Origin of the sequence: Streptomyces sp. NPDC001599 (assembly GCF_042893535.1) — a bacterium.
Taxonomy (GTDB): domain Bacteria; phylum Actinomycetota; class Actinomycetes; order Streptomycetales; family Streptomycetaceae; genus Streptomyces.
Window position 1 is genome coordinate 166,842 of sequence record NZ_JBIAVA010000001.1, and the last position, 57,671, is coordinate 224,512.

At 73.6% G+C, this 57,671-nt stretch carries 41 protein-coding genes and 3 tRNA genes (1 of these 44 only partly in view); 21 read left to right on the forward strand and 23 right to left on the reverse strand.

Annotation, left to right across the window (positions count from 1 at the left end; translation table 11 throughout):
• From ACFYZ3_RS00860 to ACFYZ3_RS00870, 3 genes are all read right to left on the reverse strand, one after another.
• On the reverse strand, nucleotides 1-751 hold the 5' portion of the coding sequence (locus tag ACFYZ3_RS00860; protein WP_388512952.1) for a M4 family metallopeptidase. 893 nt of this gene lie to the left of the window's left edge; only the first 751 of its 1,644 coding nucleotides appear in the window; it begins with the start codon at nucleotides 749-751; its stop codon lies off the left edge, out of view.
• Between the two features lie 149 nt (nucleotides 752-900).
• Nucleotides 901-3,192, reverse strand: a complete 2,292-nt coding sequence (locus ACFYZ3_RS00865) for a molybdopterin oxidoreductase family protein (RefSeq protein ID WP_388512954.1) — start codon at nucleotides 3,190-3,192, stop codon at nucleotides 901-903.
• A gap of 103 nt (nucleotides 3,193-3,295) precedes the next feature.
• The gene (locus tag ACFYZ3_RS00870; RefSeq protein ID WP_388512955.1) at nucleotides 3,296-3,982 is read right to left on the reverse strand and encodes a vancomycin high temperature exclusion protein; all 687 of its coding nucleotides are present in this window, start codon (nucleotides 3,980-3,982) and stop codon (nucleotides 3,296-3,298) included.
• A 165-nt stretch (nucleotides 3,983-4,147) separates the two neighbouring features.
• Between ACFYZ3_RS00870 and ACFYZ3_RS00875 the strand changes: the two genes are divergently transcribed.
• The 5 genes from ACFYZ3_RS00875 (at nucleotide 4,148) to ACFYZ3_RS00895 (ending at nucleotide 10,998) form a co-directional block, all read left to right on the forward strand.
• Nucleotides 4,148-5,008, forward strand: coding sequence for a sirohydrochlorin chelatase (locus ACFYZ3_RS00875; protein WP_388512957.1), 861 nt, complete (start codon nucleotides 4,148-4,150; stop codon nucleotides 5,006-5,008).
• 39 nt (nucleotides 5,009-5,047) lie between these two features.
• The gene (locus tag ACFYZ3_RS00880; RefSeq protein ID WP_388512958.1) at nucleotides 5,048-6,322 is read left to right on the forward strand and encodes a deoxyguanosinetriphosphate triphosphohydrolase; all 1,275 of its coding nucleotides are present in this window, start codon (nucleotides 5,048-5,050) and stop codon (nucleotides 6,320-6,322) included.
• A 140-nt stretch (nucleotides 6,323-6,462) separates the two neighbouring features.
• Nucleotides 6,463-7,728, forward strand: coding sequence for an NAD(P)/FAD-dependent oxidoreductase (locus ACFYZ3_RS00885; protein WP_388512960.1), 1,266 nt, complete (start codon nucleotides 6,463-6,465; stop codon nucleotides 7,726-7,728).
• Between the two features lie 29 nt (nucleotides 7,729-7,757).
• Nucleotides 7,758-9,683, forward strand: a complete 1,926-nt coding sequence (gene dnaG, locus ACFYZ3_RS00890; protein WP_388512962.1) for a DNA primase — start codon at nucleotides 7,758-7,760, stop codon at nucleotides 9,681-9,683.
• A gap of 115 nt (nucleotides 9,684-9,798) precedes the next feature.
• Complete coding sequence (locus tag ACFYZ3_RS00895; protein WP_388512964.1) at nucleotides 9,799-10,998, forward strand: RNA polymerase sigma factor; 1,200 nt, start codon at nucleotides 9,799-9,801, stop codon at nucleotides 10,996-10,998.
• Nucleotides 10,999-11,073: 75 nt separating this feature from the next.
• Here the strand turns inward: ACFYZ3_RS00895 and ACFYZ3_RS00900 are convergent, their stop codons facing one another.
• The 4 genes from ACFYZ3_RS00900 to ACFYZ3_RS00915 all read right to left on the reverse strand — a co-directional run bounded on the left by ACFYZ3_RS00900 (nucleotide 11,074) and on the right by ACFYZ3_RS00915 (nucleotide 16,678).
• On the reverse strand, nucleotides 11,074-13,002 hold the full coding sequence (locus tag ACFYZ3_RS00900) for an ABC transporter ATP-binding protein (RefSeq protein WP_388512966.1): 1,929 nt from the start codon (nucleotides 13,000-13,002) through the stop codon (nucleotides 11,074-11,076).
• The gene (locus ACFYZ3_RS00905; RefSeq protein WP_388512969.1) at nucleotides 13,002-14,735 is read right to left on the reverse strand and encodes an ABC transporter ATP-binding protein; all 1,734 of its coding nucleotides are present in this window, start codon (nucleotides 14,733-14,735) and stop codon (nucleotides 13,002-13,004) included. Before ACFYZ3_RS00905 ends, ACFYZ3_RS00900 begins: the two co-directional genes overlap by 1 nt.
• Nucleotides 14,736-14,874: 139 nt before the next feature.
• Nucleotides 14,875-16,323: an FGGY-family carbohydrate kinase gene (locus ACFYZ3_RS00910; protein ID WP_388512971.1), complete on the reverse strand. Its 1,449-nt coding sequence runs from the start codon at nucleotides 16,321-16,323 to the stop codon at nucleotides 14,875-14,877.
• A 49-nt stretch (nucleotides 16,324-16,372) separates the two neighbouring features.
• Nucleotides 16,373-16,678, reverse strand: coding sequence for a YtxH domain-containing protein (locus tag ACFYZ3_RS00915; RefSeq protein ID WP_356860561.1), 306 nt, complete (start codon nucleotides 16,676-16,678; stop codon nucleotides 16,373-16,375).
• Between the two features lie 149 nt (nucleotides 16,679-16,827).
• Between ACFYZ3_RS00915 and ACFYZ3_RS00920 the strand changes: the two genes are divergently transcribed.
• The 7 genes from ACFYZ3_RS00920 to ACFYZ3_RS00950 all read left to right on the forward strand — a co-directional run bounded on the left by ACFYZ3_RS00920 (nucleotide 16,828) and on the right by ACFYZ3_RS00950 (nucleotide 20,503).
• Nucleotides 16,828-16,900 (forward strand) — tRNA-Asn (locus ACFYZ3_RS00920).
• A 5-nt stretch (nucleotides 16,901-16,905) separates the two neighbouring features.
• Nucleotides 16,906-16,978 (forward strand) — tRNA-Asn (locus tag ACFYZ3_RS00925).
• Between the two features lie 198 nt (nucleotides 16,979-17,176).
• Nucleotides 17,177-17,250, forward strand: a tRNA-Ile gene (locus tag ACFYZ3_RS00930).
• Between the two features lie 139 nt (nucleotides 17,251-17,389).
• On the forward strand, nucleotides 17,390-17,896 hold the full coding sequence (locus ACFYZ3_RS00935; RefSeq protein ID WP_388512974.1) for a DUF2617 family protein: 507 nt from the start codon (nucleotides 17,390-17,392) through the stop codon (nucleotides 17,894-17,896).
• Nucleotides 17,893-18,288, forward strand: a complete 396-nt coding sequence (locus ACFYZ3_RS00940; protein WP_388512976.1) for a DUF4247 domain-containing protein — start codon at nucleotides 17,893-17,895, stop codon at nucleotides 18,286-18,288. The genes ACFYZ3_RS00935 and ACFYZ3_RS00940 overlap by 4 nt, the downstream gene beginning before the upstream one ends.
• Before the next feature lie 51 nt (nucleotides 18,289-18,339).
• Nucleotides 18,340-18,780 (forward strand): DUF350 domain-containing protein, encoded by a 441-nt coding sequence (locus ACFYZ3_RS00945; protein WP_388512978.1) that lies wholly within the window; start codon nucleotides 18,340-18,342, stop codon nucleotides 18,778-18,780.
• A gap of 127 nt (nucleotides 18,781-18,907) precedes the next feature.
• Nucleotides 18,908-20,503 carry a polyamine aminopropyltransferase gene (locus tag ACFYZ3_RS00950; protein WP_388512981.1) on the forward strand — a complete coding sequence of 532 codons (1,596 nt, stop codon included), beginning with the start codon at nucleotides 18,908-18,910 and terminating at the stop codon, nucleotides 20,501-20,503.
• Between the two features lie 50 nt (nucleotides 20,504-20,553).
• Here the strand turns inward: ACFYZ3_RS00950 and ACFYZ3_RS00955 are convergent, their stop codons facing one another.
• The 7 genes from ACFYZ3_RS00955 to ACFYZ3_RS00985 form a co-directional block, all read right to left on the reverse strand.
• Nucleotides 20,554-22,785 (reverse strand): MMPL family transporter, encoded by a 2,232-nt coding sequence (locus ACFYZ3_RS00955; RefSeq protein WP_388512984.1) that lies wholly within the window; start codon nucleotides 22,783-22,785, stop codon nucleotides 20,554-20,556.
• Nucleotides 22,786-22,993: 208 nt separating this feature from the next.
• Nucleotides 22,994-24,421, reverse strand: a complete 1,428-nt coding sequence (locus ACFYZ3_RS00960; RefSeq protein WP_388512987.1) for a GAF domain-containing sensor histidine kinase — start codon at nucleotides 24,419-24,421, stop codon at nucleotides 22,994-22,996.
• Nucleotides 24,422-24,464: 43 nt separating this feature from the next.
• On the reverse strand, nucleotides 24,465-25,559 hold the full coding sequence (locus ACFYZ3_RS00965) for a rod shape-determining protein (RefSeq protein WP_388512989.1): 1,095 nt from the start codon (nucleotides 25,557-25,559) through the stop codon (nucleotides 24,465-24,467).
• A 169-nt stretch (nucleotides 25,560-25,728) separates the two neighbouring features.
• Entirely contained in the window at nucleotides 25,729-29,778 is a 4,050-nt protein-coding gene (locus tag ACFYZ3_RS00970; RefSeq protein ID WP_388512992.1) for an SAV_2336 N-terminal domain-related protein, read from the reverse strand.
• Nucleotides 29,778-30,803 carry an AAA family ATPase gene (locus ACFYZ3_RS00975; protein ID WP_388512996.1) on the reverse strand — a complete coding sequence of 342 codons (1,026 nt, stop codon included), beginning with the start codon at nucleotides 30,801-30,803 and terminating at the stop codon, nucleotides 29,778-29,780. Before ACFYZ3_RS00975 ends, ACFYZ3_RS00970 begins: the two co-directional genes overlap by 1 nt.
• A gap of 151 nt (nucleotides 30,804-30,954) precedes the next feature.
• Nucleotides 30,955-32,619, reverse strand: a complete 1,665-nt coding sequence (locus tag ACFYZ3_RS00980) for a trypsin-like peptidase domain-containing protein (protein WP_388512999.1) — start codon at nucleotides 32,617-32,619, stop codon at nucleotides 30,955-30,957.
• Nucleotides 32,616-33,029 carry a CU044_2847 family protein gene (locus ACFYZ3_RS00985; RefSeq protein ID WP_388513958.1) on the reverse strand — a complete coding sequence of 138 codons (414 nt, stop codon included), beginning with the start codon at nucleotides 33,027-33,029 and terminating at the stop codon, nucleotides 32,616-32,618. The genes ACFYZ3_RS00980 and ACFYZ3_RS00985 overlap by 4 nt, the downstream gene beginning before the upstream one ends.
• Before the next feature lie 226 nt (nucleotides 33,030-33,255).
• On the opposite strand from ACFYZ3_RS00985, the gene ACFYZ3_RS00990 reads away from it, so the two are divergent.
• The gene (locus ACFYZ3_RS00990; protein ID WP_388513002.1) at nucleotides 33,256-36,921 is read left to right on the forward strand and encodes a S8 family serine peptidase; all 3,666 of its coding nucleotides are present in this window, start codon (nucleotides 33,256-33,258) and stop codon (nucleotides 36,919-36,921) included.
• A 281-nt stretch (nucleotides 36,922-37,202) separates the two neighbouring features.
• Here ACFYZ3_RS00990 and ACFYZ3_RS00995 read toward each other — a convergent pair whose 3' ends face one another.
• The 3 genes from ACFYZ3_RS00995 to ACFYZ3_RS01005 form a co-directional block, all read right to left on the reverse strand.
• Nucleotides 37,203-38,579: a carboxyl transferase domain-containing protein gene (locus ACFYZ3_RS00995; RefSeq protein ID WP_388513005.1), complete on the reverse strand. Its 1,377-nt coding sequence runs from the start codon at nucleotides 38,577-38,579 to the stop codon at nucleotides 37,203-37,205.
• Nucleotides 38,572-40,029, reverse strand: a complete 1,458-nt coding sequence (locus tag ACFYZ3_RS01000) for an acyl-CoA synthetase (protein ID WP_388513007.1) — start codon at nucleotides 40,027-40,029, stop codon at nucleotides 38,572-38,574. Before ACFYZ3_RS01000 ends, ACFYZ3_RS00995 begins: the two co-directional genes overlap by 8 nt.
• 132 nt (nucleotides 40,030-40,161) lie before the next feature.
• The gene (locus ACFYZ3_RS01005) at nucleotides 40,162-41,538 is read right to left on the reverse strand and encodes an SLC13 family permease (RefSeq protein ID WP_388513010.1); all 1,377 of its coding nucleotides are present in this window, start codon (nucleotides 41,536-41,538) and stop codon (nucleotides 40,162-40,164) included.
• 199 nt (nucleotides 41,539-41,737) lie between these two features.
• On the opposite strand from ACFYZ3_RS01005, the gene ACFYZ3_RS01010 reads away from it, so the two are divergent.
• Nucleotides 41,738-42,445 (forward strand): FadR/GntR family transcriptional regulator, encoded by a 708-nt coding sequence (locus ACFYZ3_RS01010; protein ID WP_361001049.1) that lies wholly within the window; start codon nucleotides 41,738-41,740, stop codon nucleotides 42,443-42,445.
• Between the two features lie 24 nt (nucleotides 42,446-42,469).
• Here the strand turns inward: ACFYZ3_RS01010 and ACFYZ3_RS01015 are convergent, their stop codons facing one another.
• On the reverse strand, nucleotides 42,470-43,072 hold the full coding sequence (locus ACFYZ3_RS01015) for a hypothetical protein (protein WP_388513013.1): 603 nt from the start codon (nucleotides 43,070-43,072) through the stop codon (nucleotides 42,470-42,472).
• Between the two features lie 99 nt (nucleotides 43,073-43,171).
• On the opposite strand from ACFYZ3_RS01015, the gene ACFYZ3_RS01020 reads away from it, so the two are divergent.
• Nucleotides 43,172-43,945, forward strand: coding sequence for an IclR family transcriptional regulator (locus tag ACFYZ3_RS01020; protein ID WP_007449320.1), 774 nt, complete (start codon nucleotides 43,172-43,174; stop codon nucleotides 43,943-43,945).
• On the forward strand, nucleotides 43,942-44,802 hold the full coding sequence (locus tag ACFYZ3_RS01025) for an SMP-30/gluconolactonase/LRE family protein (protein WP_388513017.1): 861 nt from the start codon (nucleotides 43,942-43,944) through the stop codon (nucleotides 44,800-44,802). Before ACFYZ3_RS01020 ends, ACFYZ3_RS01025 begins: the two co-directional genes overlap by 4 nt.
• An 18-nt stretch (nucleotides 44,803-44,820) precedes the next feature.
• Here ACFYZ3_RS01025 and ACFYZ3_RS01030 read toward each other — a convergent pair whose 3' ends face one another.
• The 4 genes from ACFYZ3_RS01030 to ACFYZ3_RS01045 form a co-directional block, all read right to left on the reverse strand.
• Nucleotides 44,821-46,227 (reverse strand): FAD-dependent oxidoreductase, encoded by a 1,407-nt coding sequence (locus ACFYZ3_RS01030; RefSeq protein ID WP_388513020.1) that lies wholly within the window; start codon nucleotides 46,225-46,227, stop codon nucleotides 44,821-44,823.
• A complete protein-coding gene (locus tag ACFYZ3_RS01035; protein ID WP_388513023.1) occupies nucleotides 46,217-47,428 on the reverse strand; it encodes an MAB_1171c family putative transporter in 1,212 nt (403 codons plus the stop codon). The genes ACFYZ3_RS01030 and ACFYZ3_RS01035 overlap by 11 nt, the downstream gene beginning before the upstream one ends.
• 94 nt (nucleotides 47,429-47,522) lie before the next feature.
• On the reverse strand, nucleotides 47,523-48,707 hold the full coding sequence (locus tag ACFYZ3_RS01040; protein WP_388513026.1) for an MAB_1171c family putative transporter: 1,185 nt from the start codon (nucleotides 48,705-48,707) through the stop codon (nucleotides 47,523-47,525).
• Nucleotides 48,704-49,231, reverse strand: coding sequence for a toxin (locus tag ACFYZ3_RS01045; protein ID WP_388513029.1), 528 nt, complete (start codon nucleotides 49,229-49,231; stop codon nucleotides 48,704-48,706). Before ACFYZ3_RS01045 ends, ACFYZ3_RS01040 begins: the two co-directional genes overlap by 4 nt.
• Before the next feature lie 269 nt (nucleotides 49,232-49,500).
• Between ACFYZ3_RS01045 and ACFYZ3_RS01050 the strand changes: the two genes are divergently transcribed.
• The 4 genes from ACFYZ3_RS01050 to ACFYZ3_RS01065 are packed head-to-tail and all read left to right on the forward strand — an operon-like array spanning nucleotide 49,501 to nucleotide 54,191.
• Nucleotides 49,501-50,859 carry an extracellular solute-binding protein gene (locus tag ACFYZ3_RS01050; RefSeq protein WP_388513031.1) on the forward strand — a complete coding sequence of 453 codons (1,359 nt, stop codon included), beginning with the start codon at nucleotides 49,501-49,503 and terminating at the stop codon, nucleotides 50,857-50,859.
• A complete protein-coding gene (locus ACFYZ3_RS01055) occupies nucleotides 50,856-51,797 on the forward strand; it encodes a carbohydrate ABC transporter permease (protein WP_388513033.1) in 942 nt (313 codons plus the stop codon). The genes ACFYZ3_RS01050 and ACFYZ3_RS01055 overlap by 4 nt, the downstream gene beginning before the upstream one ends.
• The gene (locus tag ACFYZ3_RS01060) at nucleotides 51,794-52,657 is read left to right on the forward strand and encodes a carbohydrate ABC transporter permease (protein WP_388513035.1); all 864 of its coding nucleotides are present in this window, start codon (nucleotides 51,794-51,796) and stop codon (nucleotides 52,655-52,657) included. Before ACFYZ3_RS01055 ends, ACFYZ3_RS01060 begins: the two co-directional genes overlap by 4 nt.
• A gap of 28 nt (nucleotides 52,658-52,685) precedes the next feature.
• Nucleotides 52,686-54,191 (forward strand): alpha-N-arabinofuranosidase, encoded by a 1,506-nt coding sequence (locus tag ACFYZ3_RS01065; protein WP_388513037.1) that lies wholly within the window; start codon nucleotides 52,686-52,688, stop codon nucleotides 54,189-54,191.
• Nucleotides 54,192-54,203: 12 nt separating this feature from the next.
• On the opposite strand, the gene ACFYZ3_RS01070 is transcribed toward ACFYZ3_RS01065, so the two are convergent.
• The gene (locus tag ACFYZ3_RS01070; protein WP_388513039.1) at nucleotides 54,204-56,942 is read right to left on the reverse strand and encodes a beta-galactosidase; all 2,739 of its coding nucleotides are present in this window, start codon (nucleotides 56,940-56,942) and stop codon (nucleotides 54,204-54,206) included.
• A 97-nt stretch (nucleotides 56,943-57,039) separates the two neighbouring features.
• Here ACFYZ3_RS01070 and ACFYZ3_RS01075 point away from each other — a divergent pair, with 97 nt between their 5' ends.
• Nucleotides 57,040-57,498 (forward strand): Rrf2 family transcriptional regulator, encoded by a 459-nt coding sequence (locus tag ACFYZ3_RS01075; RefSeq protein ID WP_109032074.1) that lies wholly within the window; start codon nucleotides 57,040-57,042, stop codon nucleotides 57,496-57,498.
• Nucleotides 57,499-57,671: the final 173 nt, after the last annotated feature.

The window sequence follows — 57,671 nt, forward strand, 5'->3', positions numbered from 1 at the left end:
TCCCGTTCTCCGCGTCACCCGTGTACGTGTCGCCGCGCGTCGGGTCCTTGAGCCGGTACGACGACCCGGACGGCGTCGTCTCCAGCGGCACCGTGCCCCCGTACAGCGACTTCCCGTCGCCGGACGCCGACTCGACGGTGTCCCAGGCGTCGATGCGGGCGCCCGTGCCCGCGTCGGTCAGCACGGTGCGCGCGACCGGGTTGCCTAGGGAGTCCAGCGCCGCCGCGTCGGTCCGCCAGGCCAGCCTCGGGGCGCCGTGCAGGGCGTCGACGACCAGCTCCGGCCGGGCGGTGAGCTTCTCGAGCAGCTCGCCCGGATTGGCCGCGCGCAACGCGTTCGAGGCCAGGTCGGCGGCCTTCGGTGCCGACAGCTTCGGGGCGACGGAGGGCAGGGAGAGCGGGGTGTCCGTCGCGCGGTCGGCGCCGCGGAAGTCGCCGTCGGGGGCGAGGTGGACGACGAAGTCGCCGCCCAGGACGGGGAGTCGGTGGTAGGTGCGGTCGTAGCGGACGTGCTGCGTGCCGTCCTCGTCGACGATGACGTCGCGGACCTCGGTGTCCTGGTCCCCCGTCAGGCCCAGGGCGGCGGCGTGCTCCGACAGGGCAGCCGCGGCGTGGTCGAGGGCGGTGGCGCGGGCCGGACGGCCGGCGGCCGCGGCGCCGGGGGCGAGGGCGGCGATCAGCAGGGTCGCGGTGGTGGCGGCGGTACCGGCCAGGGCGAGACGGGAACCTCTGACGTGCCGTATTCGGCTCATCGATCTCCTCGGTGCGGACGCGCCTTTCGGCGCTTGCGGGCGCTGTTGCTGACCCGGATTCAAGAACCCGGGGCATGACATGTCCATAGCGCTCACGTGGAGATCATGAGAGGAGAGAATGACGTCGCCAGGACCCCGCCGGGACGCCGCTAGAACGTCACCGTTTCCACCCGCACCGCGCACACCTTGAACTCCGGCATCCGCGAGGTCGGGTCCAGGGCCGGGTTGGTCAGGGTGTTGGCGCGGCCCTCGCCCGGCCAGTGGAAGGGCATGAACACGGTGTCGGGCCGGATGCCGGTGGTGATGCGGGCCGGTGCCACCGCCCGCCCCCGCCGGGACACGACCGCCAGCGGGTCGCCCTCGGCCGCCCCCAGCCGCGCCGCGAGCCGCGGGTGAAGCTCCACGAAGGGGCCCGGAGCGGCGGCGTTCAGCTCGGCCACCCGCCGGGTCTGCGCCCCGGACTGGTACTGCGACACGACCCGGCCGGTGGTCAGCAGCACGGGGTACTCGTCGTCCGGCTCCTCGGCGCTCGGCCGGTGCGTCACGGGCGCGAAGCGGGCCCGGCCGTCGTCGGTGGCGAAGCGGTCGAGGAAGAGGCGCGGGGTGCCGGGGTGGGGCACGGTGCAGGGGGCGCTGCCGCTGCCCGTGCCGCCGGTGTCGCTGTCCGTGGCGGTGCTGTTGCCGGTGCCGGTGCGGGTGTCCCTGCCGGAGCCGGAGTCGGTGTCGCTGCCGCCGCTGCCGGTGCTGTTGCCGGTGCCGGTGCCGGTGCCGGTGCCGCTGCCGGTGTCGGCGGCGTCCGTGCCGTCGGCCGCGGGTTGCGCCGGGCACGGCCAGAACACGCCGTTCCCCTCCGCCAGCCGCCGGTAGCCGATCCCGGAGTAGTCCGCCGGACCGCCCGCGCTCGCCCGCCGCAGCTCCTCGAAGACCTCCTCGGGATCGGTCGGGAACCCCTTCTCCACGCCGAGCCGCCCCGCCAGCCCGTGCAGCACCTCCAGATCGCCGCGCACCCCGTCCGGCGGCGTGATCGCGCGCCGCCGCAGCAGCACCCGCCCCTCCAGACTCGTCGTGGTCCCCGTCTCCTCCGCCCACTGCGTCACCGGCAGGACGACGTCCGCCAGTTCCGCCGTCTCGGAGAGCACCACGTCGCACACCGCCAGGAAGTCCAGCGACCGCAGCCGCCCCTCGATGTGCGCGGCCCGCGGCGCGGACACGACCGGGTTGGACCCCATCACCAGCAGCGACCTGACGTCCGTCCCCAGCGCGTCCAGCAGCTCGTACGCGCTGCGCCCCGGCCCCGGCAGCGCGTCCGGGTCCACGCCCCACACCTCGGCGACGTGCCGCCGCGCCGCCGGGTCGGTCAGCTTGCGGTACCCCGGCAACTGGTCGGCCTTCTGTCCGTGTTCGCGCCCGCCCTGCCCGTTGCCCTGCCCGGTCAGACAGCCGTACCCGGACAGGGGCCGCCCGGCCCGCCCGGTCGCCAGGCACAGGTTGATCCACGCGCCCACCGTGTCCGTGCCCTTGGCCTGCTGCTCGGGCCCGCGCGCGGTGAGCACCATCGCCGCCTCGGGCGCGCAGAACAGCCGTACCGCCTGCCGCAGTTCGGGAACGGACACCCCGGTGATCCGCTCCACGTACTCCGGCCAGTGCGCCATCGCCGCCGCCCGCGCCGCCTCCCAGCCGGACGTGCGCTCCTCGACGTACGCCTCGTCGACCCGGCCCTCGGCGACCACCAGGTGCAGCATGCCGAGCGCGAGGGCGAGGTCGGTCCCCGGCCGGGGCGCGAGGTGCAGGTCGGCCTGCTCGGCGGTCTTCGTGCGGCGCGGGTCGACGACGATCAGCGTGCCGCCGTTCTCCCGCAGCTCGGTGAAGTAGCGCAGCGACGGCGGCATCGTCTCCGCCGGGTTCGACCCGACGAGGATCACGCACCCGGTCCTCGGGATGTCCTCCAGCGGGAACGGCAGCCCCCGGTCGAGCCCGAAGGCCCTCGTCCCGGCCGCCGCGGCCGACGACATGCAGAACCGCCCGTTGTAGTCGATCTGCGAGGTGCCCAGCACCACCCGGGCGAACTTGCCCAGCGCGTACGCCTTCTCGTTGGTCAGCCCGCCCCCGCCGAACACCCCGAGCGCGTCCGCCCCGTACCGCGCCCGCGTGTGCTCCAGGTTCCCGGCGATCCGGTCCAGCGCCTCGTCCCAGCCGGCCGGCACCAGGGTCCCGTCGCCGGACCGCACCATCGGCGAGGTCAGCCGCGCCCCCGGCGCCAGCACCGCCGCCGCCGTACGCCCCTTGCCGCACAGCGCGCCCCGGTTCACCGGGAAGTCCGCCCGCTCGGACACCTCGACGGTCCCGCCCTCGACGGGCGTCAGGTTCATCCCGCACTGCAACGCGCAGTACGGGCAGTGCGTGGGGGTGGTGGCGGGGTTCCGCGTGCCGGTGTTCTGCATGCCGCCCAGCCTGCGGCTGCCGTGTTACGCGACCGGGCGGCGCCCTGTTACACGGCGGGGACGGCGACCTCCCCGCCCCCGCCGGGCCGCGGTGAGGGACGCGTCATCCGGCGTCGGCCAGGGCCCGCGCCACCCCCGGCTCCCTCGGGCCGAGGAAGTGCGGGTCCGGCTCGAAGACCGCGTCCAGCGCCGCCTTGCCCGCCGCGAGGATCTCCCGGGCGCCCCCGTAGTACCAGGTCACGTCGTGCTCGTCGTCGACCCCGACGCCGTACGACGCCACCCCCGCCTCCTGGCACAGGGCGACCGCCCGCCGGATGTGGAAGCCCTGGCTGATCAGCACCGCCCGGTCGACTCCGAAGATCTTCTTCGCCCGGACGCAGGAGTCCCAGGTGTCGAACCCCGCGTAGTCGCTGACGATCCGCCCGTCGGGCACCCCGTGCCGGACCAGGTAGGCGCGCATGGCGTCCGGCTCGTCGTACTCCTCGCGGCTGTTGTCCCCGGTCACGAGCACCACCTCGATCCGCCCCGCCCGGTACAGCTGTGCCGCCGCGTCCAGCCGGTGCGCCAGGTACGGCGACGGCTCCCCGTCCCACAGCCCGGCCCCGAAGACGACCGCGACCCCGGTGCGCGGCACGTCGGCGGCGGTGCGCAGCCGGTCGTCCGTGGCCAGGTGCAGCCACGCGCTCGGCAGCAGCGCCAGCACGCACCCCGCCATCACCGCCCGCACCAGCCGCCGCTGCCCCTTCCGGGTGCGTGGCAGGCGCGGTCTGCGAAGTCTCGGGCGGCGCATTGGGACGGTCCCCTCCCCGGTCGGTTCCTGCCACCAGGGACGTCCGCGCGCGCCGCCCGGTTCACCGGCCGCTCACACGGACGGTCCGGCGCCGTGTGAACCGACGGAAAATCCCCGTGACACGCGCGCAACGGGACGGCAACGTCCGGCCGCCACCCTCGGAGCATGACGGCGACGACAGTGACGAGCAACAGGCCCGCGGCGGCCACCGGCGGCACCCCCGCCCTGGTCGTCGTCGCCCACGGCAGCCGCGACCCGCGCGCGCTCAGCACCGTACGGGCCCTCCTCGACCGGGTCCGCGCCCTGCGCCCCGCCCTGCCGGTGCACCTCGGCCACGTCGAGCTGAACGAGCCCCTGCTGCCGGACACCCTCACCGCCCTCGGCGACGGGGCGGCGGTCCTCGTCCCCCTCCTGCTCAGCCGCGGCCACCACGTCAAACGGGACATCCCGGAGATGGCCGCGGCCTCCCCGGCCCGCACCCGCGTGGCCGCCCCGCTCGGCCCGCACCCCCTCCTGGTGGACGCCCTCCAGGCCCGCCTCACGGAGGCCGGCCTGCCCACCCACGCGGGCCCGGACCACGCCGTCGTCCTCGCCTCCGCGGGCTCCCGGGACCCGGAGTCCCGCGCCGACACCGCCCGTACGGCGGCACTCCTCGCCACCCGCCTGGGCGTCCCGGTCGTCCCGGCGTACGCCTCGGCGGCGCCCCCGACGGTCCCGGAGGCGGTACGTACCCTCACGGCCCGGGGCTACCGCCGCGTGGCCGTCGCCTCCTGTTTCACGGCCCCGGGCCGCTTCGCGACCCAGTGCGCGGCAGCGGCCCCGTGGATCGTCTCCGAGCCCCTGGGCACCCACCCGTCCATGGCCCGCCTGCTGCTCCACCGCTACGACCAGGCACTTGAAGCAGGCGACGAGACCAACGGACGCCAAGGGGCGCGGGACGAGTCGACCTGCGGCTCCGCCGCGTGGGCGCGACCAGCCATGCCGCACGCCGCACTGGCAATCGGACCGCACCCGGCACCCGCATAGGCGCCCCACCTGTCACACCTTCCGCATACTGTTCACGACATGGAAGGCACCGCACCCCCCACCCCGTACGACCCGGCGTCGGCCGCCCGCTATGCTCCCGAGCCGGACAAACGCCCCGGCCGCACCGCCTTCCAGCGCGACCGCGCCCGCATCCTGCACTCCGGCGCCCTGCGCCGCCTCGCCGGGAAGACGCAGGTCGTCGCGCCGGGGGAGGGCAGCCCCGTCTGGGACGCCAGCCCCCGCACCCGCCTCACGCACTCCCTGGAGTGCGCCCAGGTCGGCCGTGAGCTGGGCGCCGCCCTCGGCTGCGACCCGGACCTCGTCGAGGCGGCCTGCCTCGCGCACGACCTGGGCCACCCGCCCTTCGGGCACAACGGGGAACAGGCGCTCAACGCCTTCGCCGAGGACTGCGGCGGCTTCGAGGGCAACGCCCAGTCGCTCAGGCTCCTCACCCGCATCGAGCCCAAGCGGTTCACCGAGGACGGCTCCGTCGGGCTCAACCTCACCCGCGCCACGCTCGACGCCGCCACCAAGTACCCGTGGCCCCGCGGAGCCCACCCCTCCGTCCCCGCCTCGCCCAAGTTCGGGGTGTACGACGACGACCGGCCCGTCTTCGAATGGCTCCGCAAGGACGCCCCCGGCGCCCGCACCTGTTTCGAGGCGCAGGTCATGGACTGGGCCGACGACGTGGCGTACTCCGTGCACGACGTCGAGGACGGTCTGCACGCCGGTCACATCGACCCGAACTGCCTGCTCGCCGACCCCGAGCGCGAGGCAGTGTTCGACGCCGCCGTCGGACGTTACGTCCCCGCCGGCACCGACCACGCCGAACTGGCCGCCGCCCTCGACCGCCTCCTCGCCCAGGACTGGTGGCCACACGGCTACGACGGCTCGGCGGTCGCCCAGGCGCGGCTGAAGGACGCCACCAGTCAGCTCATCGGCCGCTTCTGCCTGGCCGCCGAGGCCGCCACCCGGGCCGCGTACGGGGACGGCCGGCTCACCCGGTACACCGCCGAGCTGGTCGTGCCCCGCGAGACCCGCATGGAGTGCGCCGTCCTCAAGGCGGTCGCCGTCCGCTACGTCATGCAGCGCACCGAGCAGGAGCGGCTCCGCGCCGACCAGCGGATCGTCGTCGCCGAGCTGGCCGAGGCGCTCACCGCCCGCGCGCCGGACGGGCTCGACCCCCAGTTCCGCGCGCTGTTCGACGGGGCCGCCGACGACCGGGCGCGCAAACGGGTGGTCGTCGACCAGATCGCCTCCCTCACCGACGCCTCGGCCCGCTCGCTTCACGCCCGCCTGACGGGGCATCCATGAGACTGGCGGCGGGACAGGCATGACCCGGACACGGCCCGGATCGCGGCACTCCGTGGCCTGAACGGGTCACTGCCCCTTCCCGCACCACGCCACGTGCGGGACGCTCGCATGTGGCGGCACCCTGACGAGGAGGCAAACAAGTGGTCGACGCGGATCAGACATTCGTCATCGTCGGAGGCGGCCTGGCGGGCGCGAAGGCGGCCGAGACGCTCCGCACGGAGGGGTTCACCGGCCGGGTGATCCTCGTCTGCGACGAACGCGACCACCCCTACGAGCGCCCGCCGCTGTCCAAGGGCTACCTCCTCGGCAAGGAGGAGCGCGACAGCGTCTTCGTGCACGAACCCGCCTGGTACGCGCGGCACGACATCGAGCTGCACCTCGGCCAGACCGTCGTCGCGATCGACCGCGCCGCCAAGACCGTCCACTACGGCGACGACGGCACCCACGTCAGGTACGACAAGCTGCTCATCGCGACCGGCGCCGAGCCCCGTCGTCTGGACGTCCCCGGCACCGGTCTCGCGGGCGTCCACCACCTGCGCCGCCTGGCCCACGCCGAGCGCCTCAAGGGCGTCCTCGCCTCCCTCGGCCGGGACAACGGCCACCTGGTGATCGCCGGTGCGGGCTGGATCGGCCTGGAGGTCGCGGCCGCGGCCCGGGAGTACGGGGCGGAGGTCACCGTCATCGAGCCCTCTCCGACCCCGCTGCACGGCGTCCTCGGTCCCGAGCTGGGCTCCGTCTTCGCCGAGCTGCACGAGTCGCGCGGCGTCCGCTTCCGCTTCGGTGTGAAGCTGACCGAGATCGTCGGCCAGGACGGTGTGGTGCTGGCCGCCCGCACCGACGACGGCGAGGAGCACCCCGCGCACGACGTGCTCGCCGCGATCGGCGCCGCCCCGCGCACCGCGCTCGCCCAGGCCGCCGGGCTGGAGATCGCCGACCGGGCCCACGGCGGCGGCATCGTCGTCGACGACCACCTGCGCACCTCCGACCCCGACGTCTACGCGGCGGGCGACGTGGCCTCCTTCCACCACGCCCTCTTCGACACCAGCCTGCGCGTGGAGCACTGGGCCAACGCCCTGAACGGCGGTCCGGCCGCCGCCCGCGCGATGCTCGGCAAGGGCCTCGCCCACGACCGCGTGCCCTACTTCTTCACCGACCAGTACGACCTGGGCATGGAGTACTCCGGCTGGGCGCCGGCCGGGTCGTACGACCAGGTGGTGATCCGCGGGGACGCGGCGAAGCGCGAGTTCATCGCCTTCTGGCTGAAGGAGGGCCGGGTGCTGGCCGGGATGAACGTCAACGTGTGGGACGTCACGGAGCCGATCCAGCAGCTGATCCGCTCGAAGACCCGGGTGGACACGGAGGCCCTGGCGAACCCGCACGTATCCCTCGAAAGCCTCGTCGCATAGTTGTCGTACCGTCCCCGTAGACTTCACGCGTGGCAGGACGGATCAACGACGAGGACGTGAAGGCGGTACGGGACGCGGTCCCGATCGACGCCGTCGTCTCGGAGTACCTCCAGCTGCGCAACGCGGGCGGTGGCAACCTGAAGGGGCTGTGCCCCTTCCACGACGAGAAGTCGCCGTCCTTCCAGGTCAGTCCGAGCAAGGGGTTCTTCCACTGCTTCGGCTGCCAGGAGGGCGGCGACACCATCACCTTCGTGATGAAGATCGACCACCTCACCTTCTCGGAGGCGGTCGAGCGCCTGGCCGGCCAGGCCGGCATCACCCTGCGCTACGAGGAGGGCGGGTACAACCCCTCCCACCAGCGCGGTGAGCGCATCCGCCTGGTCGAGGCCCACAAGATCGCCGCCCAGTGGTACGCGGAGCAGCTCGCCACCGGCCCCGAGGCGGACACCGGCCGCGCCTTCCTCGCCGACCGCGGTTTCGACCAGGCCGCCGCCGAGCACTTCGGCGTCGGCTACAGCCCCCAGGGCTGGGACCACCTCACCCGCTTTCTGCGCGGCAAGGGCTTCAGCGACAAGGAGCTGCTGCTCTCCGGCCTGTCCCAGGAGGGCCGCCGCGGCCCCATCGACCGCTTCCGCGGCCGGCTGATGTGGCCCATCCGCGACATCGGCGGCGACGTCGTCGGCTTCGGCGCCCGCAAGCTCTACGAGGCGGACAACGGCCCGAAGTACCTGAACACCCCCGACACGGCCATCTACAGGAAGTCCCAGGTCCTCTACGGCATCGACCTCGCCAAGAAGGACATCGCCAAGGCGTCCCGCGCCGTCGTCGTCGAGGGCTACACGGACGTCATGGCCTGCCACCTCGCCGGGGTCACCACCGCCATCGCCACCTGCGGCACCGCCTTCGGCGGCGACCACATCAAGATCCTGCGCCGACTGCTGATGGACAACGGCTCGGCCCGCGTCATCTTCACCTTCGACGGCGACGCGGCCGGACAGAAGGCGGCCCTGCGCGCCTTCGAGGACGACCAGAAGTTCGCCGCCGAGACCTACATCGCCATCGCCCCCGACGGCATGGACCCCTGCGACCTGCGCCTGGCCAAGGGCGACGACGCCGTCGCCGACCTGGTCGAGCCGCGCACCCCGCTCTTCGAGTTCGCGCTGCGCCAGATCGTGGCCCGCTACGACCTGGACACCCCCGCCGGTCGCGCCGCCGCCCTGGACGAGGCCGCGCCGGTCGTCGCCCGGATCAAGAACAGCGGCGCCCAGCACGAGGTCGCCGTGCAGCTCGCCGGCATGCTCGGCATCCTCGACACCCAGTTCGTGGTCAAGCGGATCGCCCAGCTGGCCCGCTGGGCCCGCGACCGCGGCGGCAAGGGACCCGCCCCCGACCAGCGGCAGCGCGGCGGCAGCCCGCAGCAGCAGGCCGGACCCAGGACGGCCACCCCCCGGGGCCCGGCCCTCAACCTCCGCAACCCGGTCTTCGCCACCGAACGCGAGCTGCTCAAGCTCGCCCTCCAGCGCCCCGAGCTGGTCTCCCCGGCCTTCGACGCGTACGGCGCCGACGAGTTCACCGCCCCGCCCTACGCCGCCGTACGCGAGGCGATCATGGAAGCGGGCGGCGCCGAGTTCGGCGTCCAGGACCCCCAGGACTACCTGGTCCGGGTCCGTGAGGCCGCCCCCGACGACGCCGTCCGCGCCATGGTCACCGAACTCGCGGTCGAGGCGATCATGCTGCACCGCGGCGTGAAGGGCGTCGACGAGGTCTACGCGGGCGCCCAGCTCGTCACCGTCCGCCGCCGGGCCGTCGAGCGCCGCATCCGCGACATCACCGGCCGCCTCACCCGCCTCTCCGGCCACGGCGACCCCGCCGAACTGGCCGCCGTGCAGAACGAGCTGTGGATCCTCCAGCAGTACGACCAGAACCTGCGCGAACACGGCGCCGCCGCGCTCTAGAACCGGCCCGGGAACACCCGCGGGTAACCGTGCGGTCACGCCCCGGACGCAAAAAGTCACCGCACGCCCCTCGTGGCGGCGATGTGTCGTACCCCACACTGGGGGCGGTACCTGAGTGCACGCGTGCGAGGCGGACAGCGGCGAGCGAGCCGGCTCCGCCCCCCCGACGTACCGCCGCCGGCCCCCGCCGGCCGCGTCCATCCTGGAGGTCGCCCCCGTGCAGACCCAGACCCTCACCCAGACCGACACCGGTCCCGGCGGCGCGGAGCCGGACGCGGAGCGCGGCGTGCTCGTCGCGATGCCCGCGCAGCCCGGTGCCGGAACGGCGGTGTCCCACCCTGGCGCCCCCGCGGACGTGCCCGAGCACCCGGAACCGCCGCCGCCCACCCGTACGGAGTCCGGCGGGCCCTCCTCCGACCTGTTCCGGCAGTACCTGCGCGAGATCGGCCGGATCCCGCTGTTGTCCGCGGCCGAGGAGGTCGACCTCGCCCGGCGGGTGGAGGCCGGACTGTTCGCCGAGGAGAAGCTGCGGCACGCCGTCGACCTGGACAGCCGCCTCGCCCTGGACCTCGACCGGCTCGTCGTCATGGGCCGCCTGGCCAAGCGGCGCCTGATCGAGGCCAACCTGCGGCTCGTGGTGTCGGTGGCCAAGCGCTACGTGGGGCGTGGGCTGACCATGCTGGACCTGGTCCAGGAGGGAAACCTGGGCCTGATCCGGGCGGTCGAGAAGTTCGACTACGCCCGGGGCTACAAGTTCTCCACCTACGCCACCTGGTGGATCCGCCAGGCCATGTCCCGTGCCCTGGCCGACCAGGCCCGCACCATCCGCGTCCCCGTCCACGTCGTGGAGCTGATCAACCGGGTCGTCCGCGTCCAGCGCCGGATGCTCCAGGAACGCGGCTACGAACCCACCCCGCAGGAGGTCGCCGCCCACCTGGACCTGGCGCCCGAGCGGGTCGGCGAGGTGCTGCGCCTGGCGCAGGAGCCGGTGTCGTTGCACGCCCCGGTCGGCGAGGAGGACGACGTAGCCCTCGGTGACCTCATCGAGGACGGCGACGCCGCCAGCCCCGTCGAGTCGGCCGCGTTCCTGCTGCTGCGCCAGCACCTGGAGGCGGTGCTCTCCACCCTCGGCGAACGCGAACGCAAGGTCGTCCAGCTCCGCTACGGCCTGGTCGACGGCCGCCCCCGCACCCTGGAGGAGATAGGCCGCCTCTTCGGCGTCACCCGCGAACGCATCCGCCAGATCGAGTCCAAGACCCTCAACAAACTCCGCGACCACGCCTACGCGGACCAGCTGAGGGGCTACTTGGACTGACCCCCGTAGCTGCGGGCAATCGTGCCGCAGGGCGGCACGGGTGGGCGCAGCGGCACCCCGACGCCGGGCAACCCGTCACCCCACCTCAGCCACAGCCTCCGCGAACTGCGCCTTGTACAACCGCGCGTACGCACCATCCGCGGCCAGCAACTCCGCGTGCGCCCCCTGCTCCACGATCGCCCCGTCCTCCATCACCAGAATCGTGTCCGCGTCCCGGATCGTCGACAGCCGGTGCGCGATCACGAACGACGTCCGCCCGTGCGCCAGCTTCGCCATCGCCTTCTGGATCAGGACCTCCGTCCGCGTGTCCACGGACGACGTCGCCTCGTCGAGCACCAGGATCACCGGGTCGGACAGGAACGCCCGCGCGATGGTGATCAGCTGCTTCTCACCCGCGCTCACCCCCGTGCCCTCGTCGTCGATCACCGTGTCGTAGCCGTCGGGCAGCGTCCGTACGAACCGGTCGGCGTGCGCGGCCCGCGCGGCCTCCTCGATCTCCCCGCGGGTGACCTCCCGCGACGCCCCGTACGCGATGTTCTCCGCGATGGTGCCGCCGAACAGCCAGGTGTCCTGGAGCACCATGCCGATCCCGGCCCGCAGCTCGTCCCGGGACATCTTCGCGATGTCGACGCCGTCCAGGGTGATCCGCCCGCCGGAGACCTCGTAGAACCGCATCAGCAGGTTGACCAGGGTCGTCTTGCCCGCGCCCGTCGGGCCGACGATGGCGACCGTGTGGCCCGGCTCCACCTTCAGCGACAGATCCTCGATCAGCGGCTTCTCCGGGTCGTAGCGGAAGGACACGTGGTCCAGTTCCACCCGGCCGCGCAGGTCCTCGGGCCGGGCGCCCGGGATCGGGTCCGCCGACTGCTCCTCGGCGTCCAGCAGCTCGAAGACCCGCTCCGCCGACGCCACGCCCGACTGCACCAGGTTCGCCATCGACGCGACCTGCGTCAGCGGCATCGAGAACTGCCGGGAGTACTGGATGAAGGCCTGCACGTCGCCGATGGACAGCTGGCCCGAGGCCACCCGCAGCCCGCCGACCACCGCGACCAGCACGTAGTTCAGGTTGGACACGCACATCATCAGCGGCTGCATGATCCCGCTGTTGAACTGCGCCTTGAACCCGGCCTCGTACAGCGCGTCGTTCTGCTCGGCGAACTGCTGCGCCGACTCCTCCTGGCGCCCGAACACCTTCACCAGCGCGTGCCCGGTGTACATCTCCTCGATGTGCGCGTTCAGCTGCCCCGTCGAGCGCCACTGCTGCACGAACTGCGGCTGCGACCGCTTGCCCACCCGCGTGGCCACCACGAAGGACAGCGGCACGGTCACCAGGGCGACCAGCGCCAGGATCCAGGAGACGTAGAACATCATCGCCAGCACGCCGATGATGGTGAGCAGCGAGTTGATCAGCTGGCCCATCGACTGCTGGAGCGTCTGCCCGATGTTGTCGATGTCGTTGGTGGCGCGGCTGAGCACCTCGCCGCGCTGGCGCTTGTCGAAGTAGGACAGCGGCAGCCGGGACAGCTTCGTCTGCACGTCCTCGCGCAGCCGGAACATGGTCCGGTTCACCGCCCGGTTCACCAGCCGCGTGGCCACCGCCATCAGCAGCCCCGCCACCGCGAACGTCGCCAGCGCGAGCAGCAGCACCTCGCCGACCGCGCCGAAGTCGATGCCCTGGCCCGGGGTGAAGTCCGTGCTGCGCAGCATGTCGGCGACGTTGCCGTCGCCGCGCTCGCGCATGGTGGCCAGGACCTGCTCCTTCGTGGCCCCGGACGGCATGTCCCGCCCGACGATGCCCGCGAAGACCAGGTCGGTGGCCCGGCCGAGGATCTTCGGCCCGACCACGTTGAGGCCGACGCTGACGACCACGCACGCCAGCAGCGTGAACAGCGTCGCCCGCTCCGGCCGGAACTGGGAGACGAGCCGTTTGCTCGACCCCTTGAAGTCCATCGATCGCTGGTCGGGGCCGCCCCCGGCCATCATGCGACCCGCAGGCCCGGCCATCAGGCAGCCTCCGCTTCCGTCAGCTGGGAGAGCACGATCTCCCGATAGGTCTCGTTGTCCGCCATCAGCTCGTGGTGCCGGCCCACGCCGACCACCCGCCCCTCGTCCAGCACGACGATCCGGTCCGCGTCCCGGATGGTCGACACCCGCTGCGCCACGATCACCACCGTCGCCTCGGCGGTCTCCTGGGCCAGCTCGGCCCGCAACGCCGCGTCGGTGGCGTAGTCGAGGGCGGAGAAGGAGTCGTCGAAGAGGTAGATCTCCGGGCGCTGGACCAGCGTCCGCGCGATCGCGAGGCGCTGGCGCTGACCGCCCGACACATTGGTGCCGCCCTGCGCGACCGGTGCGTCGAGCCCGCCCTCCAGCTCGGAGACGAAGTCCTTGGCCTGCGCCACCTTCAGCGCGTGCCACAGCTCCTCGTCCGTGGCGTCCGGATTGCCGTAGCGCAGATTGGTCGCGACGGTGCCGGCGAAGAGGTACGGCTTCTGCGGCACCAGGCTCACCACCTTGGCCAGCGTCTTCGGGTCGACGGTCCGCACGTCCACCCCGTCGACCAGGACCTCGCCCTCGGTGGCGTCGAAGAGCCGGGGGACCAGGCCCAGCAGCGTCGACTTGCCGCTGCCCGTCGAGCCGATGACGGCGGTCGTCTCGCCCGGCTTGGCCACCAGGGCGATGTTCCTGAGCACCGGCTCCTCGGCACCGGGGTAGCGGAAGCCCGCATCCCGGATCTCCAGGTGCCCGTGCCGGCGCAGCTCGGTGACCGGCGCCGTCGGCGGCACCACACTGCTCTCGGTCTCCAGGACCTCCTGGATGCGCTCGGCGCACACCTCCGCGCGCGGCACCATCATGAACATGAAGGTGGCCATCATCACGGACATGACGATCTGCATCAGGTAGGCGAGGAACGCCGTCAGGTCGCCGATCTGCATCCCGCCGCTGTCGATCCGGTGGGCGCCGAACCACACCACCGCGATCGACGACAGGTTCACCACCGTCATGACCACCGGGAACATCAGCGCCAGCAGGTTGCCGGTGCCGAGGGCCACGTCGGTCAGCTCGGTGTTGGCCTTCCGGAACCGCTGCTGCTCGTACTCGTCGCGCACGAAGGCGCGGATGACGCGGTTGCCGGTGATCTGCTCGCGCAGCACCCGGTTCACCGTGTCGAGGCGCACCTGCATCTTCCGGAACAGCGGGCGCAGCTTCCGCACGATCAGCGTGACGCAGATCGCCAGCACCGGCACGACCCCGAGCAGCACCCCGGACAGCGGCACGTCCAGGCCGAGCGCCATCACGATGCCGCCCACGCACATGATCGGCGCCGACACCATCAGCGTGAACGTCATCAGGGCCAGCATCTGGACCTGCTGCACGTCGTTGGTGGTCCGGGTGATCAGCGAGGGCGCGCCGAAGTGGCCGACCTCGCGCGCCGAGAAGGACTGCACCCGGTCGAAGACGGCACCGCGCACGTCCCGGCCGAGGGCGGCCGCGGTGCGCGCCCCGTAGAAGACCGCACCGATGTTGCAGACCACCTGGGCCAGCGAGATGCCGATCATCAGGGCGCCGTAGCTCAGGATGTAGCCCGAGTCACCCTTCACGACGCCTTCGTCGATGATGTCCGCGTTCAGGGTCGGCAGGTACAGGGAGGCGCAGGTCTGCAGGAACTGCAACGCCACCAGCAGGGCGATGGGTTTCTTGTAGGGCCTGAGATAGGTCCGCAGTAGTCGTATGAGCACACTGAGTCTCTCGGAGTCGGCGACAGGGGCCGCGGTTGGTTGCCCCTGGCCCCTATCGTCGGACACTCCACCCGCGTTACCTCAACCGATTAACCCAAGAGCGCGGCAAATTCCGGCCTACGAGCGGTAAGCCCCGGCGTCAGAGCGCGCCCGGGTGCGTCTGCTCGCGCACCGACACGTACTGCTGGCGCACCGCCTGCCCCACCGCCAGCTCCGCGCCCGGCTCCAGCACCTGCGCCACCGCGCCCTGCCACACCGGGGGAGTGCGCGGGTCCAGCGTGCCCTGGGAGACGCCCAGCGCCCAGGCCGCCTGCCGGGCCGAGCCGATCGCCGCGTAGTCCGCGGGCTGCGGCACGACGACCTGCGTCCCGAACAGCGCGGGCGCCGCCGCCTGCACGGCCGGCAGCTCGGCCGCCGCACCGAGCAGGAACACCCGCCGTACGTCCACGCCCCGGCCGCGCAGCACGTCCAGGGCGTCGGCGAGACCGCACAGCATGCCCTCGAACGCGGCCCGCGCCAGGTGCTCCGGCCGCATCGACTCGCGCCGCAGCCCGGCCAGCGTGCCCGCGGTGTGCGGCAGGTTCGGCGTCCGCTCGCCCTCCAGATAGGGGAGCAGCACCAGCCCGTGCGCGCCGGGCGTCGACTTCATGGCCAGCTCGGACAGGCTCTCCAGGTCCCCCGCGCCGAGCAGTTCGGCGGTGCCGCGCAGCGCCCGTACGGCGTTCAGGGTGGTGACGACCGGCAGGTGCATGCCGGTGGCGTCCGCCAGGGCGGTGATCATCCCGGACTGGTCGACGAGCGGCTCGGTGTGCACGGCCATCACGGACCCGGAGGCGCCCAGCGACACCACCGCGTCACCGAGGCCGATCCCGAGCCCGAAGGCGGCCGCCTGGGTCTCACCGGTCCCGGCGGAGATCAGCAGACCCTCCGGCGTCGTACCGGCCGCGTCGGCCGGGCCGATCACCTCCGGCAGGATCGCCTGGTGCCCGAGCGCCAGCTCGACCAGATCGGGCCGGTAACCGCCGGTCGCCGCCGACCAGTACCCGGTGCCCGACGCCCCGCCCCGGTCCGTGGTCCGCCTCACCGGCCGCCCGAGGAGCTGCCACACCAGCCAGTCGTGGGCCTGGAGCAGTACGGCGGTCCGCGCGGCGGCCTCCGGCTCGCTCCGCGCCAGCCAGCGCAGCTTCGTCACCGGCTGCCCGGTCTGCGGCACCGAGCCCACGGCCTGCGCCCACGCCTCACGCCCGCCGAGCGCGTCGATCAGGTCGGCCGCCGCCACCTGGGAACGCTTGTCGCTCCCGACCATGGCCGGGCGCACGGTGTTGCCCTGCGTGTCCAGCGGCACGACCGAGTTGGCCTGCGCCGACACGCCGATGGCCTGCACGCCCTCGAGCAGCCCGCCGCCGGCCGCCTCCCCGAGGGACAGCAGCCAGGCCTGCGGATCGACGTCCGCGGGCCGGCCCCCGCCCTCGGGGCTCTCCAGCGGGTGCGGTGCGTAGCCCTGGCGCAGCACGGCGCCCGTGTCCGAATCGCAGACGACGATACGAGTGAAATCGGGCGAACTGTCCAACCCGGCGACTATCCCCATACCCGAAATTCTGCCGCACCGGCGACGGTGCACGTACCGCCCGGGGGCCTCAGGTGTTGCTCGTGCCCCAGTCGTCGGGACCGCTGCCGTTGCTGCCGCGTTCCCGCAGCGAGCGGACCCGGTGGGCCACCGAGTCGGGCATCCGGTCGCCGACCCTGTCGCTCACCACGTGGTACGCCTTGTCGGCGAAGTGCCTGCCCTGCTGGGCGGCGGACTCCGCGGTGTTGCGCACGGCCGGGTTCTGCGCGACCTGCTGCGCGGACTTCCGCAACTGCTCGTAACGCTCCCGCCCGGCCTTCGTGCCGAGCACGTAACCCACCGCTAGTCCGACGACGAACGTGAGCCGGTAACGCATGGCGGCCACCCTTCCCTTCACTGGCTCCGGGGGTGCTGGCGAGTACCGATTGGCGGAGCACCCCCCTGCTTGCGCTAATGTATGTGTCGCAGCGAGCGCGCGCCCCCTGGCGAATACCCAGGCAGACGCGTTCGATGCGACACCGACATTCCTCGGTAGCTCAATTGGCAGAGCAGCCGGCTGTTAACCGGCAGGTTACTGGTTCGAGTCCAGTCCGGGGAGCTCGGTCCTCCGTAGCTCAATTGGCAGAGCAGCCGGCTGTTAACCGGCAGGTTACTGGTTCGAGTCCAGTCGGGGGAGCACCGTGAACGAGGACCCTCCGGGGTCCTTTTTCATGTGCCCCTCACGTGTTCTCAAGTCCCGGGAACCACGCGGCACGCTGCGGAGTCTTCAAGGTCATGAAGGCAGCCGTGGAAGCCGACCATCCGAGGCAGGAGATCGTATGAGCGGCTATGCTGCGGCAGACGGCGCGCACACGTGTACGCGACACGCCGCTATGGGGCGGTAGCTCAGCCGGTTAGAGCAGCGGACTCATAATCCGTCGGCCGTGGGTTCGAGTCCCACCCGCCCCACTCACACGCCTTGCCGCAGGAACGTTCTCACCTGCGGTGGAGCCCGAGTCCGGGACCGATCGAGGGCCGCCTTCCAGCCACTGCTGACGCATGTGTCATACTCGGCGCCGCTCGTAGCACTATCGGACCGGGGGGCCGCATGCATGCCGTATCTCTGCAAGCTGCCTACCTGGATACGGCCGCGGACCAGCTCTGCTTCTCCCTGGACCTGACCGAACTGCCGGCGCTTGCCGAACGCGAGGTGTCCGTGGGCGGGCTCGCCGTGCGACTGAGGCTGCTCGGCGCCTCCCATCAGGTCTTCGCGGGCCCGGTGCGGGAGACCGTGGCGTGTCTGCCGGAGGCGGTCAGGGGGCTGCCGACGACGCTCACCCGGCGGCCCGCGGGGTGGACGTACGACTTCAGCGCCGTCACGGCATGCCTCGGCCCCGGGGAGTTCAGCGCCCGGGTCGCGGACGCCCTGAGCCGCGCGGACGAGGCGGAGCACAGCCTGTGCGGGGTCTTCCCCGGGTCTCCGGAAGCAGTGACGGCGGTGGTCGTCGAGGCGTGCGACGAGGGATCCCGCCCGGGGCTGGCCTGGCGCACCTGGCACAGCTACCCGCAGGACGGGCACATCGTATCGACGCACAGCCGGCTGGAGGCTCGATGAACAGCGCCCGACTCCTTCCCGGGGCGGTGGCGGCCGTGCTGGTCACGGTCCTGCTCTCCGCCTGCTCCAGCGACGGGGAGGACGGCGTCCCGCGCAGCTGGATCGGCAAGACGTACTCCACCGGCGGGAGCGGGTGGCTCGACAAGGACAGCTCGCCGGCCAAGGTCGCCGACGCGATCGACGACCACCGCGACGCCCTCGACCGGGCATCCGGCGGCGGCAAGGAGTTCCTGCGCTACGGCGACGACATGGTGACCGTCTCGCCCTACCGCAACGGCAGCACGATCGAGATCGAGGACTACCGCAACGGCTACCGCCGGCATCACCAGCACCTCACCTACTGGCCCAACCCGAGCAGCTTCCGCGGCGGCGGCCCCGGCTCCGGCAAGTGACGCCCGGCGCCCCTCCCCGCACCTGACGACGCCCTCCAGAAAGGCAACGCAGTGACCGAGATCTTCGAGTCGGCCGGGCAGGCCCTGCTCTACGGGGTCGTGGGCCTCGCCGTGATGGCCGTCGGCTTCGTCGCCCTCGACCTCGTCACTCCCGGCAAGCTCTTCCACGTGGTGTGGCGGGACCGCAACCGCGGTGCGGCCGTGCTCCTCGGCAGCCAGTCCGTCGCGGTCGGCCTGGTCATCATGTCGGCCATCCGGGCCAGCGAGTCCGAAGAGGGCCTGGGACACGGCCTGTTCAGCACGCTTCTCTACGGTCTGGCCGGGGTGCTGGTGATGACGCTGGTCGGCATCGTCATCGGCATGCTGACACCGGGTCAGATGGGCGCGGTGGCCCTCGACGACGGCGACGACCACCGCCCGCACCCCGCCGCCTGGGTCCAGGCCGGCATGTACCTGGGCACCGCCGCCATGGTCGGCGCGGCCCTCTCCTAGGAGCACCCCGCTCCCAGGAGCAGCCCTCCCAGGAGTGCCTCTCCCAGGAGCACCCCTCCCAGGAGCACCCCCTCCCAGGAGCACCCCCTCCCAGGACCACCACGAGGACCACCGCGAGGCCACCCCCATGAGTTCCGCCCTGGACGACCGCGCCGTCGCGGCACCCCCGAGCCCCCCGGCCGACCGCCACACCCGGGGGGCCCGGTTCCTGCTGCTGCTCGCCGTCTTCCTCTGCGCCGCCTGCGGCCTCGTCTACGAACTGGCCCTGACCGCGCTGGGCAGCTACCTCATCGGCAACTCGGTGCTCCAGACCTCCGTGGTCATCTCCGTGATGGTCTTCGCCATGGGTGTCGGCTCGCTGGCCGCCAAACCGCTGCGCCACCGCCCCGTCGTCGCCTTCGCGGTGGTGGAGGGAGTGCTCGCGCTGGTCGGCGGCCTGTCCGTCCTGATGCTGTACGCGGCCTTCGCCTGGCTCCAGCTCTACATGCCCGCGATGATCGTGGTCTCCCTGGTGGTGGGCCTGCTCATCGGCGCCGAGATCCCGCTGCTGATGACGCTGCTCCAGCGCATCCGCACCCAGGAGGCGAGCAGCGCCGTCGCCGACATGTTCGCCGTCGACTACATCGGCGCCCTCGTCGGCGGCCTGTGCTTCCCGCTGTTCCTGCTGCCGACCTTCGGCCAGTTGAAGGGCGCGCTGGTGGTCGGCGTGGTCAACGCGGTCGCCGGGGTCATCGTCGTGGTGTTCATCTTCCGCCGCCAGACCGGCCGGCTGGTCAAGGCCGGGCTGCTGGCCGGCGTCACCGTGGTGCTCGCCGCGCTCGGTACGACGTATGTACTGGCGGACGACCTGGAGGTGACGGCGCGACAGCACATGTACGCGGACCCGATCATCCACTCCGAGACCACGCAGTACCAGGACATCGTGGTCACCCGCTCCACCGCCTTCACCGGGGAGCCCGACGTACGGCTCTTCCTCAACGGCGACCTTCAGTTCAGCTCCGTCGACGAGTACCGCTACCACGAGTCGCTGGTCCACCCCGCGCTGTCCGGCCGCCACTCCAACGTGCTGGTCATGGGCGGCGGCGACGGGCTCGCGCTGCGCGAGGTGCTGCGCCACGAGGACGTCCGGCACGTCACCCTGGTCGAACTGGACCCGGCGATGACCCGGTTGGCGCGCACCTTCGAGCCGCTGCGCGAGCTCAATCACGGTTCGCTGGACGATCCGCGGGCCAAGGTCGTCAACGCGGACGCCTTCACCTGGCTGCGCGAGGCCCGGCAGCAGTACGACGCGGTGATCATCGACTTCCCGGACCCGGACTCGGCGTCGCTGGCGAAGCTGTACTCGGTGGAGTTCTACGACCTGCTCCGCCGGGTGCTGGCGCCCAACGGCCAGGTCATGGTGCAGAGCGGATCGCCGTTCTTCGCCCCCAAGACCTACTGGTCGATCGCGAAGACCATCGAGACGGCCGGGTACGCGACGACCGAGTTCCAGATCGACGTGCCGAGCTTCGGCAACTGGGGCTTCGTCCTCGCCCGCCCCGGCACCGAAGCCCCGCCGCTGCGCCTCGCCCCGGACACGCCGAAGCTCCGCTACCTCGACGGGGCGGTGCTGAAGGCGGCCACCGTGTTCCCCGTCGACCGCCGTCGCACCGACGTACGGCCGAGCACCCTGATGGATCCCGCGGTGCTCGAGTACGTCCAGGACGAGTGGCGCGACTACTGAGCCAGGACGACGGGGGACACGGTGTCCGGGGGCGGGCTGTCCCCGCGTGGTCAGACTCCCGTCGGGTCCTTCTCGTACGTGCGCTCCGCCACGGGCGCCGGCTCGTGGCCGCCCTCGCTGAGGCCGAAGCGGTCGTGCACCTTCCGCAGGAACGGCGGGGCGTACCAGGCCGAACGGCCGAGCAGACGCATCGCGGCGGGCACGAGCACACCCCGGACGGCGACGGCGTCGATGAGGATGGCCAGTCCGCTGCCCAGACCGAACATCTGCATGTAGCTGATCCCGGCCGTCCCGAAGGCGAAGAAGCTCACCGCCAGGAGGCAGGCCGCCGCGCTGACGATGCGTCCCGTGTGCCCGAGGCCGTCGACGACCGCGGTCTCGTTGTCCGCGCCCTGGTCGTGCAGCTCCTTGATCCGGCTGGTGACGAACACCTCGTAGTCCATCGAGAGACCGAAGGCGATGCAGAACATCAGCAACGTCATCGACACCTCCATCGGCTGCGGCGTGAAGCCGAACAGGTCCGAGAAGTGGCCGTCCTGGAACATCCACGTCATGACGCCCAGGGCCGCTCCCAGGCTGACGATGTTGAGCACCAGCGCCCGCAGTGGCTGCACCACGCTGCCGGTGAACAGGAACAGCAGGATGAAGGTGGTCACCGCGATCAGGCCCCCGGCGAGCGGAATCAGGCCGGTGATGGACTCCTTGGAGTCGACCAGTGCGGCGTCCCTGCCGCCCACCAACGGGTCGGTCCCCTCGGGCGCCGCGACCGCCCGGACGTCCTCGACCAGATCCTGGGCCGCGTCCGACATCGGTGCCAGGTCGCTCACCACGTTGATCCGCTGTGCCTCGGGGCGGCCGAGCGCGTCGTTGCGCGGACCGGGCGCCGCGGCCCGCCCGCCGGTGTAGGTCCCGGTGGACGCCTCGACACGGACGACACCGTCGAGCTGTGAGAGCCTGCCCGCGTACGCGCCCAGCGGTGCCGCGCCCACGGACTCGTCCATGACCACGTGGACGGCCGCCGCGTCACTGCCGTTGAAGTTCTCCGCCAACTGGGCCGAGACCCGGCGGCTCGCCGCGTCCTCGGGCAGCGAGCGCTCGTCCGCGATACCGATGGAGATGCCCAGCAGCGGGCTCGCCGCCAGCAGCAGCACCGCCAGCACCGGCAGCGCGGTGAGCGCGGGACGCCGCATGGCCGTGCGGGCCAGCCGCCCCCAGAAGGGCACCCGGGAGTCGTCCGGCCGCTCCGCCTTCCTCGCCCACGGCAGCCGCCCCTTGTTGACCCGGTGCCCCAGGACGTTGAGCAGGGCCGGCATCACGAACAGGGTGCTGACGGCGGCGATGGCGACCACACCGACGCCGGCGTACCCGAACGAACGCAGGAAGTACTGCGGGAACACCAGGAGTGCCGCGAGCGCGACCGCCACCGTGGCGGCGGAGAAGGCGACCGTACGGCCCGCGGTGTGCACGGTGTGCCGGACGGCGTCGTCCACGCTCGCGCCCCGCGCGAGCTGTTCGCGGAACCGGCTGACCATCAGCAGTGCGTAGTCGATGCCGAGGCCGAGACCGAGGGCGGTGGTCAGGTTGGTGGCGGTGATGGAGATGCTGGCGACGCTGCCGAGGAGGAAGAGTTCCGCGAACGTGCCCACGATCGCGATGAGCCCGACGGCCAGCGGCAGCAGGGCCGAGACCACACTGCCGAAGACGAACAGCAGCAGCAGGAGGGTCAGCGGCAGGGCGATCGTCTCGGCGAGGACGAGGTCCTCACCGGAGTACGTACCCATGTCGTCGCCCACGGCCGCGCTGCCGCCGGCCTCGACGGTGAGCCCGCCGTCCCCGGCGCCGGTGTACTCGTCGATGATCGCCTTGGCGTTCTCCCGCTCCTCGGTGTCACCGCCCTTCACATGGGCGAGCACCATCGCCTGCTCGCCGTCCTCGGAACGGAGGTCCGGGTTGCCCGTGTCCCAGTACGAGATCACGTTCGCGACCGTCTCCTCCTGCTTGAGGCCGGCCGCCAGCTCCTTCCCCTGCCGCCGGGCGGTCGCGGCGTCGACGCCGCCCTCGGGGGCACGGACCAGCAGGACCAGGTTCGACTCCCCGCCGAACTTGTCCGTGATGACCGTCTTGGCCTTGCTGGACTGGGAGGACGGGTCGTCGAAGCCACCGGGCAGGAGCTTGCCGAACGCGCCGGCGCCCAGAGCTCCCATGAGGACGACGGCCACGGCTGCGACGACGAGTACCAGCCGGGACCGGCGGATCGCCAGTTCGGCTATGCGGTCAAACACGCACTCTCTCCTTGCGTTCTTGCGACGTGCATCCATGGCCCGCGCTGGTGATGGGGGGTGCGGCGGAGCCGCTGCCCCGTCGCCGGCCATGACGCTATCCACGCCGTAAGTGTCTTTGGCAGTGCGAGATTTTCTTGACACCGTCAAGTCGTTCTCATACCGGCACGCTTCAGTCGACGGTCGCCCCGGGACCCGTTCTCGCCTTCGTCTAGAGCGGCGCCCACCACGTGAGCGTCGTCCCCCGTCCCTCGCCCCCGGCGCCCGTGCCGTCGTCGGCGACCCGCAGGCGCACCCCTTCCCGGCCGTCCGGCGAGGGGGCGGGCGTCTCGACGGTGACGTCGACGCGGGAGACGCCCGGGCGCGCCGACGCGGCGGCCAGGGCGTCGCGCAGGGCGGTGAGCAGGCGGTCGGCGACCCGGTCGGGCACCCGTGCGTCGACGGGGCCGCTGAAGTGCGTGGAGGGCGCGGTGCCGAGCCGGGCGGCGGCGGACGCGGTCTCGCGCAGGACCCGGCCGCGCAGGCCCGCCGGGGGACCGGCCGGGGGCTGCTGGAGGGTGAGGATCGCCGTGCGGACCTCACGGACCGTGGAGCGCAGCTCGTCCACCGCGCGGCCGAGGACGTCACGGACTTCGTCGGCACCCGGGCGGCGCTGGGTGGACTCCAGCATCATGCCGGTGGCGAACAGCCGCTGCACGACCAGGTCGTGCAGGTCGCGGGCGATGCGGTCGCGGTCCTCGTAGACCGCCAGCCGCTCCCTGCCGCGCCGGGCGTCGGCCAGGACGAGCGCGAGCGCCGCCTGCGAGGCGAACTGCGTCGCGAGCAGCCGCTCCAGGTCCGTGTACGGGCGCCCGCCGCGGCGGCGGGGCAGGGCGAGGGTGCCGATGAGCCGGCCGCCGGCCTGAAGAGGCAGCATCATGCTCGGTCCGAACCGGTGCCGTACGTGGGTCGTCATGCGCGGGTCGGTCGCCGAGTCCTCGATGAACACCGGCTCGCCGCCCAGGAGCTGTTCCAGTACCGGGCTGCCCGGCGCGATGGTCGCGCCGACCATGCCGTCCGGGTCGTCGGGCGTGGAGGCGGTCACGATCGCCATGCCGCCCTCGGCGGTCGGATGCAGGATGACACCGGCGGAGGCGTCGGCGAGCAGCCGGGCCCGTTCGGCCACCGTGGTCAGCGCGTCGCCCGCGCCCTCCTCGGTGAGCAGCGCGGTGGTGACGGCGGCCGAGCCCTCGATCCAGCGCTCCCGTTGCCGGGCCGTCTCGTACAGCCGGGCGTTGCCGATCGAGACACCGGCCTGCGCGGCCAGGACCCGCAGCAACTGCTCGTCCTCGACGCTGAAGGGGGCGGCCCCGGCCCGCCCGGCCAGCCGCAGCTCGCCGAACTCCTCGTCCCGCACGTGGACCGGCATCCGCAGCAGGGGCGCGGTCTCCGGTACGGGGCGGTCCGGCCCCGGGGTGCGGATCTCGGCGAGGCCGCCCGCCTCCGGGTCCGCGACGACCAGGGCCGCGCGGTCGGCGCCGGTCAGTTCGGCGGCGCCGTCCACGATGTGCTGGAGGACGCCGCGCAGGTCCAGTTCGGTGCCGACGTCCAGGAGGGCATCGAGGAGACGGGCCAGTCGGGGCGCGGGCTGCGCGGTCATGCGTCGGGCTTCCTCGGTTCCCCGGTCGCCGCCGGGCGGCGGATCAGTCGGAGTCGGAGTGAGCGTCGGAGTGTGCGTGAGAGTCGGCGGTCGTCGGGTGCAGGACCAGCGGCTCCACCCGGCCCTCCAGCATGCTGCCGAGGCCCTGGACCGCGCACACGTCGGGCCGCTCCGCGATGTGCACCGGCATGCCGGTGGCCTGACGCAGCATCTGGTCGAAGCCCGGCAGCAGCGCGCTCCCGCCGACCATCATGATCCCGCGGTCGGCGAGGTCCGCGACCAGGTCCGGCGGGCAGTCCCGCAGCACCTTGCCGATGCCGTCGAGCACGGCCGTCAGCGGTGTCTGGATGGCGTTGCGCACGGTGGCGGTGTCGACCTGCACGCTGCGGGCCAGCCCGGTCGCCACGTCCCGGCCGTGGATCTCGGTGGACGCGGGTCCCTGCGGGGTCAGCCCGTTGCCGGACAGGGCGAGCTGCAACGGGCGCACGGACTGGCTGGGCAGCACCAGCTCGTGCTGGTGGCGCAGCAGCTGCACGATCGCGTGGTCCACGGCCTCGCCGCCCACCGGAATGCGTACCGCGGTCACGATCGAGCCCAGGGAGAGCACCGCGACCTGCGTGGCGTGCGCGCCGCACACCATGATCATGGTCGCCTCGGGCTGCTCCACGGGCAGTCCGCAGCCGACCGCCGCCGCGATGAGCGTGTCGACGAGTTCCACGCGGCGCGCGCCGAGCCCGACCAGGGTCTCGATCGCCGCGCGCTGGGACAGCGGGTCCGCGTCGTGCGGGGTGCAGACGGCGGCCCGCAGCCGGGGCTTGCGGCGCAGGGCGCGGCGGATCCGGTCGCCGAGCAGGTGGCGCAGCATGCGCTGGGCCATCTCGATGTCGACGACCGTGCCGCCGGAGACGGGCCGTACGACCCGGATGTAGCCGGGGGTACGGCCGGTCATCTTCTCCGCGAACTCGCCGACCGCGATGAGCGCGCCCGTGCGGGTGTTGACCGCCGCGGCGGACGGCTGGTCGACGACGAGCCCGGCACCCTTCACGTACACGCGGGTCCGCGCCGCGCCCAGGTCGACGGCGAAGTGGCAGCGGCGCAGCGCCTCCAGACTGGCGGTATTGGCAGTACTGGCGGTCATGGCGAATCCTCCCGAGAGCGCGGACCGTGCGGGGCCGCCCGGTGGCCGGCCTCTTAGGCTCCGATGGTCCGCCGCCGCGCGGGCGGGCGCCCGCTGGAGGGGGCCGGGCGGGGGGCCGCTGAACGAGGGGCGTGCCCGGCGCGGCCCGCATGGACCGCGCCCGGCCGGGTCAGCGCAGGCCCGCCGCCGGGCCGGGACGCCCGCCGCCCCCGACCAGGTGGTACCAGCCGGTGTCGTCGGCCAGCGGGCGGAAGAGGTCCGGCGGGAAGGCGGGCCCGTCCTGCCCCTCCTCGCGCACCTCGTCGTAGTACAGGGAGTCGGAGAGCGCGACGACCGCCTGCGCCAAGGAGGCGTCCAGGACCGCGCCGACCGCATCGGGGTCGGCACGGCCCAGCGACTGCTCCCCGGTTCCGTCCAGCCCGAACTCCACCTGCCAGAACTCGATCCGCAACCGCAGGCCGGCCAGGCGGGACAGCCGTCCGGGCAGACCCTCGACGGTCGCCCTCAGGAGCGGGGCGGCCTCGGTCCGCGGCGCCAGCAGCACGAGCGGGCCACCGGGTTCGTCCACCAGCTCGTGGGCGGCGGCGTCCGTCCCGCTGTCCGCCAGCAGGTCCGTGACCAGACCGTGCAGTGCCGCGCGGGCGTCGCGGTCCACCGGGCCGTCGGCGAGCGTGAACCGGGCACAGGCGCGGAAACCGGTGTCGAAGTCGACCCAGGGCGGCTCCTCCGGTTCCTCCTCCTCCGGCTCCTCCTCCGGCCCCGGATCCTCGTCCGGGTCCAGTTCCGGCTCCGGTTCCACGCCCTCGCTGCGCAGCGCTTCCCGCAGCGCCGCCCGTCTCTCCGCCCGTTCCTCCCGCTCGTCCCGGTCCGCCGGGGTCTGTGCCGTGTCGTGCTCGGCGTCGTCGTCCAGCAGGGGCGTCCAGAGGCCGTCCTCCGTGGGGAAGGGGCCCTCCGGCAACTCGTCCGGCGCGGACACCATCGACTCGGGGGCGTCCGGCTCCGCGGGGTGCTGCTCGTACTCGGTCCACGGGGGCGCTTCGTCCACCGGTTCGGCGTACTCCTCGCGCAGCTCCCGGCCCAGTGCCGTCAGGGCCGGGCTGCGTCCGCCGGACAGCTCGTACTCCTCGTACACCTCCAGTGCCTCCTCGCCCCGGCCCTGGCGGCGCAGGGCGATCAGGTAGAGGCGGCGGAAGTCCTCCCGGTGCGGGTGGGCGCGCAGCAGGCCGGACAGCTCGGTGGCGGCCCGGTCGTACTCGCCGAGGACCAGATCCAGCTCGGCGCGCTTGGTGTGCAGGGCGAGCCGCAGCCGCAGCAGGCGGGTCCGGGCGGTGCGGGCGGCGGGGCCGGGCACGCCCGCGAGGGGCTCGTCGTCGCCCCACAGCGACAGTGCCCCGCAGACCAGGCGGTGCGCCTCGGCGAGCGAGCCCGCCAGCCGGGCCGCGTCGGCGCGCCGTACCAGCTCGTCGCAGCGCACCAGGTCCAGTTCGTCGGCGCTGGTGTGCAGGGCGTAGCCGTGGGCGGCCGTGGCCAGGACGCCCGGGCCCAGGATCTCCGCGAGCCGCTTCGCCAGCCGGGTCGTCTCGCCCCGCGGGTTGCGCGGCTCGTTGCCCGGGTCCCACAGGCCCCACCGCAGCTCCTCGTGGGTCACCGTGCGGCCGTGCTTGAGGAGCAGCATTGCGAGCAGCGCGCGCACGTCTTGCGGCAGGCCGGCCGGTCCGTCCGGGAGGTCGGCCCGCAGCGGGCCCAGGGCCCGGTACCGGCGCGGCGCGTACGCCTCGCCCGCGCGGGTGAGCAGCGCCGGGTCCTCGAGCAGTTCGAGGCCCCGGGCCTGGGTCGCCGACGAGGGGGACAGCAACTGGTCGAAGGCGTGCGCGTAGTGGATCCGCAGGGCGGTGGGCAGCCGGTCCAGGCGGCGGGAGTCGACCGGGACGGCCGGGCGGGAGGTCCCCGACGTCAGTCGCAGCAGGACGTCGCACAGGGCGCGCAGGTCCGCGGGGCGTGTCCCCGGGCCCGAGGCCAGACCCGGTTCGAAGAGGCTGAGCCGGACCGTGCCGTCCGGCAGGAGGACCACCCGGGACGCCTCCAGGCCGCCGTGTGCGAGGCCCGCCCGGTGCAGGGCGGTGAGCGCCCGTGCCAGCTGGGCCCCCACGGACACCGTCAGCGGCACCGGCAGCCGTCCGTCCCCGGACCGGGTGAGGGCGCCCAGCGCTATGCCGTCGAGGTGCTCCATGACGACGTAGGGGACGTCGTCCTCGATGCCCGCGTCGAGCACGGTCACCAGGTTCGGGTGGGAGAGTCGCGTCAGCCGGCGCGCGTTGCGCAGGAACGCCTGGCGCGCGGCCGGGTCGGGGTCCGGGTCGTGCAGCCGGATCGCCACCGTCCGGTTCCCCTGCGGCGAGTGGGCCGCCGTCCCGTCGGCCGCGGTCCGCTCCGGTGCCGTCCGGTCCGGTCCGGTGTCCTCCGCCAGCCAGATCCTCCCGGACGGGGTGAGCCGTCGCGTGGGCCGGTAGCGGGCGCCCAGGCCGGGCGGGAAGGGCGAGGGGGCGGCGGGCCGCTCCCGCACGGTCAGCTGCCGGGCGCTCTCCTCGCTGATCGTCGCGAACGACTCGCTCGTGTCGGCCCGCTCGGTGCCCTCCCGGGAGGGGATCAGCGCGCGGAACTCGCCCGGCGAACGCCCGGCCCGGTCGTCGATCAGGCCGCCGGTGCGCAGCAGCAGGTCGTGGGTGCGGTTGCGGGCGGTGCGGGGCAGCCCGCGCAGGAGCAGCTCGCGCACCCCGGGGCGGAAGGCGTAGGAGCCGGGCGGCCCGGCGACCGTGGCCAGCAGTCCGCCGAGGATGACCTCGGCCAGGTGCTGGGGCCGGGGGTCCGGCTCGACCGCGGCCTGCACCAGCCGCATCACGGGCAGGTCCGGGCGCCCCAGCGCGAGGTGGCCGGCCAGCCGGTAGGCCTGCGGGGAGGCGCTGGCGCGGAAGCGCAGGACGATTTCCTCGGGCGTGAGCCGGGCGACGTCGGTGCGGTCGTCGGCGTCGGCCGGCAGCGGGCGGTGCAGCGCCGCGGCCGCGCCCGGGTACGGGGTGCCGCCCGGGCTCGCGACGAGTGCGGCCCAGTTCGCCAGCCACTCGGGCCCGGGCTCCAGCACGGGCACGTGCACGGTCCCGCCGGGAGGGCGGGGCGCGGCGCCGTCGTACGGCGTGAACGCGAGCGAGGCGCTGGGCGCCGCCCGGTGCGGGGCCGACAGCCGGCCCGGGACCGGTGGCAGGGCGGTGTCCCGCCACAACTGCTCGGGCAGCGGCTGGAGGACCGCCAGGGGCGCGCGGCGCGCCCAGCGGCGCAGCGTGGCGAACCACCGGGTGCCGTCCGGGCCCTCGCGCCACTGCGGTCCCATGCAGTCGCTGATCAGCAGCATCACGGTGCGGCCGTCGGCGGGGAGCTGGGCGCCGTCGCCGCGTACGGTGCCGTCGGGGTCCGCGCGGTGCAGGGTGACGGTGCGGAAGACGCCCGACTGGGCGAGCGCGGCCTGCAGTTCCCGCACCAGGGGCTGCCAGACGGGCATCGTGGGGCCCGCGTCGTGCACCAGGTGCAGGCGCAGCCACCGTTCCCGTACGGGGCGCAGTACGGGCAGCCACCACTCGGGGCCGGCGCCGAGGCGCGCGATGCGGTCGGCGGTCGCGGCCTCGTCCACCTCGTGGCCGACCGGCGCGTCGGCACGGCGCTTCAGCGGACGCAGGGCACGCTGCAGCGCCAGCGTGTGGCGCAGCATCGGCGGTGCGGGCGCGAGCAGGGCGCTGTGCGGCTGTGCCGCCGAGGTGCCCGGGGCGGGGGCCGGGGACGGCAGGCGCAAGGGGGTGCGCGGGGCCTCGGAGCGGGGGGTGGGCCCCACCGGCCCGTCGCCCCGGGGCCCTTGCCCCGGCCCCCGGTCCCGGTCGTCGTGCCGGTCCCGCTCCGGCTTCCGGCCCCGCTCTTCCTCCTGTCGCCGGTTCTCTTCGTGGTCCCGCTCCCGGGGCCCCTTTGGGGCCGGTGGCGACTTTGCCGCCCGCGGCCCGGACGCCGGGCCGTGCGTCGGGTCCTGGTCCGGAGTCTCCATCCGACCGGCCAGCCACAGGAGTTCGGCCAGCTCCAGCGGCGTCGGGCGGGCACCGGTGGCCGCCGCCCGGCCGAGGAGGTCGGCGAGGCGGGGCAGGGGCGGCGGGTCCGGTGCGCCGGGGCGGTCGGTGGGCATCAGAAGGCGTCGGGCTGCGCGGACTGGCCGAGGTAGGGCATCAGCTGCTCGGCCAGCTCGTCCAGGGAGTCGGCGCCCAGACCGGAGGAACGGGCCAGGTAGATGGCGTTGAGCAGCTGGTCCGTGGCCAGTTCGCCGCTGCCCACCCGGGACAGGAACCGGTGGATCAGCTGTCGCGCGTACCCGTCGGGCTCGCCCAGGTGGGCGCGGACGATCTCGGCGAGGTGGTCGTCGTCGGGCTGCCGCAGCCGCAGCGAGACGCAGCGGCGCAGGAAGGCGGGCGGGAACTCGCGCTCGCCGTTGCTGGTGAGGACGACGAAGGGGAAGGCGTTGCAGCGGACCCGGCCGCGCTCCACCGGCACCCGTTGGTCGGTGCCGTCGATCAGGACCTCGGCGTGGCCGTCGGGCACGTCCCGGGCGGCCCGGACCAGTTCGGGGATCTCGTACTGGCCCTCCTCCAGAACGTGCAGCAGGTCGTTCGGCAGGTCGAGGTCGCTCTTGTCGATCTCGTCGATGAGGAGAGCGCGCGGCCGGGCGTACGGCAGCAGCGCGGTGCCCAGCGGGCCCAGCCGCAGGTGGTCCTCGACCCCGGTGGCGGCGGCGGGGGCGTCGGGCGGCTGCGTGGTGTGGCGTGCCGCGTAGAGGCGGGAGAGCGGGTCGTAGGTGTAGAGGCCGTCGCCCAGGGTGCTGCGGCTGGTGATGTTCCACCTGAGGACCGGGCCGAGCCGCAGCTCACGGGCGACCGCGTAGGCGAGGGACGACTTCCCGGTGCCGGGCGGTCCGGTGACCAGCAGCGGACGGCGCAGGTACAGGGCCGCGTTGACCAGTTGCACCGTGTCCTCGGTGGCCTGGTAGGTCGCGGCACGGTGGGCGCGGTCCGGGGAGGCGGCCGCCGTGTCGCCGTCCGGGTCCGGCGGATCGAGCACGGGGCCGCCGTCGAAGGCCCGCCAGGGCGGGGGCGGGGGCAGCCGGGTGATGCCGTCGTGGGGGGCAGGCGCGCCGGTGTAGACGGGCCACAGGGGCATGGGTTCTTCTCTCCGGGCGGTCGGTGCGGCGGTCGGTGCGGCGGTCGGTGCGGTGGTGGGTGCGGTGGTGGGGACGGCGGTCGGTGCGCGGGTCGGTTCGGCGCGGTCGCGGTTCCTCGTGGTGCGTCGGTGCATGGGCGCGGCGGGCGGCTCAGCCGACCGGGGAGTGGAGCAGGGCGGGCGGCTCGGCGAAACAGCGGGGGTCGTCCCACAGGAGCTGGACGTCCCGCGCCCAGTGCTCCTCCGGGACCTCCGCCGCGTCCGCCGTCTCGCGCAGCTCCATGACCAGGCGGGGCAGCTCGGCCGGCGGCACGCCCGCCACCGACGCCGCCAGCTCGTCGAGGAACGCCGTACCGGGGCAGCGGCCGTCGGGTCCCTCCTCGCCGGGGCACTCCCGCAGCGGCCACAACAGCACGGGGACGGGCAGGTTGAGGCCGACCTCGAAGTACTCCGGCGCCGCCGAGGGCGGGGTGGCGAAACCGGCCAGCTCCGCGTCGTCACGCAGCCTCTTGCGCAGCCCGGCCGGCCGCTCCCGGGTGGCGCAGTCCACGCGGTGCAGCGTGCCGCCCGTGCCGGACCCGAGCCTGCGCCACTTCTTGTGCAGCTGGTGGCGGAGGCGTCCGCTGCGGTGGCGGTACCGGTCGGTCACCACGAGCGGGTAGGCGCAGCCCAGCGGCGTGGAGTCGTCCTCTCCGCACTCCCAGTGCGCCACCGGTTCGTTCAGCCACTCGCGCGGGAGCACGAAGGCGAGCAGTTCGTCGGCGCCGGGATCGAGCTGGGTGAACGCCTCGTCGATGCGTTCCTGGACGAAGGACCGCACCGCGCCGCGGGCCAGCCGGCGCGAACCCACCGGGCGGCGCCGGCCGTCCCGGTAGGCGGACACCTCGACGGTGACCTGGTCGGCACCGGCACCGCTGCGGTCGATCTCCACGACGATGGGCGACCAGGTCGCGGCGCGCGGCGCCGGATCGGGCGGGGCGTGCAGCCGCTCGGTCAGCCGGTCGGCGAAGCGGGCCACGGCCGCCGGGTCCGGCACCTCCCACTGCACGTAGGCGGCGGCCTCCCGCAGCGAGCCGAAACCGCCCTGAGGCAGCGGCGGGTCGAACGCGTCCATGGCGGAGACGTACAGCCGGTTCGGGTCGCAGTCCAGGCCGTTCTCCTCGGCCCGGCGCACCAGCGCGTACAGCCGCCTGCGGGCGTCCGCCCGGTGGCCGGGGGTGGGCACCAGCTCGCCCAGCTCCGGCCAGTAGCGCGCCATGACCTCGACGGGCAGCATCCTGCCGACCCGTACGTCCCGGGCGCCGGCCACGGCGGAGACCATGCCGACGACCGTGCCGTCGGCCAGTGTCAGCGCCGCGCCGCTGAACCCGGCGGCCAGCGGCTGCCCGTGCGCCGTGACCGCCTCCAGCTGGACCCACTCGTCGGAGATGAGGGGTCCGGGCAGGGCGCGGTAGGAGGCGAGCATGCCCTCGTCGTACCCCTTGGGGAAGCCGTAGGCGATCAGCTCGGGGGCGGGGGCGGTCCGCTCCGCGCCGGGCGGGGCGAAGACGGCCGGGGTGAGCGGCACCTCCCGGTCCAGCTCCAGTACCACCAGGTCGCCGAGGTCGGCGGCACCCTCCCGCCAGCCACCGTGCACGGCGACCGTGCCGGACAGCTCGCCCAGCTCCCGGCGGCCCGGGAAGGTCACCGTCACCGGCGCGCGGTCGGCCCACCGGACGACATGGGCGCAGGTGAGCAACCGGCGGGCGGAGACGAGGAATCCGGCGCCGACCTCCCTGCCGCACTCGACGCGGGCGTGCCATGCGGCACCGCTCATGACAGCGCGGCGGCGTCCGGGGTCTCGGGACCCGCCGGGGACGGCCGTGGCCCGGGACGCGCGGCGGCGGGCCGTGGCTCGGGAACCGCCGGGGACGGCTCGGGCGACCAGCTCAGTCTCACCACCAGGTGGCCCTCGGCCGAGCCCTTCGCGATGACCGCGCCGGCCTCCGCGCTCAGCTTCACCCCGAACTCCAGCTCCACCGCGTCGGGTCGGAGCGAGCCGTCCCGGAAGACGCGCAGCGCGGACGCGGCCGCCGCCCGCACGCCGTCCAGGGAGTCCTCGAAGGTGCGGGCCGCGCGGGCCGGACCGTCGCCGCGCGAGACCAGCCGCGCCCCGTCCTCGTCCTCCACGCCCTCGACGACCACCCGCACGCCGTCCTCGGTCTTGAACTCGACCAACCCGTCCATGACGCCGCTCGCTCCCCGTGTGCCGTACGTGTCCGTGCGCAGCACCATTGTGACGGACGGTACTTGGCCGTGTCCCGTTCCGCGCCACCGGACCGTCCCACCGCTGGCGGAAAGCCGCCAGGGCGACTAACCGCCGCGCCCGATCAACTCCTGTGCCCCAGCGGCCACCTGAGACTGCTCACAGCACTCTTCACCGCACTCTACGACGACACGAAGAGAGACGTGCATGAGCACAGGACCAGTCAGACGTGGGGCGACCCTCCTGTCGGCGGGGCTCGTGATCGCGCTGCTGCCGGCCGGGACGGCGGCGGCGCAGGATCCGCCCCCCGACCCGGTGCGATCCAAAACGGCGGCCGCCCGCACGGCCCCCGCCGCCGACGCGGCCCGCACCGTCACCCTCGTCACCGGCGACCGGGTGACCGTCACCGACCTCGGCGGCGGCCGGAAGACCGTCGCGGTCGAGCGGCCCGAGGGCGCCACCGGCGCCGTGCGCACCAGCAGTTCCGGCGGCCGGACCACCGTCGTACCGGACGAGGCCCTGCCCTACCTGCGCGACGGCAGCCTCGACGAACGGCTCTTCGACGTCGGGGAGTTGCTGAAACAGGGACTCGCCGACAGCGAGACCGGCGAGCTGCCGCTGATCGTGACGTACGGCAAGGGCGCGCGGGCCGCCACCCCGCGCGGGGCCGAGCGGACGCGGTCGCTGCCCAGCGTGCGCGGGGCCGCCGTCGAGGCCGACAAGGGGCGTGCATTCTGGCGCGAATTCACCCGTGGCGGCGCCGGCGTCGACGGCGTGTGGCTCGACGGGCGGGTCACCGCGGACATGGCCGAGTCCAACGCGCAGATCGGCACGCCGGAGGCCTGGGAGGCCGGGCTGACCGGCAAGGGCGTCACCGTGGCCGTGCTGGACAGCGGCGTGGACGCCGGGCACCCCGACCTCGCGGGGCGGATCGCGCAGAGCAGGAGCTTCATCCCCGGCGAGGAGGTCGCCGACCGCAACGGCCACGGCACGCACGTCACCTCCACCGTGGGCGGCAGCGGTGCGGCCTCGGACGGCAAGGAGAAGGGCGTCGCCCCCGGCGCCACGCTCGCGGTCGGCAAGGTCCTCGACGACGAGGGCTTCGGCAGCGAGTCGGAGATCATCGCGGGCATGGAGTGGGCCGCCCGGGACGTGGACGCCGACATCGTGTCCATGAGCCTCGGCTCCACCGAACCGAGCGACGGCACCGATCCGATGGCCGAGGCCGTCAACACCCTGTCCCGCGAGACCGGCGCCCTGTTCGTGATCGCGGCCGGGAACACCGGCGCCCCCTCCTCCATAGGCTCGCCCGGCGCGGCCGACGCCGCCCTCACCGTGGGCGCCGTCGACTCCGCCGACCAGGCCGCCTGGTTCACCAGCGCCGGACCCCGCTACGGCGACAACGCCCTCAAGCCCGACCTGTCGGCCCCGGGCGTCGGCATCCTCGCCGCCCGCTCCCGGCTCGTCGAGGGCAGCGGCGACTACACGTCCATGGACGGTACGTCGATGGCGACGCCGCACATCGCCGGGGCGGCCGCCCTGCTCGCCGAGGAGCACCCCGACTGGAGCGGCGCGCGGCTCAAGGACGCGCTGATGTCCACGTCCAAGGAACTGGACGCCTCCACCTACCGGTTGGGCGCGGGCCGGGTCAGCGTGCCGGAGGCAGTCGCCGCCGACGTCACCGCGACCGGCAGTGCCGACCTGGGCTTCTACTCCTGGCCGTACGAGGCCAACGAGCCCGTCACCAGGACGGTCAGCTACACCAACGACTCCGACGCGGCCATCGAGTTGAAGCTGTCCGTGCGGGGCGCCCCCGAGGGCGTCGCCACCCTCGCCGACACCTCCCTCACCGTGCCCGCGCACGGCTCCGCCGCCACCACCGTCACCGGTGACGGCTCCAAGGCACCGGTCGGCACCACCGGCGGGCAGATCGTCGCGGCCGACGCGAGCGGGAAGACCCTCGCGCACACCGCGTTCGGGCTGGTCAAGGAGGGCGAGCGGTACACGCTCACCGTGCACGTCAAGGACCGCTCCGGCGCCGCGACCCCGGCCGACCTGACCGTCCAGCAGCTCACCGGGGGCGTCGACCCCTTCCCCGCGCACGTCGGTGACTCCGGCACCCTGGAGCTGCGGCTCCCGCGCGGGACGTACAGCCTGTCGTCCTTCCTGGACGTGCGCGGCAGCCACGGCGCCGACTCCCTCGGCCTCGGCTTCCTCACCGCACCGGAGGTCGTCGTCGACCGGGACCGCGAGATCACCCTGGACGGCCGCGAGCTGCGCGAGATCAGCGCCGACGTCCGCGAGCGCACCGAGACCCGGCAGCTCCTCATGGAGTACGACCGCAGCGCCAACGGCTCCGACCTGTTCGGCGCCGTGCAGGTGCCGCTGACGTACGACAGCATCTTCGCCGCGCCGACCGGCAAGGTCGCCCAGGGCGACTTCGAGTACCGCACCGTGTGGCGGCTCGGCAAGCCGCTCCTGGAGGTCAAGGGGATCGGCGAGGCCACGGTCCAGTCCGGCGGCACCCTGATCGAGGGCCGCACCCGGCTGCCCCTGGTCGACGTCGGGGCCGTCGGCGCCGGGCCCTTCCCGGACGGCGTACGCGGCAAGGCGGTCCTCGCCGAGCTCACCGGGGGGACCGAACCGGCCGCGCTCGCCCGGGCCGCGCAGGAGGCGGGCGTCGAGGCGCTGTTCGTGACCGACGACGCCCCCGGCCGGCTGATGGCGTGGTGGGGCACGGACGACAACGCCGACCGGCCGCTCCAGATCGCCACGGTCTCCGCGGCCGACGCCCGCCGGCTGAGCAGGACCAAGCGGGTGGACATGACCGGCACCCGCAACACGCCCTACGTGTACGACCTGTCCGAGGGGCACCCGGGCGCCGTGCCCGACCGTGACCTCACCTTCGAGCCCGGACACCGCGACCTCGCCGTGCTGCACACCAAGTACCACGGCGACGAACCGTCGAGCGGCGGCGAGTTCCGGTACTCGATCACCGACACCTTCCCGGTCGGCCTCGGCTTCCGGGAGCGGATCGACTACCCCGCCGAACGCACCGAGTACGTGTCCACCGGGCCCGGCCAGCTCTGGCACGAGACCGTGACCAGCGCCGACGGGGCACTGGAGGAGCGCGGCGGACTGTCCGACTACCGGGGCGGCTCGCGCGCGGAGCTGAACTGGTTCAAGCCGGTGTGGCACCCCTACCTCGGCACCGGGCTCGGCTGGGGACAGCAGCGCTCCGGGAACCAGCTCCAGTTCAACGCGCCCGGCTGGGGCGACTCGGGGCCCGACCACACCGGCTTCGGCGACGTGTGGACCGAGGGCAGCGGGATGACGCAGACCACGTCGGTGTACCTGGACGGCGAACTGGTCGACCAGGGGCCGAGTTCCGCCGCCTACGCGTGGGACATGCCCGCCGACGAGCACACGTACAAGCTCGTCACCGACACCGCGCTGGATGCGAAGCGCTGGCCGCTGGCGACGGAGGGCCACGCGGAGTGGACCTTCCGGTCGGCCGCGACGCCGGACGACCGGTGGACCTTCCTGCCGCTGATCAACCTCTCCTTCGACGTCGACACCGACCTCGCGGGGAAGGTGCGCGGCGGGAAGAAGCTGCGGGTCGGTCTCGACGCCGCCTACGTGGCGGGCGCCCCGGACACCGGGAAGCTCGGCGGCGGAAAGCTGGAGGCGTCCTACGACGGCGGGAAGACCTGGCACCAGGTCCGGCTGCGCGGCGATGACGGGGAGGCCTCCTGGCACGGGACGCTGAGCGTGCCGCGCGACGCCGGGCACGTCTCGCTGCGGGCCTCGGCGCGCGACGACCGGGGCGGCTCGGTCACCCAGGAGATCGTGCGGGCGGTGGCCGTGCGGTAGGCCCACGAGCGCTTTGCGTGTGCCGACACGCGGACGGCGCCGCCTCCCTGGGACGGGGAGGCGGCGCCGTCGGTTTCTCGGACCGTCAGACCAGCCAGCCGACGAAGTGGACGAGGCCGGCGAGGATGTCGGTGAGAAGGTTCATGATCGTGCAGCTCCTTGCGCTGTTCAGATGCGGGGCCCGCTGAGACCGGAACCCGCGGGGACTACTGGGGACATGTGCGTCAACTACGGTCTGCAGCCCGTTGCTTGCACACCGTAAGTATCGTTGGTCCCTGCAGTCACATGCGCTCTTCAGAGCGACGATCACCTGTTCCAGGGAACACCTGCTCGCTTGTTCGGATCACGCCAAGCGCCGCCAAGTCCTGCGGACGCAACCGCAGTTGACCGGCCGTCGCCTCCACCTCCTCCGGCGGGCGCTTCAGGATCGCCGCCGCGTGCTCCGGCGCGATGACGGAGAAGTAGCTGTCCGGGGTGGCCCACGTGCTGCCGGGCGCGGCCAGGGCCAGCGCCCCGCCCGAGCCGCCCTCGCCGATCACCAGCGTGGTGACCGGCGTGCGCACCGAGGCCACGGCGCCGAACAGGTCCGCGATCGCCGGACCCGCCCCCGCCCGCTCGGCCTCCGCGTCGTTGGCCGCGCCCGGCGTGTCCACCAGGGTCAGCACCGGGATGCCGAGCCGGTCCGCGAGGCCGATCAGTCGCGTCGCGGTGCGGTACCCGGCGGGCCGGGTGGCGGTGCCCGTCTGGGCGGCGTACGCGACCGTCCGCCCCGCGTGCGCGCCGAAGCCGCAGAGCATGCCCTCCGGGTCCCGGCCGCCCGAGCGGTCGCCGGACAGAGCGACGCGCTCGGTGAAGTAGGCGTCCAGGTACGCCCCGGCGCGCGGACGTCCGGCGGCACGGGCCCGGCGCACCGCGTCCCAGCCCCCGGCCGGCAGGTCCCGCGCGCCCAGCGGCTTGGGCACCGGCGCCGGGGCGCCGGACGGCGCCGTCAGCAGCCGCAGCCACCGCCCCAGCGTCGCGCGCAGCTCCCCGGGCGGTACGACCGCGTCCGCGCTGCCCGCCGCCACCTGCGCCTCGGCCGTGTACGCCGCCGGGTCCGCGTCCGGCGGCCGGACCCGCGACCCGGCGAAGCCGACCTGCGCGCCGGGCAGGGCGAGGACCACGTCGGCGCCCGCGCCCAGCGTCGCCCAGCCGCCGCCGGTCGCCGGGTCCCGCACCACCGCGATCTGCGCGAGACCGGCCGCGCGGGTGAGCGCCGACTGCCGGGCCACCCGCTGGAGCTGGGTCAGTGCGAGCATCCCCTCCTGCATCCGGCTGCCGCCGGTGGCCACCAACGGCACCACCGGCAGCCGGTGTTCACGGGCGTAGGTGTACGCCGCCTCAAGACGGTCGCCGGTGCGGTGCCCCAGCGAGCCGCCGAGGAAGCCGAACTCGAAGGAGACGAGCACGGCCCGGGTGCCCTCGACGCGGCCGGTGCCGCAGACGACGGACTCCGCCTCGCCGGTGCGCTCGGCGGCGCGGGCCCGCGAGGCGTCGTAACCGGGCCAGCCGAGGGGGCCGTCGGGCCGCCACGGGCCGTCCGTGTGGGGCAGCTCGGTGAAGGTGTCATCGTCGGTGACCAGGGCGAGGAACTCCCGCGCGGTCAGGCGCTCAGTCACGGTCCAGCGCCCGCTTCATGATCTTCCCCATGTCGTTGCGGGGCAGCGCGTCGAGGTACCGGACGACACGGGGCCGCTTGTGCGGGGCCAGCCGGGCGGCGACATGGTCGGCCAGCGTGCCGAGGGCGGGCGGCGCGGCGGGGTCGGCCGGGACGATCCAGGCCACGATCCGCTCCCCGAGGTCGGGGTCGGGCTCCCCGGTGACCGCGGCCTCCCGCACCCCTGGGTGTTCGAGCAGGGCGTTCTCGATCTCCCCGGCCCCGATCTTGTACCCGCCGCTCTTGATCAGGTCGGTGGCCTTGCGGCCGACGATGCGGACATAGCCGTCGGGGTCGCGCACCGCCATGTCGCCGGTGCGGAAGAAGCCGTCCTCGGTGAAGGCGGCGGCGGTGGCGTCGGGGCGGTTGAGGTACTCGGTGAACAGGTTCGGGCCGCGCACCTGGATCTCGCCGACGCTCTCCCCGTCGAGCGCCGCGATCGGCGTGCCGTCCTCCTCCACCAGCCGCAGCTCCACACCGGGCAGCGGCACGCCCACCGTCCCGGCGCGCGGCTCGCCGTCGGCGCGCACGCTGGTGTTCATCAGCGTCTCCGTCATGCCGTACCGCTCGATCACCCGGCGCCCGGTGGCGGCGGCGATGCGCTCGTGGTCGTGCACCGGCAGCGCGGCCGACCCCGACACCAGGAGCCTCGCTCCGGCGAGCGCCTTCGCCAGCTCCGGGTCGGCCGGGAGCGTCTCGGCGATCCGGTGGTACATCGTCGGCACCCCGAACAGCATGGTCGCGCCGTCGTTCAGCTCCCGCGCCGCGCCCTCGGTGGAGAACCTGCCCAGGTGCCGCACGGACCCGCCCCGGCGCAGCGGGCCGAGGATGCCGAGGACCAGTCCGTGCACGTGGAACAGCGGCAGCCCCTGCACGAGGACGTCGTCACCGGTCCATCGCCACGCGTCCGCCAGCGCGTCCAGGGTCGTCGCGAGCGCCCGCCGGGGGATGACGGCGCCCTTCGGCGGTCCCGTGGTGCCGGAGGTGTAGACGACGAGCGCCGGGTCGCCGTCGTCGGCGCCGTCCTCGGGGACCGCCCCGCGGGCCCGCACGTCGACGTCGACGCGCTCCAGGGCGCCGAGGGCGGGCGGCAGTTCGGCGTCCGGGGGCGCCAGGACGAGCGAGGGCGCGCTGTCGGAGAGGATGTGCGCGAGTTCCCTGTCGCCCGACTTCGGGTTGAGCGGTACGGCGGCGACCCCGGCCAGCAGCGCCGCCACCACGGCGACGCCGGTCTCCATCGCCGGGGTGGCCCAGACCGCGACCCGGCCGGCGCCGCCGATCCTCCCGGCCGTGGCGCCCGCCGCGGCGGCGAGTTCCGCGTACGTCAGGGAGCGCTCGCCGAACCGCAGCGCGGGCCGGTCGGCCGGGGCGCCGGTCGGGGCCGGGGAGAGGGCCGGGAAGAGAGAGGACACGCGTCGTACTCCTTAACTGTTGCCCGAAGGGTGCTGCCCGAGAGCTGTTGCCCGAGAGCCGTTGCCCGAAAGGGTGCTGCCCGAGTGCTGTCGTTCAAGGCTGCCGGATCACGCCGGATCCGCGAGGCGGGTCTACCCGAAGCCGGGCACCACCAGGACGAGCCAGGCCAGCGCCGGCACGGCCGCCACCACGATCCCGCCGTAGATCATCAGCTGGCGGAAGAAGCGGTCCCGGTCCACGTCCGGGGCCGCGGCCAGCACCAGCGCGCCGTTGGTCGAGAACGGGCTGACGTCCACCACCGTCGCCGACACCGCGAGCGCCGCCACCATGCCGACCGCCCCGATCTCACCCTGTGCGAGGAACGGCACCGCCAGCGGGATCAGCGCGCCCATGATGCCCACGGAGGAGGCGAAGGCCGAGACAATGGCGCCGATGTAGCAGAGCAGTACGGCAGCCAGCAGCGGGACCCCGATGCCGCCGACGCCCTCACCGGCCCAGGTGATGGTGCCCATCTCCTCCAGCACACCCACGTAGGTGAGGACACCGCAGATCAGCAGCACCGTGGACCAGGCGATCTCGCCGACGGCACGGCGGCTGTCGTCCGGCCAGGCGGTGCTCAGCACCACGGCCAGGGTGACCGCGGTCAGACCGGCGTCCAGGTCGAAGCCGAGCACGGCCACGACCAGCGCGACCAGGGCGACCAGGGTGGCGATGCGGGCCGGGGTGAGGCGGATGCCGGTGCCTTCGGTGCCGCCGGTCCCCTGGTCGGGTCGGACGGCCACGGCGGTCGGGGCGCCGCCGCCGGTACCGGGGGCCGCGTCGGTGCCGCCGCCCGCCCCGCTGCCGGTCGGCTCCGGGCCCTTGCCGGGGGCACCGCCGTCCTCCGGTGTCACCGCCCCGCGCGCCCACAGCTTCCGCCCGCCGAGCACCGCGAACAGCACGGCGGCGATGAGGAGGTTGGCGACCAGCGAGGCCAGGAAGAGGCCGATCTCGCTGCCGGGGAGCTTCTCCCGCTCCACGATGCCGTTGACGATCGAGCCGTAGATGCTGATCGGCGAGAACCCGCCGGCCTGCGCGCCGTGCACCACCATCGTGCCCATGAGCAGCGGGCTGATCGAGTACCGGGTGGCGAAGCTCAGGGCGATCGGCGCGACGATCGCGACCGCGGCCGGACTGACCGCGCCGATCGCCGTGAGCGCGCCGGTCAGCGCGAACATCACCCAGGGGATCAGCGCGACCCGGCCCCTCACCAGCCGGACGGCCGCGTGCACCAGCCAGTCGGTGGTGCCGTTGGCCCGGGCGATCGCGAACAGGTAGGTGACGCCGACGAGGACGACGAACAGGTCGCCGGGGAACCCGGCGAAGATGCCGTCCGCGTCGAGGTCGGCGACGAGCGTGCCCACCCCGAACGCGGCGGCGAAGGCGAGCGCGCCCATGTTGACGGAGCGGGTGGTGGCGATGACGAACACCACGACGAGGACGAGGATCGAGATGAGTTCGGGGGACATGCGGGGGCTCCCGAGTGCTGACCTGACTGCCGATGTGGAGTGGCTGAGTGGCTGAGCCACTTGGAATGGTGCGGTTGGCTGGTCAGCGTGGGCCCGGTGGGAGCCGGCGTCAAGGGGTCGCGCAACAATTGGCTCAGCCACTCGTCCACCGGGCCATCGTCGGCGCCGGTGCTACGCTCCCGACGAGAGGGGGGACCTCATGACCGACGCCCTGCGCCCCATGACCAAACAGCGCCTGTACGAACAGGTGCTGGAGCGGCTGCGCCAGTACGTCACCGACGGCGGTCTGCGGGCGGGCGACCGGCTGCCGCCCGAGCGGGACCTCGCCCAGCGCCTCGGTGTCAGCCGTGCCTCGGTGAAGCAGGCGATCGTGGTCCTGGAGGTGCAGGGCCTGGTGGAGGCGCGGCACGGCGGCGGGACCTATCTGGTCCGGGACAGCCTCGACGTCGAACCCGTCGAGAAGATGGTCGAACGCCGCCGCCGCCTCCCGGACGTCCTGGAGGCCCGGGAGGCCCTGGAGACGAAGCTCGCCGAACTGGCCGCCGAGCGCCGCACGGAGGACGACCTCGCCGCCATGCGGTCCGCCCTGGCCGTGATGGCCGAGGAGATCGACCGGGACGGGCACGGCGTCGAGGGCGACCGGCTGTTCCACGCGGCGGTGACGGCGGCGGCGCACAGCAGCCTGCTCGCCGAGTTCATGCGCTCCATCGCCCACCAGATCGCCGAGAGCCGCACCGAGTCCCTGCGCCAGCCCGGCCGCCCCGGCCGCTCCCTGGCCCAGCACCGGGCGATCCTGGACGCCGTGGCCGCCCGGGAGCCCCGGCAGGCCGCCGCCGCGATGCGCCGCCACGTCCGTACGGTCGCCAAGGTCCGCCTGCTGGACTGGGACCCGGAGGACGAGCGCTGACCGCCCGCCCCCGCCGGGCCCCCGTCAGCCGCCGACCGCCGTGCGCTGCAACAGCCCCCAGGTGAACTCCGCGACCACCTCGTGCCGTACGCCCTCCCGGTCCGGGGCGGTGAAGGCCAGCCCCCACCGGGTCGGGGCCGAGCCCTGGAGCGGCCGGGCGGGGGCGAAGGCGCGGGCCGCCTCGTCCACCGTGCAGGACCAGGGCGTGAGGTCGTCCAGGGTGCGCAACTCGGGCCCCGGCGCGCCGGGGGCGCGGACCAGCCACTCGTTCCAGACGACGCCCTTGTCCGCGACGAGCACCTCGAAGCGCAGGCCGGGCCACAGGGGCAGCGCCCACTGCCGGGCCTCGCACTCCAGGTCGCCGATCCGGCGGGGCGCCACCGACTCCGGCTCGCCCAGGACGGAGCGGTACCGCGAGGCGGCCGAGCGGGACCGGGGGGAGCGGAGCATCGCCTGCCAGCGCCTGTTGGCCTCGCGCATCTCCGCCACCGAGGCGCCCAGCTCGCGGCGGGCGTCCTCCACCGGTCCGGGGTTGTGGTCGGCCATGCGGCGCAGCAGGACCAGTTGGAAGTCGCGCGGGGTGAAGGGAGCTGCGGGCTGCTTTCCGGTCGGCATGGCCCCCATCATCACCCGCCCATTGCCCAGGCAAACGCGATATGAGTAGCCTGTGTTCGTTATTCCGATCGCCTGTTGAAATCTCGAACACACCTAGGGAGGGGGCTGGACATGGGACGCCTCGTGCCGGCCGTGACCCGGGCTCTCGACATACTGGAGCTCTTCCTCGACGGGGACGGCACGCTCTCCGCCCCCGACATCGTGCGCCGGCTCCAGCTGCCGCGCACCACGGTGCACGAGCTGGTCACCACGCTCGCCGCCCGCAAGTACATCGTCCCGGTCGCCGGGCAGTCCGGACGGTACCGGCTCGGTGTGCGTCCGTACCAGCTCGGCGCCCGCTACGCCGAGCACCTCGACCTCGCCGCGGAGGGCCAGCAGGTCGCCCGGACCGTCGCCGAGACCTGCGACGAGACGGTGCACGTGGCGATCCTGGAGGACACCGACGTCATCTACATCGCCAAGGTCGACTCCACGCACGCGGTGCGCATGGTGTCGGCGGCCGGACGCCGGCTGCCCGCGCACTGCACGTCCGTCGGCAAGATGCTGCTGGCCTCGCTGCCCGAGCCGGAGGTCGCCGCGCGCTTCCCCGACGGCGCCGAGCTGACCGCGATGACCCCGAACAGCATCACCGACCCGGCCGCCCTGCGCGAGGCCCTGGCGGCGATCCGCGAGCGCGGTACGGCGGTGGAGAGCCGCGAGTCCAACCCGGACGTGTCCTGCGTGGCCGCCCCGGTCCGCGACCGCACCGGCCGGGTCGTCGCCGCGCTGTCGATCTCCGTGCCCATGATCCGCTGGAGCGAGGAGCGCCGCGCCGAACTGGAGCAGCTCGCCGTCAAGGGCGCCGCCGACCTCTCCGAGCGGCTCGGCCACCGGAGCGCGGCATGACGGCGCCCGGCACCGCCTTCGAGGTCGCCGTCCACGCCCAGGCGTCCCTCGGCGAGGGCCCCACCTGGGACCCGGCCACGGGCCGCCTCCTGTGGCTCGACATCCTGAACTCCCGTGTCCACACCCACGACCCGGCCACCGGCCGGCGCACCGTGCGCCGCACCGACCAGCACGTGGGCGCCGTCAAGCCCCGCGCGGGCGGCGGCCTGGTCCTCAACCTGCGGGACGGGATCGGCCTGCTCGATGCGGACGACACCTTCCGCTGGCTGCACCGCGAGCCCGTCCCCGGCCGCCGCGGCAACGACGCCGCCGTCGCCCCCGACGGCAGCCTGTGGGCGGGCACCATGCGCTACGACGAGGCGCGCGGCGGGGGCACGCTGACCCGGTACACCGGCGACGGGACGGCCGAGACCGTCCTCGACGACGTGACCGTGAGCAACGGCACCGGCTGGAGCCCCGACGGCACGCTCATGTACTACGCCGACACCCCGACCCGCCGTATCGACGTCTTCGACGTCACCGCGGACGGCCGGGCCGCGAACCGCCGCCCCCTGGCCGCGATCGAGGACGGCGCGGGCTTCCCGGACGGCCTGTGCGTCGACGCCGACGGCTGCGTGTGGGTCGCCCTGTGGGACGGCGGCGCGGTACGCCGCTACACCCCGTCCGGCGACCTGGACCGGGTGATCGCCCTCCCCGTTCCCCGGGTCACGGCCTGCGCCTTCGGCGGCCCGGACCTCACGGACCTGTACCTCACCACGGCCCGCGTCGGCCTGCCCGACCCGCACCCGCTGGCGGGCTCCCTGCTGGTGGTGCCGGGTGCGGGACGGGGGGTGGCGCAGCCGGCGTTCGCGGGGTGAGGGGCCCGGCGGTCCCGCTCACACCCCCGTGCGGTCGAGGCCGTCGAGCACCTCGCGCTCGGCGGGCGTCAGCGGGGGACCCGCCAGCGCGGGCAGGGGCGAGCCGGTGAGGGCCGCCAGCACCGCGGTGGGGCGGAACATCCGGGTCGGCGGTGTGCGCATGCTGGTGACGTCCCAGAGCGCCGAGGCCGCCGCGAAGGAACCGGTGGCCGCCCTCGTCATGCGCCGCGTGTACGCCGTCGCCGCCCGGTCGGCGATCCCCGGCCGCCCGCCGCCGCGCGTTCGGGGGTAGAGGACGTCCTGCCCCACGGCCATGGCCCAGGCCGCGTCCACCGGGCGCGCCGCACCCCGCAGCACCCGCCGGGCCAGACCGGGTGTGTCGAGCCCGTCGGCCCGGTCCAGCTCCCGGCCGAGTACGCGGGCGCCGAACGCGGCCACCGACATGCCCTGCCCGTAGGCCGGGTTGAAGGTGCCGAGCGCGTCGCCGAGGACCACCAGGCCCTCCGGCCAGTCGGGCACCTTGTCCAGATAGTGGCGCACATTGCTGGTGGACCGGCTCAGGTGCACGTCGGTGAGCGGTTCGGCGCCGGAGATCAGCCGGCCCACGATCGGGTCCGGCAGGCCGAGCGTGTACCGCAGGAAACCCTCGGGATCGGCCGGCGGTTCACCGCCGCGCGTGCCGCCGCAGCTGACCAGCCAGCGATCCCCCTCGATCGGCATGACCATGGCGCTGCGGCCCGGCCGGGACACGTACGGATCGGCGTGCACGACCGTCAGCGGGAACCGCTCCGCCCCGGCCGGTACCCGGTACACCCGCGAGGCGTTGACCAGCCCCGAGTCCACGGTCCGGGTCCGGACGCCGGACAGCCCGAGCCCGTCCAGCCAGGTGAGGATGCGCGTACCGCGTCCGCTCGCGTCGACGACCAGGCCGGCGTCCAGGTCCTCCGCCCCGCCGGGCCCCGAGATCCGCACGCCCCGCACCCGCCCCGCGGACCCGGTCAGGCCCACCACGGCCGCCCGGCGCACCTCGACGGACGTGCGTTCGAGCACCGCGGCCCGTACCGTCCAGTCCACCAGCGCCCGGGTGCAGGTGAGCATGACGGGCCCCGCCCGCCGCCACCGCCGCAGCCAGCCCTCGGGGCTGCGGGCCAGGATGCCCGAGCTGAGGGAGACCTCGTGCGCCCCGGCGGCGAGCAGTCGCTTGCGCAGGCTCACGCCGGGCACCATCTCCTCCATCGCCGTCAGCCCGCCGGGCATCAGCAGGTGCGCGTGCCGGCCCTGGGGAAGACCCCGGCGCTGCCGCGGCCCGTCGGGCAGCTCGTCGCGGTCCAGCACCACGACCTCCGCCACGCCCGCGTCGGCCAGCACGGAGGCGGCCAGCATCCCGGCCAGTCCGGCACCGACGACGACTGCTCTACGCGACATGGGGCTCCTCGGGTTCGGTCAGGGGTCCGGACAGGGAAGACGGGCCCGGGCCGCCGGGTGCGGCGGCCCGGCCGGGCGGGCGGTGCAGTGCCTGCGACAGTTCCACCAGCCCGCTCGCGCCCGGAACCTCGGTGGCGTGCAGCCGGTAGGAACCGGTGGCGTCGGGCGGTTCCTCGTGGGCGGTGGCCCGGCGCGCCGCGTCGGCGAGCATCACCGCCTCCGCCGCCAGCCGCGCCTCGTGCGGGGAGCGGCCCGCGCGCAGGGCGGCGTCCCGCGCCCCCTCACGGACCCGGTGGTCGAAGTACGGCGCCAGGGTGAGCAGGGCGTCGTGGATGGAGACCTCGCGCCACTGGAGCCGGGCCCGGGGAAGCCGCCACCAGACGGACGGCTGCCTGGGGGCCGTGGACACCGACTTCACCAGCGACCACAGCGGACCCAGTCGCCGGTAGTCGTCCAGCCCCCGCCAGTGGGCGAGTACGGAAGGCAGCAGCCTGGGCAGGGCGAACCCCACGGAGCACACCAGCGCCGCCAGCGACGCCATCGGCGGGGCCACGCTGGTGGACAGGAAGTCGAGGTCGTGACCCGTCCACCGCGCCACCACGGCCGTGTACTTGGTGAGCTGGAACCCCACCAGGTCCAGCAGCGCGCCCAGCAGGATGAGCCGCAGCCCGATCCGCAGCAGGCCGCGCACCTCACGGCTCCACTTGACGCAGACGGCACACATCACCAGCATCGCCGCGCTGTGCCCGAGCAGGTACAGCAGGATCATCTCCCGCATGAACGGGGTGCCCGCGTAGTACGTGTCGAGGTCGGTCAGCCGCTCGGTGTCCGCGTCGGCGAGCAGGAACAGCACGACGATGGCGGCCACCAGCAGACCGTAGGCCGCCATGCTGCGCAGCACCGCGCGCCGCACCACCGGCCGGGGACCGCCCCGCCAGTTGATCAGCAGCACCAGCACCGCGCAGCTGTACGCGGAGAGCATGCCGTAGGTCAGCGGGGCCCCGAAGTTGGGGACGCCGGTGAGTTCGTTGACGGTGCCGAGGGTGGCCGGAGCGGCGCACACGAAGACCAGGGCACCGAGGACGATGGCCACGCAGGTGGACAGGGCCAGCGGATTGCGGACGGCCGTCCGGGGGCGGCGGAACAGCAGCACCGAGGTCATGCCGAACACCACGGCCGCCAGGTAGACGACGAGACTCACGTCCGACCACTCCTCTCGTGCGGGACCCGTGCGTCCCGGCCGTGCCGGGTGCCCGCGCGGCCGCCCGGGTCACCCTCGGTGCCGCCGCCCGCCGTCACGCGGTGCCCGCCGTCGTCCTGCCGGTCGGGACCGTGGACGCGGCCGGTATCCGCACGGCGCCGGCGAGCACGTCGGAGATCCTCGCGAGAGCCGCCGGGTCCGGCGACGGGGCCAGGGGGCGACCGGTGCCCGTGGCGGGCGACGGCACCCTCCCGGGGCCGGCCTCGTGCCGCAGCGCGTCGACGATCACCGCGGCCCAGGCACTCGCCCCGGCCAGCTCGGGATCGCCCGTCGCCGCCAGCGTGTCGGCGCGGGTCCGGTCGAACAGGTCCCGGTCGCAGTACGCGTCCAGGTGACCGAGCGCGTTGTGGATGCTCGTCCGGCGCCACATCAGGAGGGTGGCGGGCGAGGCGAACCGCGGGCGCGGCAGCCGCAGCGCCCGGCGGACGAGCAGGTCGTCCAGCGCCCGCTCCAACGGCCCCAGCCGCGCGTACGCGCGTCCCGCCCGCCGCCACTCGGCCACCCGAGGCGTCACCAGCGGCACCAGCACCCCGACGACCACCAGCAGGGCGCCCAGGCCCGCGGCGGCCGGGGAGACCGTGGTGCCGAGCGCCGACCAGTCCTGCCCGGACCAGCGGGCGCCCACCGCGACGAGCTTGGTGGCGCTGTAGCCGGCGCCGCACAGCGAACCGGCCCCGATCAGCGTCAGGCCGGCCCGCAGCCCGCCGTGCACCTGCCGGGCCCAGCGCAGCGCGGACACCGTCGTGACGGTCGCCGCGCTCAGGTGCGCGACCAGGTACAGCACGATCATCTGGGCGATGAAGGGGGTCGTCGCGTAGTAGGTGTCCAGATCGGTGCGGCGCTCCACGGGCGCGTCGCCGAGCGCGAAGGTCACCGCGACGCCGAGGACCACGACGGCGTAGGCGAGCGTCCACCGGCGGGCGGTGCGGCGCACCCGGGGACCGCCGCGCCAGTGGACGACGAGGACCTGGGAGGCGGCGCAGTATCCGGTGATCGCCGCGTAGGTGACCGGCGCCGCGAGGTTGGGCACGCCGCTCAGCCGGTTGACGGCGCCGACCGTGGGCGGCGCTCCGAGCAGGAAGCAGAGCCCGGCCAGTCCCAGCACCGCGCAGATGGCCCGCAGATACGGATCGCGCCGGTGCCGCAGCAGATCGGGGGCGCGCACCGCGAGGCCGAGCCAGAGCGCCGCGCAACTCACATAGTTGATCAGGCCGTTCATCCGGTCGTCCCGCGGTAGTTGAGCGCGGCCCCGATGCGGCCGGCGAGGCTCTGAGGGCTGGCCGGGCCGCCGCCCTCCGCGGCGAACACCGAGTCGGTGGAGGCGTCCAGCCAGGTGCGCAGCCGACTGCCCATCAGCATGCCGAAGCGGTCCGCCTCCTGTTCCTCCGCCAGGGAGAAGTCGGTGCGCGCGGCCACCGCCCGGGACCGGTCGTCCGCCTCCGCGCCGCTCTCCGCCCGGCGGCGGCTCATGTGCCACACCTCGTGGCAGAGGATCACGATCTGGTGCCAGACGGCCGCGCGTTCGTCGACCACCACGTCGTCGTGGCTCTCGCGCTCGAGCCACAGCCCGCTCGCGGTGTGCGGCGGGAACGCCGCCCGGTGCACGACCACCTCCCGTCCCCGCCACGCGCTGACGGAGGCGACGAGCGCCTCGAACAGCACCTCGGGGTCGGCCGGCACGGCCACCTCGATGGGGTCGATGAGAGCGTCAGCGAGACGACGCATCTCCTTCCTGGTACGCACCGCTGTCTCCTCGTTCCCCCGGCCGTCCTTCGGTCACCCCTGCAATATGCCAAGACGCGCGGCCTCTGGGCCAGTTCCCGGGGCCCTGTCGGTCGCCAGGTGGCCGAGACGGTGCCCTCCTGACGCACCCCGCTCCCTGTGAAGGCCGGTCCGATCCTGCCCGAACCATTGACGCGAAAGCGCTTCCCACCTACCTTCCCGTTCGAAGTTACGAGCGACATCCGAAATACCGAACGACGTTCCTCGAACGACGACAGATGGGGCAGGGCATGGGACGACCTGGCCTGAATCGCAGGCACTTTCTGGCCGCGGCCGGCGGCCTGACGGTCGCGGGCAGCTTCGGCTTCGCCGCGCTCGGCACCGGCGCCGACGCGCTCGCCTCCGGAGCGGACACCCGGGTCCGCTACTGGAACCTCTTCAGCGGCGGCGACGGATACAACATGATCGCGATGCTGGACTCCTTCCGCGAGGACAACCCCGGCATCGACGTGAAGGACTCCACCCTCCAGTGGGGCAGCCCCTTCTACACCAAGCTCGCCATGGCCGCAGCCGGCAACCGCGCGCCCGACCTCGGCGTCATGCACCTCGGCCGCGTCACCGGCTTCTCGCCCGGCCGCCTCCTCGACCCCTGGGACCCCGCGCTGCTCGCCAAGTACGGCGTGCGCGAGAAGGACTTCAACCCGGAGCTGTGGAAGCGCGCCGTCATCGACGGCAAGCTCTACGCGCTGCCGCTCGACATCCACGTCCAGCTCTGCTTCTACCGCAAGGACGTGCTGAAGAAGGCGGGCCTGCTCGGCGAGGACGGCCGGATCGTGCCGGTCACCTCCCCCGAGGAGTGGTTCGACGTGCTCAAGGAGGCCAGGAAGGCCACCGCGAAGGGGCTTCAGACCATCGGCCTGTGGCACAACGACCAGAACTTCCAGTGGTGGTTCTTCGTCGCCTTCTACACCCAGCTCGGCGGCACCTGGTTCAACGACGCCAAGACCGAGGTCACCTTCGACACCGACAAGGCCACCCAGGTCCTGGAGTTCCTGCGCAAGCACGTCGCCGACGGGTACGCCAACCCCACCTTCGGCGGCAACGCGGGCGCCGAACAGTTCGTCAACGGCTCCCCGTTCGCCTGGGAGGGCAACTGGTCCGTGCCCGTCTTCGACACCGCGAAGGTCGACTACGGTGCCACCCCGCTGCCGCCCGTCTTCGGCAAGAGGGCCACCCACGCCGAGTCCCACTCCTTCGTCCTGCCGCACCAGGCCGACCGCGGCGGCGCCACCAACGAGGGCGCCCACCGGCTCGCCGCCTACGTCGTCAAGCACGCCCGGCAGTGGGCGGCCGGCGGCCACATCCCCGCCTACACGCCGACCCTGTCCACGGCCGCCTACAAGAAGCTGGAACCGCAGAACGAGTACGTCTCGGCCATGGACCACCAGGCCACCGAGCCCAAGGTGTGGTTCGCCGGGTCCACCGGCATCCTCGCCCAGCGCGTGGGCCCGGTGGTCGTCTCCTCGACGACGGGCTCCGCGAGGCCCGAGGCCGCCGCCCGCCGGATGAAGGGCACGCTCACCGAACTGCTCGCCATGAAGAACCCCATGGACGGCCGCACCGCCGCGCAGGGAGGTAGCGCCGCATGACCGCCACCAGCGCCGAAACGATCGTCCGCCCGACGCGGGCGAGGAGCGCCGCCGACAGCGCCACCGTCCGCCGCAGGCAGGGCTTCCAGCACGGCGGCTGGTTCGTCGCCCCGTTCCTCGCGCTCTTCGCGCTCTTCGTGGTCTGGCCGCTGCTGCGCGGCCTCTACCTCAGCTTCACCGACGCCAACATCTCCGGCGACAGCGCGAACTTCATCGGCCTCGACAACTACCGCGAGGCCCTGAAGGACCCCCTGATGTGGGACGCGCTCGGCCACAGCGCGTACTTCACGCTGCTCGTCGTGCCCTGCATCACCGTCCTCGCCTTCCTCCTCGCGATGCTGGCCCACCACATCGAGCGCGGCAAGTGGCTGTGGCGGCTCTGCTTCTTCCTGCCGTTCCTGCTGCCGTCCACCGTCGCCGCCAACCTGTGGCAGTGGCTGTTCAACCCCGGCACCGGCATGGTCAACCACGTCTTCGGTCTCGACACCCCGTGGCTGACCGACAAGTCGTACGCGATGCTCGCCGTCGTCATCACCACCCTGTGGTGGACCGTCGGCTTCAGCTTCCTGCTCTACCTCGCCGCGCTCCAGGGCATCCCCGCCCACCTCTACGAGGCCGCCAAGCTGGACGGCGCGAACGCCTGGCACCGCACCCTGCACATCACGCTGCCGATGCTGCGCAACATCACCGGCCTCGTCGTCGCCCTCCAGATCCTCGCCTCCCTCCAGGTCTTCGACCAGGCCGTCGTCATGCAGGACTTCGGCCCCGGCCCGGAGGACTCGACCCGCACCTTCGTGCAGTACACGCTCGAACAGGGCTTCACCAGCTACCGCGTGGGCTACGCCTCCGCGATCTCCATCATCTTCTTCGTGCTCATCGCGGCCGTCGCCCTCGCCCGGATGTGGCTGCTGCGCAACCGTGAGGAGGGCGGCCGATGACCACCGCCACACCGCCGATCCGCACCCGCCCCCGCCGGAGCTGGACCCTGGGCCAGATCGTGCTCACGCTCCTCGGCACCGCCGTCTCCGCGGTGTTCCTCGCCCCGCTCCTGTGGGCCCTGTTCACCTCGCTCAAGTCGGAGACCGAGGCGGTCGAGGTGCCCACGCACTGGCTGCCGCACGACTGGACCGGCCAGGCCTGGAAGGCCCTCTTCGAGACCGGCAACATCACCGACTGGTTCGTCAACTCCCTCGTCGTGTCGGTGTGCGTGACGGCGATCGTGCTGCTGGTCGCCGCGCTCGCCGGATACGGCTTCGCCCGCACCGAGTTCCGGGGCAAGGGCCTCCTGATGGGCCTGGTGATGGCCGGCCTCATGGTCTCCCCGGCCGTGCTCGGCGTCCCGCTGTTCACCACCGTCCAGCAGATGGGGATGGTCGACACCTACTGGGGCATGATCCTGCCGCAGTGCGCGCCCGCCGCGATGGTCTACATCCTGTACAAGTTCTTCCAGGGCATCCCGCGCGAGCTGGAGGAGGCCGCCTTCATCGACGGCGCGGGCCGCTGGCGCGTCTTCTTCACGATCATCGTGCCGCTGTCGCGCCCCTCGCTCGCCGCGGTCGGCATCTTCACCTTCATCAGCTCCTGGAACAACTTTCTGTGGCCCTACATGGTCACCAACAACCCCGACCTGATGACCATGCCGAACGGCATCGCGACCGTCATGAACTCCTACGGCATCCAGTGGGCCCAGCTCATGGCCGGCGGTCTGATGGCCGGCCTGCCGCTGATCGTCGTCTTCGTCTTCTTCCAGCGCCAGATCGTGGCGGGCGTCGCCCACACCGGCCTGGCCGGCCAGTAGCCCTCCCACACCGTCCCGAAAGGAAAAGATGCGCACCGCCCGCTTCACCCTCGACCCCGCCTTCACCGTCGGCGCCGTCAACCCCCGTCTCTTCGGCTCCTTCGTCGAACACCTCGGACGCTGCGTGTACACCGGCGTCTTCGAACCCGGGCATCCCACCGCGGACGCCGAGGGCCTGCGCCAGGACGTGCTGGAGCTGGTCCGGGAACTCGGCGTCACCGCCGTCCGCTACCCCGGCGGCAACTTCGTCTCCGGCTACAAGTGGGAGGACTCGGTCGGCCCGGTGGAGGACCGCCCGCGCCGCCTCGACCTCGCCTGGCGCTCCACCGAGACCAACCGCTTCGGCCTCTCCGAGTACATCGCCTTCCTCAAGAAGATCGGCCCGCAGGCCGAGCCCATGATGGCGGTCAACCTCGGCACCCGCGGGGTCGCCGAGGCCCTCGAACTCCAGGAGTACGCCAACCACCCCTCCGGCACGGCCCTGTCCGACCTGCGTGCCGAGCACGGCGACAAGGACCCCTTCGGCATCCGGCTCTGGTGCCTGGGCAACGAGATGGACGGACCCTGGCAGACCGGCCACAAGACCGCCGAGGAGTACGGCCGCCTCGCCGCCGAGACCGCCCGCGCCATGCGCCAGATCGACCCGGGCGTCGAACTGGTCGCGTGCGGGTCGTCCGGGCAGTCCATGGAGACCTTCGCCGAGTGGGAGGCGACGGTCCTGGAGGAGACCTACGACCTGGTCGACCACATCTCGCTGCACGCCTACTACGAGCCGCACGACGGGGACGTCGACTCCTTCCTCGCCTCCGCCGTGGACATGGAGTCGTTCATCGAGAACGTCGTCGCCACCTGCGACCACGTCGGCGCCCGCCTCAAGTCGAAGAAGAAGATCAACCTCTCCTTCGACGAGTGGAACGTCTGGTACATGAGCAAGACGCAGGCCGAGGTCGGCGCACTGGACTGGCCCGAGGCGCCCCGCCTGCTGGAGGACAACTACAGCGTCATGGACGCGGTCGTCTTCGGCTCGCTCCTGATCGCCCTGCTGCGGCACGCCGACCGCGTCACCGTGGCCTGCCTCGCGCAGCTCGTCAACGTCATCGCGCCGATCATGACCGAGCCGGGCGGCCCGGCCTGGCGCCAGACGACGTTCTTCCCCTTCTCCCAGGCCTCGAAGTACGGCCGCGGCGAGGTGCTCGACGTCCGGGTGGACTCACCCACGTACGAGACGGGCAAGTACGGCGAGGCCGACCTGCTGCACGCCACCGCCGTGCGCGCCGAGGACGGCTCGGTGACCGTCTTCGCCGTCAACCGCTCGCGCACCGGGGCCCTGCCTCTCGAGGTCGCCCTGAGCGGCCTGGAGCTGACGGAGGTCGTCGAGCACAGCGCCCTCGCGGACGCCGACCCCGACGCCCGCAACACCCTCGCCGAGCCCGAGCGCGTCGTCCCGCACCCGGTGGACGGCACGCTGCTGAGGGACGGCCGGCTCACCGCCGCCCTGGAACCGCTGTCCTGGAACGTGATCCGGCTGCGCTGACCCGGGCCCGGGTCAGCCGTCGCGCCGGCCGGGGGAGGGGACGGGCTTCACCGGCACTCCTCCGGCCGCGCCGCCCAGCGGCTCCAGGCGCACCGAGCCGGGGCCCGAGGGCGCGCCGCCGCCCGACAGGACCGCGAGGGCCAGGGTGTTGGCGGCGGCACGGGTGCGCAGGATGCCGTTCGGCAGGACGAAGGTGTGCGGGGCGCCCGTGCGGTCGCCCACGTACGCGCCCAGGTTCCAGCCGTTCAGGAAGACCTGGACGCGGTGGGCACCGGTGCCGCGGTCCGGGGTGCCGTCCAGGCGCAGCCCCACCGAGGCGTCGGTCTCCGGCGGGACGTCCAGGCGGAACGTGGTCCGGTACCAGGTCACGCCCTGGCGCGGGTCCCCGCCGGTCAGAGCCGCCGGGGACACCGGCTCCCACCGGCCGTCGTCGTAGCCGGGCAGGTGCCAGCCGTGGCGCTCCCCGTACAGTCCGCCGTTGTTGAGCGGCCCGCGCACCGGGTCGGGGGCGGCCGCGCCCATGATCCGCCAGCGCACCTCGGGCGAGGCGCCCTCGAAGGCGGCCGAGGTCAGCCCGCGGGCCGTCCGGTACGCGTCCTGGCCGTGCTGGGTGCGCCGGACCAGGACGGACAGGAGGGCACCGGCGCGCGGCTCGTTCGGCAGCCCGAACTCGGCCGTACCGGTCCACGTGCCCTTCCCGTCGCCCGCCCCGCCCGGCTGGTGGCTGCCCAGCGGCACCCCGTCCAGCCAGGCCATCAGCAGGCCGTGCGCGCCCGTGCTGTACGAGAGGGACACCCGCTCCAGCCCCGTGGCGCCGGTGAGGCGGGCGCGGTACCAGACGTCGCCGTAGTGGAAGCCGTAGTCGTCGGCGAAGAGCACCGGCCGGCCGTCGGGGCCCGGGGTCGTGCCGTGCGTCGTGCGCCGGTCGGCGACCGTCCACCCCTCGTCGCCGTAGTCGGGCCGGGACTCGAAGTTCTCCGTGCGCCGGCGCCAGCCGTCCAGCGCGGGCAGCACCGGGTCGGACACGCCCGGCAGCGGCCACACGGCCATCAGGCTCAGGGCGCGGCCCAGGCCCGACTGCACCGTCTCGCCGTTCCAGGCGACGTCGGTGATGCCGGGGGGCGCCCACACCTCCAGCTCGCGCTCGGCGACCGTGTCACCGGTCAGCCGGATCGTGGCACCGTCCAGGGCGGCCTCGCGCAGCAGCTCCGGTCCGCGCACCAGGATCCGGCCCGACGGGGTCTCGTACGGCCACAGCCGCAGCGAGGCGGCGTCGTCGGCGACGATCAGCAGGAGGGTGCGGTCGGTGTCGCCGCCGCGCACCCGCACCCGGGTCAGGCGGTCCTCCTTGAGCGGCACCGACACGTGCAGCCGCCCGCGGTCGAAGGCCCAGGCCGCCTCCTCGTCCAGCCGGGTCGGCCACGGCTCGTCCGGGCAGTCCAGGACCAGGTGCGCCATCTCGCCGGCCCGCCCCACGAACGCGGCGATGTCCAGCTTCCCGACGCTCATGGCCAGCATGGGCTGCACGGTGGCGTACGCCAGCTTGCGCCCCGAGCCCAGGCGCAGGCCGGTGGCGAAGAGCTTGGCGTCCCGGGCGGGCACGGTGACCTCCACGTCGGTGCCGCCCATGGGGAGGGTGGAGGTGACGTCGGCGGCGGAGTCGTTGCGCAGGACGTAGGCGTGCGCCCCGGTGTCCGGGTTGGCCAGATGCCGTACCCGGACCCGGCCGTCCGTGGCCCGCACCGCCGCCGCCTCGGTCATCCCGGTGAAGTCCGGTACGTGGCGCAGCAGGTGCCCGAGCTGGTGGAGCGGCGCGAGCTTGTCCGTCGGCCGCCGCGCCTCGTCGATCGCCGCGTTGGGGTCGTACGTCGGCGAGGGCGCCGAGGGCGCGGGCAGCCAGCCCCACGAGGTGCCGCCGAACGCCATGCGGACGTTGTCCAGGCTGCTCCCCCGCCCCAGGCGGTCGAAGTGGACCCGCCGCGCCTCGGCGGCGTCCCGGACCGGCCCCGGCGCCTGGCGGGCGAGCGGCGTGTCACCGTGCAGCAGGGGCACGTCGATGCCGTCGGCGCGCATCCTCGTGCGCAGGAGGTCCAGGTCGGCGCGCCCGGTGTGGTCCGCCCGGTAGAGCAGCACCGTGCCGGCGCCCCGGGTGAACAGGTGCCGGGCGGCGACGGCGTTGACCCGGCCCAGCCACTCGTCGGCGTGGCGCAGGTACGCCGGGTCGGTGCTCCCGGCCCGGCCCCCGACGGTCGTCAGCCAGCCGGGCAGGCCCCCGGCGTCCACGTCGGCGCCGATGTACGGGCCGGGGTGCAGGACGACGTACAGACCGCACTCGGCGGCCGTGCGCAGGAACAGGTCGAGGTCGCGGACACCGGTGAAGTCGTACGCGCCGGGGGCGGGGGAGTGCAGGTTCCAGGCGAGACGGACGGTGACCGCGTTGTGGCCGTAGGCCCGCATCTTCTGGAGCACGTCCCGCCACAGGGACGGGCTCGGCAGCCGGAAGGGGTGCAGCTCGCCGGACCACAGGGCCGGCCGCCTGCCGTCCACCAGCAGCGCGTGCCGGTCCAGCGCGACCCGGTGGCGCGCACCGTCGGCGCCGGGCGGGCCGGGCGGCGGCCCGGTGGGCGCGGGGCCCGAGGAGCCGGAGGCGGGCAGCGCCGTGCTGCCGCCCAGCGCGAGACCGAGGACGGTGGTGCCCGCGAGGGCGCTGAACGCTCGTCTGCCGAGCCTGCTGGGCCTGCTGAGCTCCAAGGGAGCCTCTCCTGTAGCGCGCGTGTCTCCGGCCCCGCCGCCTGCGCGGGACCACCTGTGCGGGGCCATTGTCCCAGCGGACGCCACAATGGTCGGCATGAGGATCTCGGCGCGTGCGGACTACGCGGTACGGGCGGTGCTGGAACTGGCCGTCCGGCAGGACGGTTCCCCGGTCAAGGCGGAGGACGTGGCAGCCGTCCAGGACATTCCGCACAAGTTTCTGGAGGGGATCCTCGGGGACCTCAGGCGCGGCGGCGTCGTGGAGAGCCGGCGCGGCGGGGGCGGCGGGTACCGGCTGGCGCGCGGGGCGTCGCAGATCACCGTGGCGGACGTGATCCGGGCGGTGGACGGCCCGATCGTCTCGGTGCGCGGGGAGCGGCCGACGGAACTGGTGTACACGGGCACGGCGGGGCCCCTGCTGCCGCTGTGGGTGGCACTGCGTGCCAATGTGCGCAGGATCCTGGAGGGCGTGACGATCGCGGACCTCGCGGCGGACGCGCTGCCGGACCCGGTGCGGGAGCTGGCGGCGGAACCGGCGGCGTGGGAGAACCCGTAGGCCGTGGCCCGGGTGGCGGAGAACACGCAGGCCCTCGGCCCAGGTGGTGGGAACCGGCCGGTGTGAATGGCCGGGAGAGTGTCTGTCCGCCCCCGTCGGGGCTCCCTACGATGCGACCGTTCCGTGAATGTCATGTGCACACCATGTGTAGATGGCGGACGCATTCAACCACA

Bases quoted from the DNA above. Each gene is read 5' to 3' on its own strand.
- ACFYZ3_RS00865 (WP_388512954.1), bottom strand. From the start codon at position 3,192: ATGCAGAACACCGGCACGCGGAACCCCGCCACCACCCCCACGCACTGC.
- ACFYZ3_RS00870 (WP_388512955.1), bottom strand. From the start codon at position 3,982: ATGCGCCGCCCGAGACTTCGCAGACCGCGCCTGCCACGCACCCGGAAG.
- ACFYZ3_RS00875 (WP_388512957.1), top strand. From the start codon at position 4,148: ATGACGGCGACGACAGTGACGAGCAACAGGCCCGCGGCGGCCACCGGC.
- ACFYZ3_RS00880 (WP_388512958.1), top strand. From the start codon at position 5,048: ATGGAAGGCACCGCACCCCCCACCCCGTACGACCCGGCGTCGGCCGCC.
- ACFYZ3_RS00900 (WP_388512966.1), bottom strand. From the start codon at position 13,002: ATGGCCGGGCCTGCGGGTCGCATGATGGCCGGGGGCGGCCCCGACCAG.
- ACFYZ3_RS00910 (WP_388512971.1), bottom strand. From the start codon at position 16,323: ATGGGGATAGTCGCCGGGTTGGACAGTTCGCCCGATTTCACTCGTATC.
- ACFYZ3_RS00915 (WP_356860561.1), bottom strand. From the start codon at position 16,678: ATGCGTTACCGGCTCACGTTCGTCGTCGGACTAGCGGTGGGTTACGTG.
- ACFYZ3_RS00935 (WP_388512974.1), top strand. From the start codon at position 17,390: ATGCATGCCGTATCTCTGCAAGCTGCCTACCTGGATACGGCCGCGGAC.
- ACFYZ3_RS00940 (WP_388512976.1), top strand. From the start codon at position 17,893: ATGAACAGCGCCCGACTCCTTCCCGGGGCGGTGGCGGCCGTGCTGGTC.
- ACFYZ3_RS00950 (WP_388512981.1), top strand. From the start codon at position 18,908: ATGAGTTCCGCCCTGGACGACCGCGCCGTCGCGGCACCCCCGAGCCCC.
- ACFYZ3_RS00960 (WP_388512987.1), bottom strand. From the start codon at position 24,421: ATGACCGCGCAGCCCGCGCCCCGACTGGCCCGTCTCCTCGATGCCCTC.
- ACFYZ3_RS00965 (WP_388512989.1), bottom strand. From the start codon at position 25,559: ATGACCGCCAGTACTGCCAATACCGCCAGTCTGGAGGCGCTGCGCCGC.
- ACFYZ3_RS00970 (WP_388512992.1), bottom strand. From the start codon at position 29,778: ATGCCCACCGACCGCCCCGGCGCACCGGACCCGCCGCCCCTGCCCCGC.
- ACFYZ3_RS00975 (WP_388512996.1), bottom strand. From the start codon at position 30,803: ATGCCCCTGTGGCCCGTCTACACCGGCGCGCCTGCCCCCCACGACGGC.
- ACFYZ3_RS00980 (WP_388512999.1), bottom strand. From the start codon at position 32,619: ATGAGCGGTGCCGCATGGCACGCCCGCGTCGAGTGCGGCAGGGAGGTC.
- ACFYZ3_RS00985 (WP_388513958.1), bottom strand. From the start codon at position 33,029: ATGGACGGGTTGGTCGAGTTCAAGACCGAGGACGGCGTGCGGGTGGTC.
- ACFYZ3_RS00990 (WP_388513002.1), top strand. From the start codon at position 33,256: ATGAGCACAGGACCAGTCAGACGTGGGGCGACCCTCCTGTCGGCGGGG.
- ACFYZ3_RS01005 (WP_388513010.1), bottom strand. From the start codon at position 41,538: ATGTCCCCCGAACTCATCTCGATCCTCGTCCTCGTCGTGGTGTTCGTC.
- ACFYZ3_RS01010 (WP_361001049.1), top strand. From the start codon at position 41,738: ATGACCGACGCCCTGCGCCCCATGACCAAACAGCGCCTGTACGAACAG.
- ACFYZ3_RS01015 (WP_388513013.1), bottom strand. From the start codon at position 43,072: ATGATGGGGGCCATGCCGACCGGAAAGCAGCCCGCAGCTCCCTTCACC.
- ACFYZ3_RS01020 (WP_007449320.1), top strand. From the start codon at position 43,172: ATGGGACGCCTCGTGCCGGCCGTGACCCGGGCTCTCGACATACTGGAG.
- ACFYZ3_RS01025 (WP_388513017.1), top strand. From the start codon at position 43,942: ATGACGGCGCCCGGCACCGCCTTCGAGGTCGCCGTCCACGCCCAGGCG.
- ACFYZ3_RS01030 (WP_388513020.1), bottom strand. From the start codon at position 46,227: ATGTCGCGTAGAGCAGTCGTCGTCGGTGCCGGACTGGCCGGGATGCTG.
- ACFYZ3_RS01040 (WP_388513026.1), bottom strand. From the start codon at position 48,707: ATGAACGGCCTGATCAACTATGTGAGTTGCGCGGCGCTCTGGCTCGGC.
- ACFYZ3_RS01050 (WP_388513031.1), top strand. From the start codon at position 49,501: ATGGGACGACCTGGCCTGAATCGCAGGCACTTTCTGGCCGCGGCCGGC.
- ACFYZ3_RS01055 (WP_388513033.1), top strand. From the start codon at position 50,856: ATGACCGCCACCAGCGCCGAAACGATCGTCCGCCCGACGCGGGCGAGG.
- ACFYZ3_RS01060 (WP_388513035.1), top strand. From the start codon at position 51,794: ATGACCACCGCCACACCGCCGATCCGCACCCGCCCCCGCCGGAGCTGG.
- ACFYZ3_RS01065 (WP_388513037.1), top strand. From the start codon at position 52,686: ATGCGCACCGCCCGCTTCACCCTCGACCCCGCCTTCACCGTCGGCGCC.
- ACFYZ3_RS01075 (WP_109032074.1), top strand. From the start codon at position 57,040: ATGAGGATCTCGGCGCGTGCGGACTACGCGGTACGGGCGGTGCTGGAA.